This is a genomic window from Pseudoalteromonas sp. bablab_jr010 (genome assembly GCF_016464105.1).
Classification (GTDB): Bacteria; Pseudomonadota; Gammaproteobacteria; order Enterobacterales; family Alteromonadaceae; genus Pseudoalteromonas; species Pseudoalteromonas simplex.
In genome coordinates this window covers 57,672-114,534 of the sequence record NZ_JACDWV010000052.1, presented here as the reverse complement: position 1 = coordinate 114,534, position 56,863 = coordinate 57,672, and the positions used below count along the sequence as shown (strand labels likewise).

The 56,863-nt window shown below is 40.2% G+C and carries 59 protein-coding genes and 1 tRNA gene (1 of these 60 running past the window's edge); 35 read left to right on the top strand and 25 right to left on the bottom strand.

What is annotated here, in order from left to right; translation table 11 throughout:
- Window positions 1–163 precede the first annotated feature (163 nt).
- The 3 genes from JIG37_RS03510 to ccsA form a co-directional block, all read right to left on the bottom strand.
- Window positions 164–1,003 (bottom strand): mechanosensitive ion channel domain-containing protein, encoded by an 840-nt coding sequence (locus JIG37_RS03510; RefSeq protein WP_199528702.1) that lies wholly within the window; start codon window positions 1,001–1,003, stop codon window positions 164–166.
- A 164-nt stretch (window positions 1,004–1,167) separates the two neighbouring features.
- Window positions 1,168–2,436 (bottom strand): CNNM domain-containing protein, encoded by a 1,269-nt coding sequence (locus JIG37_RS03505; protein WP_130051057.1) that lies wholly within the window; start codon window positions 2,434–2,436, stop codon window positions 1,168–1,170.
- Between the two features lie 61 nt (window positions 2,437–2,497).
- Entirely contained in the window at window positions 2,498–3,301 is an 804-nt protein-coding gene (gene ccsA / locus JIG37_RS03500; protein ID WP_130051058.1) for a cytochrome c biogenesis protein CcsA, read from the bottom strand.
- A 243-nt stretch (window positions 3,302–3,544) separates the two neighbouring features.
- Between ccsA and ffh the strand changes: the two genes are divergently transcribed.
- The 6 genes from ffh (at window position 3,545) to tyrA (ending at window position 8,523) form a co-directional block, all read left to right on the top strand.
- Window positions 3,545–4,921 (top strand): signal recognition particle protein, encoded by a 1,377-nt coding sequence (ffh, locus tag JIG37_RS03495; RefSeq protein ID WP_054551737.1) that lies wholly within the window; start codon window positions 3,545–3,547, stop codon window positions 4,919–4,921.
- Between the two features lie 240 nt (window positions 4,922–5,161).
- Window positions 5,162–5,410: a 30S ribosomal protein S16 gene (gene rpsP, locus JIG37_RS03490; protein WP_054551736.1), complete on the top strand. Its 249-nt coding sequence runs from the start codon at window positions 5,162–5,164 to the stop codon at window positions 5,408–5,410.
- Window positions 5,411–5,427: 17 nt separating this feature from the next.
- On the top strand, window positions 5,428–5,961 hold the full coding sequence (gene rimM, locus JIG37_RS03485) for a ribosome maturation factor RimM (protein WP_054551735.1): 534 nt from the start codon (window positions 5,428–5,430) through the stop codon (window positions 5,959–5,961).
- Window positions 5,961–6,728, top strand: a complete 768-nt coding sequence (gene trmD / locus JIG37_RS03480; protein WP_054551734.1) for a tRNA (guanosine(37)-N1)-methyltransferase TrmD — start codon at window positions 5,961–5,963, stop codon at window positions 6,726–6,728. Before rimM ends, trmD begins: the two co-directional genes overlap by 1 nt.
- Window positions 6,729–6,761: 33 nt before the next feature.
- Window positions 6,762–7,121, top strand: coding sequence for a 50S ribosomal protein L19 (gene rplS, locus JIG37_RS03475; RefSeq protein WP_054551733.1), 360 nt, complete (start codon window positions 6,762–6,764; stop codon window positions 7,119–7,121).
- 268 nt (window positions 7,122–7,389) lie between these two features.
- On the top strand, window positions 7,390–8,523 hold the full coding sequence (gene tyrA / locus JIG37_RS03470; protein ID WP_138601546.1) for a bifunctional chorismate mutase/prephenate dehydrogenase: 1,134 nt from the start codon (window positions 7,390–7,392) through the stop codon (window positions 8,521–8,523).
- Between the two features lie 89 nt (window positions 8,524–8,612).
- On the opposite strand, the gene nhaB is transcribed toward tyrA, so the two are convergent.
- Window positions 8,613–10,193, bottom strand: a complete 1,581-nt coding sequence (nhaB, locus tag JIG37_RS03465; RefSeq protein WP_199528701.1) for a sodium/proton antiporter NhaB — start codon at window positions 10,191–10,193, stop codon at window positions 8,613–8,615.
- A gap of 232 nt (window positions 10,194–10,425) precedes the next feature.
- Here nhaB and fadR point away from each other — a divergent pair, with 232 nt between their 5' ends.
- On the top strand, window positions 10,426–11,139 hold the full coding sequence (gene fadR, locus JIG37_RS03460) for a fatty acid metabolism transcriptional regulator FadR (protein WP_054561887.1): 714 nt from the start codon (window positions 10,426–10,428) through the stop codon (window positions 11,137–11,139).
- A gap of 54 nt (window positions 11,140–11,193) precedes the next feature.
- Here the strand turns inward: fadR and JIG37_RS03455 are convergent, their stop codons facing one another.
- Window positions 11,194–12,075: an NAD(P)-dependent oxidoreductase gene (locus tag JIG37_RS03455; protein WP_199528700.1), complete on the bottom strand. Its 882-nt coding sequence runs from the start codon at window positions 12,073–12,075 to the stop codon at window positions 11,194–11,196.
- A 279-nt stretch (window positions 12,076–12,354) separates the two neighbouring features.
- On the opposite strand from JIG37_RS03455, the gene JIG37_RS03450 reads away from it, so the two are divergent.
- Window positions 12,355–12,960, top strand: coding sequence for a peroxiredoxin C (locus tag JIG37_RS03450; RefSeq protein ID WP_054551729.1), 606 nt, complete (start codon window positions 12,355–12,357; stop codon window positions 12,958–12,960).
- A gap of 70 nt (window positions 12,961–13,030) precedes the next feature.
- On the opposite strand, the gene JIG37_RS03445 is transcribed toward JIG37_RS03450, so the two are convergent.
- Together JIG37_RS03445 and smpB are read right to left on the bottom strand one after the other, a co-directional pair.
- Window positions 13,031–15,556, bottom strand: coding sequence for a TonB-dependent receptor (locus JIG37_RS03445; RefSeq protein WP_228482563.1), 2,526 nt, complete (start codon window positions 15,554–15,556; stop codon window positions 13,031–13,033).
- 265 nt (window positions 15,557–15,821) lie between these two features.
- Window positions 15,822–16,301 carry an SsrA-binding protein SmpB gene (smpB, locus tag JIG37_RS03440; RefSeq protein WP_054551727.1) on the bottom strand — a complete coding sequence of 160 codons (480 nt, stop codon included), beginning with the start codon at window positions 16,299–16,301 and terminating at the stop codon, window positions 15,822–15,824.
- 133 nt (window positions 16,302–16,434) lie between these two features.
- Between smpB and JIG37_RS03435 the strand changes: the two genes are divergently transcribed.
- Together JIG37_RS03435 and JIG37_RS03430 are read left to right on the top strand one after the other, a co-directional pair.
- On the top strand, window positions 16,435–16,875 hold the full coding sequence (locus JIG37_RS03435; RefSeq protein ID WP_054551726.1) for a type II toxin-antitoxin system RatA family toxin: 441 nt from the start codon (window positions 16,435–16,437) through the stop codon (window positions 16,873–16,875).
- Complete coding sequence (locus tag JIG37_RS03430) at window positions 16,872–17,198, top strand: RnfH family protein (protein ID WP_138601550.1); 327 nt, start codon at window positions 16,872–16,874, stop codon at window positions 17,196–17,198. The genes JIG37_RS03435 and JIG37_RS03430 overlap by 4 nt, the downstream gene beginning before the upstream one ends.
- Window positions 17,199–17,239: 41 nt before the next feature.
- On the opposite strand, the gene bamE is transcribed toward JIG37_RS03430, so the two are convergent.
- Entirely contained in the window at window positions 17,240–17,602 is a 363-nt protein-coding gene (bamE, locus tag JIG37_RS03425; protein WP_054551724.1) for an outer membrane protein assembly factor BamE, read from the bottom strand.
- Window positions 17,603–17,719: 117 nt separating this feature from the next.
- Between bamE and JIG37_RS03420 the strand changes: the two genes are divergently transcribed.
- Window positions 17,720–18,037 carry a GIY-YIG nuclease family protein gene (locus tag JIG37_RS03420; RefSeq protein WP_199528698.1) on the top strand — a complete coding sequence of 106 codons (318 nt, stop codon included), beginning with the start codon at window positions 17,720–17,722 and terminating at the stop codon, window positions 18,035–18,037.
- Here JIG37_RS03420 and JIG37_RS03415 read toward each other — a convergent pair whose 3' ends face one another.
- The 4 genes from JIG37_RS03415 to ilvC all read right to left on the bottom strand — a co-directional run bounded on the left by JIG37_RS03415 (window position 18,038) and on the right by ilvC (window position 23,690).
- A complete protein-coding gene (locus tag JIG37_RS03415) occupies window positions 18,038–18,904 on the bottom strand; it encodes a M20/M25/M40 family metallo-hydrolase (protein WP_199528697.1) in 867 nt (288 codons plus the stop codon).
- Window positions 18,891–20,075: a tetratricopeptide repeat protein gene (locus JIG37_RS03410; RefSeq protein WP_199528696.1), complete on the bottom strand. Its 1,185-nt coding sequence runs from the start codon at window positions 20,073–20,075 to the stop codon at window positions 18,891–18,893. The genes JIG37_RS03415 and JIG37_RS03410 overlap by 14 nt, the downstream gene beginning before the upstream one ends.
- Window positions 20,076–20,159: 84 nt before the next feature.
- The gene (locus JIG37_RS03405) at window positions 20,160–22,073 is read right to left on the bottom strand and encodes a methyl-accepting chemotaxis protein (protein WP_166339001.1); all 1,914 of its coding nucleotides are present in this window, start codon (window positions 22,071–22,073) and stop codon (window positions 20,160–20,162) included.
- A gap of 144 nt (window positions 22,074–22,217) precedes the next feature.
- Window positions 22,218–23,690, bottom strand: coding sequence for a ketol-acid reductoisomerase (gene ilvC, locus JIG37_RS03400; RefSeq protein ID WP_199528695.1), 1,473 nt, complete (start codon window positions 23,688–23,690; stop codon window positions 22,218–22,220).
- Between the two features lie 146 nt (window positions 23,691–23,836).
- Between ilvC and ilvY the strand changes: the two genes are divergently transcribed.
- From ilvY to JIG37_RS03370, 6 genes are all read left to right on the top strand, one after another.
- Window positions 23,837–24,739: an HTH-type transcriptional activator IlvY gene (ilvY, locus tag JIG37_RS03395; RefSeq protein ID WP_199528694.1), complete on the top strand. Its 903-nt coding sequence runs from the start codon at window positions 23,837–23,839 to the stop codon at window positions 24,737–24,739.
- Between the two features lie 179 nt (window positions 24,740–24,918).
- Window positions 24,919–25,968, top strand: coding sequence for a GGDEF domain-containing protein (locus JIG37_RS03390; protein WP_054551717.1), 1,050 nt, complete (start codon window positions 24,919–24,921; stop codon window positions 25,966–25,968).
- Between the two features lie 225 nt (window positions 25,969–26,193).
- A complete protein-coding gene (locus JIG37_RS03385; protein WP_138617086.1) occupies window positions 26,194–26,973 on the top strand; it encodes a MipA/OmpV family protein in 780 nt (259 codons plus the stop codon).
- Between the two features lies 1 nt (window position 26,974).
- On the top strand, window positions 26,975–27,361 hold the full coding sequence (locus tag JIG37_RS03380) for a DUF3019 domain-containing protein (RefSeq protein WP_054551716.1): 387 nt from the start codon (window positions 26,975–26,977) through the stop codon (window positions 27,359–27,361).
- Between the two features lie 14 nt (window positions 27,362–27,375).
- Window positions 27,376–28,068 carry a response regulator gene (locus JIG37_RS03375; protein WP_054551952.1) on the top strand — a complete coding sequence of 231 codons (693 nt, stop codon included), beginning with the start codon at window positions 27,376–27,378 and terminating at the stop codon, window positions 28,066–28,068.
- Between the two features lie 6 nt (window positions 28,069–28,074).
- A complete protein-coding gene (locus tag JIG37_RS03370; protein ID WP_054551715.1) occupies window positions 28,075–29,322 on the top strand; it encodes an ATP-binding protein in 1,248 nt (415 codons plus the stop codon).
- A 108-nt stretch (window positions 29,323–29,430) separates the two neighbouring features.
- Here JIG37_RS03370 and JIG37_RS03365 read toward each other — a convergent pair whose 3' ends face one another.
- From JIG37_RS03365 to JIG37_RS03355, 3 genes are all read right to left on the bottom strand, one after another.
- On the bottom strand, window positions 29,431–29,649 hold the full coding sequence (locus tag JIG37_RS03365; RefSeq protein ID WP_054551714.1) for a DUF3820 family protein: 219 nt from the start codon (window positions 29,647–29,649) through the stop codon (window positions 29,431–29,433).
- A gap of 138 nt (window positions 29,650–29,787) precedes the next feature.
- Window positions 29,788–30,069 (bottom strand): hypothetical protein, encoded by a 282-nt coding sequence (locus JIG37_RS03360; protein WP_054551713.1) that lies wholly within the window; start codon window positions 30,067–30,069, stop codon window positions 29,788–29,790.
- 283 nt (window positions 30,070–30,352) lie between these two features.
- Complete coding sequence (locus tag JIG37_RS03355) at window positions 30,353–31,924, bottom strand: cation:proton antiporter family protein (RefSeq protein WP_054551712.1); 1,572 nt, start codon at window positions 31,922–31,924, stop codon at window positions 30,353–30,355.
- A gap of 221 nt (window positions 31,925–32,145) precedes the next feature.
- Between JIG37_RS03355 and JIG37_RS03350 the strand changes: the two genes are divergently transcribed.
- Together JIG37_RS03350 and JIG37_RS03345 are read left to right on the top strand one after the other, a co-directional pair.
- Complete coding sequence (locus JIG37_RS03350) at window positions 32,146–32,889, top strand: sporulation protein (protein ID WP_054551711.1); 744 nt, start codon at window positions 32,146–32,148, stop codon at window positions 32,887–32,889.
- A gap of 69 nt (window positions 32,890–32,958) precedes the next feature.
- Window positions 32,959–33,396, top strand: a complete 438-nt coding sequence (locus tag JIG37_RS03345; protein WP_199528693.1) for a GNAT family N-acetyltransferase — start codon at window positions 32,959–32,961, stop codon at window positions 33,394–33,396.
- 31 nt (window positions 33,397–33,427) lie between these two features.
- Here JIG37_RS03345 and JIG37_RS03340 read toward each other — a convergent pair whose 3' ends face one another.
- From JIG37_RS03340 to JIG37_RS03315, 6 genes are all read right to left on the bottom strand, one after another.
- A complete protein-coding gene (locus JIG37_RS03340; protein WP_054551710.1) occupies window positions 33,428–34,780 on the bottom strand; it encodes a sodium-dependent transporter in 1,353 nt (450 codons plus the stop codon).
- 173 nt (window positions 34,781–34,953) lie between these two features.
- Window positions 34,954–36,243, bottom strand: a complete 1,290-nt coding sequence (locus JIG37_RS03335) for an ATP-binding protein (RefSeq protein ID WP_187490110.1) — start codon at window positions 36,241–36,243, stop codon at window positions 34,954–34,956.
- A 12-nt stretch (window positions 36,244–36,255) separates the two neighbouring features.
- Window positions 36,256–36,963: a response regulator transcription factor gene (locus tag JIG37_RS03330; protein ID WP_054551708.1), complete on the bottom strand. Its 708-nt coding sequence runs from the start codon at window positions 36,961–36,963 to the stop codon at window positions 36,256–36,258.
- 13 nt (window positions 36,964–36,976) lie between these two features.
- Window positions 36,977–37,366 carry a DUF3019 domain-containing protein gene (locus JIG37_RS03325; RefSeq protein ID WP_138601568.1) on the bottom strand — a complete coding sequence of 130 codons (390 nt, stop codon included), beginning with the start codon at window positions 37,364–37,366 and terminating at the stop codon, window positions 36,977–36,979.
- Window positions 37,356–38,195 (bottom strand): MipA/OmpV family protein, encoded by an 840-nt coding sequence (locus JIG37_RS03320; RefSeq protein WP_166338989.1) that lies wholly within the window; start codon window positions 38,193–38,195, stop codon window positions 37,356–37,358. The genes JIG37_RS03325 and JIG37_RS03320 overlap by 11 nt, the downstream gene beginning before the upstream one ends.
- Window positions 38,196–38,358: 163 nt before the next feature.
- Entirely contained in the window at window positions 38,359–39,165 is an 807-nt protein-coding gene (locus tag JIG37_RS03315; RefSeq protein WP_166338987.1) for a hypothetical protein, read from the bottom strand.
- Window positions 39,166–39,280: 115 nt separating this feature from the next.
- Between JIG37_RS03315 and JIG37_RS03310 the strand changes: the two genes are divergently transcribed.
- A complete protein-coding gene (locus JIG37_RS03310; protein WP_199528692.1) occupies window positions 39,281–40,429 on the top strand; it encodes a serine hydrolase domain-containing protein in 1,149 nt (382 codons plus the stop codon).
- A 106-nt stretch (window positions 40,430–40,535) separates the two neighbouring features.
- On the opposite strand, the gene yhbY is transcribed toward JIG37_RS03310, so the two are convergent.
- Window positions 40,536–40,832 (bottom strand): ribosome assembly RNA-binding protein YhbY, encoded by a 297-nt coding sequence (gene yhbY / locus JIG37_RS03305; RefSeq protein ID WP_054551950.1) that lies wholly within the window; start codon window positions 40,830–40,832, stop codon window positions 40,536–40,538.
- Between the two features lie 89 nt (window positions 40,833–40,921).
- Here yhbY and rlmE point away from each other — a divergent pair, with 89 nt between their 5' ends.
- The 8 genes from rlmE (at window position 40,922) to JIG37_RS03265 (ending at window position 48,337) form a co-directional block, all read left to right on the top strand.
- A complete protein-coding gene (gene rlmE / locus JIG37_RS03300; protein WP_054551703.1) occupies window positions 40,922–41,551 on the top strand; it encodes a 23S rRNA (uridine(2552)-2'-O)-methyltransferase RlmE in 630 nt (209 codons plus the stop codon).
- Window positions 41,552–41,617: 66 nt separating this feature from the next.
- Complete coding sequence (ftsH, locus tag JIG37_RS03295) at window positions 41,618–43,555, top strand: ATP-dependent zinc metalloprotease FtsH (RefSeq protein ID WP_244664340.1); 1,938 nt, start codon at window positions 41,618–41,620, stop codon at window positions 43,553–43,555.
- A gap of 114 nt (window positions 43,556–43,669) precedes the next feature.
- Window positions 43,670–44,518 (top strand): dihydropteroate synthase, encoded by an 849-nt coding sequence (folP, locus tag JIG37_RS03290; protein WP_199528690.1) that lies wholly within the window; start codon window positions 43,670–43,672, stop codon window positions 44,516–44,518.
- Window positions 44,511–45,866, top strand: coding sequence for a phosphoglucosamine mutase (glmM, locus tag JIG37_RS03285; protein WP_054551700.1), 1,356 nt, complete (start codon window positions 44,511–44,513; stop codon window positions 45,864–45,866). The genes folP and glmM overlap by 8 nt, the downstream gene beginning before the upstream one ends.
- A 69-nt stretch (window positions 45,867–45,935) precedes the next feature.
- On the top strand, window positions 45,936–46,685 hold the full coding sequence (gene tpiA / locus JIG37_RS03280; RefSeq protein ID WP_054551699.1) for a triose-phosphate isomerase: 750 nt from the start codon (window positions 45,936–45,938) through the stop codon (window positions 46,683–46,685).
- 1 nt (window position 46,686) lies between these two features.
- Window positions 46,687–47,034, top strand: coding sequence for a preprotein translocase subunit SecG (gene secG, locus JIG37_RS03275; protein ID WP_054551698.1), 348 nt, complete (start codon window positions 46,687–46,689; stop codon window positions 47,032–47,034).
- A gap of 76 nt (window positions 47,035–47,110) precedes the next feature.
- Window positions 47,111–47,195, top strand: a tRNA-Leu gene (locus tag JIG37_RS03270).
- A gap of 197 nt (window positions 47,196–47,392) precedes the next feature.
- Complete coding sequence (locus JIG37_RS03265) at window positions 47,393–48,337, top strand: general glycosylation pathway protein (protein ID WP_199528689.1); 945 nt, start codon at window positions 47,393–47,395, stop codon at window positions 48,335–48,337.
- Window positions 48,338–48,379: 42 nt separating this feature from the next.
- Here the strand turns inward: JIG37_RS03265 and JIG37_RS03260 are convergent, their stop codons facing one another.
- Both JIG37_RS03260 and JIG37_RS03255 read right to left on the bottom strand, forming a co-directional pair.
- On the bottom strand, window positions 48,380–48,532 hold the full coding sequence (locus JIG37_RS03260) for a hypothetical protein (RefSeq protein WP_199528688.1): 153 nt from the start codon (window positions 48,530–48,532) through the stop codon (window positions 48,380–48,382).
- Window positions 48,532–49,374, bottom strand: a complete 843-nt coding sequence (locus JIG37_RS03255) for a VOC family protein (RefSeq protein ID WP_244664339.1) — start codon at window positions 49,372–49,374, stop codon at window positions 48,532–48,534. Before JIG37_RS03255 ends, JIG37_RS03260 begins: the two co-directional genes overlap by 1 nt.
- A 367-nt stretch (window positions 49,375–49,741) precedes the next feature.
- On the opposite strand from JIG37_RS03255, the gene JIG37_RS03250 reads away from it, so the two are divergent.
- From JIG37_RS03250 to JIG37_RS03225, 6 genes are read left to right on the top strand one after another with little or no spacing between them, the layout of a single operon-like run.
- Complete coding sequence (locus JIG37_RS03250; protein WP_166338973.1) at window positions 49,742–50,212, top strand: hypothetical protein; 471 nt, start codon at window positions 49,742–49,744, stop codon at window positions 50,210–50,212.
- A 39-nt stretch (window positions 50,213–50,251) separates the two neighbouring features.
- A complete protein-coding gene (locus tag JIG37_RS03245) occupies window positions 50,252–50,728 on the top strand; it encodes a hypothetical protein (protein ID WP_166338972.1) in 477 nt (158 codons plus the stop codon).
- A gap of 48 nt (window positions 50,729–50,776) precedes the next feature.
- Entirely contained in the window at window positions 50,777–51,475 is a 699-nt protein-coding gene (locus tag JIG37_RS03240; protein WP_199528687.1) for a molecular chaperone, read from the top strand.
- Window positions 51,475–52,176, top strand: a complete 702-nt coding sequence (locus JIG37_RS03235; RefSeq protein ID WP_199528686.1) for a hypothetical protein — start codon at window positions 51,475–51,477, stop codon at window positions 52,174–52,176. Before JIG37_RS03240 ends, JIG37_RS03235 begins: the two co-directional genes overlap by 1 nt.
- A complete protein-coding gene (locus tag JIG37_RS03230; RefSeq protein ID WP_244664338.1) occupies window positions 52,136–54,586 on the top strand; it encodes a fimbrial biogenesis outer membrane usher protein in 2,451 nt (816 codons plus the stop codon). Before JIG37_RS03235 ends, JIG37_RS03230 begins: the two co-directional genes overlap by 41 nt.
- On the top strand, window positions 54,576–55,421 hold the full coding sequence (locus JIG37_RS03225; protein ID WP_166338969.1) for a hypothetical protein: 846 nt from the start codon (window positions 54,576–54,578) through the stop codon (window positions 55,419–55,421). The genes JIG37_RS03230 and JIG37_RS03225 overlap by 11 nt, the downstream gene beginning before the upstream one ends.
- Here the strand turns inward: JIG37_RS03225 and JIG37_RS03220 are convergent.
- Window positions 55,402–55,998: a LuxR C-terminal-related transcriptional regulator gene (locus JIG37_RS03220; RefSeq protein ID WP_166338968.1), complete on the bottom strand. Its 597-nt coding sequence runs from the start codon at window positions 55,996–55,998 to the stop codon at window positions 55,402–55,404. The two genes, JIG37_RS03225 and JIG37_RS03220, sit on opposite strands and share 20 nt — an antisense overlap.
- 487 nt (window positions 55,999–56,485) lie before the next feature.
- On the opposite strand from JIG37_RS03220, the gene JIG37_RS03215 reads away from it, so the two are divergent.
- Window positions 56,486–56,863 carry the start of a TonB-dependent receptor gene (locus JIG37_RS03215; protein ID WP_055196989.1) on the top strand. The gene runs 1,845 nt beyond the window's last position, so only the first 378 of its 2,223 coding nucleotides appear in the window; it begins with the start codon at window positions 56,486–56,488; its stop codon lies off the right edge, out of view.

Sequence of the window (56,863 nt, the reverse complement as noted above, 5' to 3'; positions counted from 1 at the left end):
AATTACTGACAACTCTTAGGTTGTTTATCTTACCCGATAGGCTACCAGACAGGCATTATCCAAGGGTGGTAAGAAGGAAACCTAATAAATATCCCTATAAAAGAAAATGCCAGTCAGCTCTTAACTGACTGGCATTACGCATCAATTAGCGGGCTTTTTTTCGTTATTTACCAGGAAACTGGTGAATATGAACATCCCTTTGCGGGAATGGGATAGTGATATCTGCAGCGTCGAAGGCAATTTTAACTCGCTCGTACAAGCCAAAATACACTGGCCAGTAGTTATCAGACTCCACCCACGCCCATACCAACATGCCAATATGGCTTTCACCATGCTGGCTAACATGAACAGATGGTTTCTTATCTTCAATGTCTTTTAATACCAAATCATAATCATCAAGAACGCTCATAAGCACATCACGTGCTTTATGAACATCATCTCCGTAACTAATACCAAATTCGATTGCAACACGGTGTAGAGGTTCTGCGAACTTATTCTTAACGCAGCCGTTTGATAGCGTGCCATTAGGGATAATGATTTTTTCATTGTCGTAGGTGAGTAAAACGGTGACAAAAATTTGTATTTCAACAACTTTCCCCATATAGCCTTGTGCTTCGATTACATCACCCACTTTAAAGGGTTTAAAGAATAAAATAAGCACGCCACCTGCAAAGTTAGCAAGGCTACCTTGAAGTGCCATGCCGACCGCAAGGCCTGCAGCACCTAGCATTGCGATAAACGACGTGGTTTCTATACCAATCATAGAAGCAACAGATATCAGCAACAGTACTTTTAAAATGACCGAGATAAAGGAGACTAAAAAGTGCGTAAGGCCAACCTCGAACTTGACCTTATTCATTGATTTTTCAGCCATATTGGCAATTCTACCAATTAACCACCAACCTATGATCAAGACCAGTATTGCGAGGATAAACTTTGGCCCGTATAGCATCAGTAATTCAATGGCTTGGTTATAGATTTTCTCGATTGATATTTCGTCCATTATTTTCCCTTTTATATCAATATATGCAAAAGAAAATAATAGTAGAGGAATTTGTGTTTGGTTGTGCGGGTTAGCTTTTAAAATGTGAATCTTCAGAGGTAATTAAGCTATAAGTAACAAAAAGGAGTAGCAAGCTACTCCTTTTGTTTAGGTTAAGTTGAAAGCTATTCAGTGCGTTTACTTGGAATAACTTTAACTAACTTCACCATATTTTCTTTTATCTCAATAACTTCAATAGGGTAGCCGGCAATACGCAAGCTTAGGTTTGAGTCTGGGATGTCCTCTAAGTATTCAACAATTAAACCACTTAGCGTTTTCGGGCCATCAATCGGTAGCTCCCAACCCATTTCTTTATTTAAATCACGAATATTAGCACCACCATCAACAAGTACTGAGCCATCATCTTGCTCTGTTACTTCTTCACTCGGTGTACGCGTTTGAGTTGTAGTGAAATCACCCACAACTTCTTCAAGAATATCTTCAAGTGTTACTAGACCTTGAATATCACCATACTCATCAACGACTAAGCCAATACGCTCTTTTGATTGCTGGAACTTAAGTAGTTGCGTGTTCAGTGATGTGCCTTCAGGAATAAAGTAAATTTCACGTACCGCACGCAGTAGTGATGGTTTATCAAACTGCTCTTTAGTTAATAGGCGCAGTGCATCACGTGAGTGAATAAAGCCAACAGCATCATCAATTTGGTCACGATACAACAAAACGCGAGTGTGCTGTGCATGAGTAAGTTGGCGGCTGATAAGCTTCCAATCGTCATTGATATCGATAGCAACAATTTCGTTGCGTGGGATCATGATATCTTCAACAGTCACTTGCTCTAAATCTAAAATTGAAGTCAGCATACTTTGGTGGCGAGCAGGTAATAGTGCACCTGATTCGTTCACCACAGTTTTTAGTTCTTCTTTACTTAAGCTGTGCTCTTCAATTTGTGCTGTGGTAATACCAAACAAGCGTAACATGCCGTTAGTCATCCAGTTTACGATAACCACAAACGGGAAAAGGATTTTCAAAAGGCCTTTAAGCACAATTGAACTTGGAAAAGCAACCTTCTCTGGGTAGAGCGCAGCAAGTGTTTTTGGCGTTACTTCGGCAAAGATTAAAACAACCAGCGTTAGCGCGCCGGTTGCAATAGCGATACCGAGATCACCATACAAACGAATACCAATAATCGTTGCAACCTGTGCTGCAGCGATATTTACAAGGTTATTACCAATTAAGATCAGACCAATGAGTCTGTCAGGGCGACTTAATAGTTTGCTGACACGCTTCGCTGCACGGTGATCTTCTTTAGCAAGATGACGCAGGCGAATACGGTTGATTGACATAATTCCAGTTTCAGAACCAGAAAAATAAGCAGAAATAAGTATCAATAATCCCAATATAATAAACAGGGTACTAGTCGATATGTCGTCCAAGGATGGATCCTTTTTTTATAAATCAGTGCATATTAAGCTAGAGACAGCTTGCTGAGTCAAGTTAAAACTTATTTAGAATCACTTCTTGGATGAAACGGCTGCCAAAATAAGCAAGTGACAAGATAAAAGCGGCTATCATGATCGAAAACACCACAGGCTTTCCACGCCAGCCTTGGCGTAAATGACCTACAGTGACCACGGTGAAAATGAGCCAAGCAATTAGTGATAAGACTGTTTTGTGGATAAACTCACTGGCAAACATTCCCTCTAAGAAGATAAACCCAGAAAGGAGAGCAAAAGTCAGTAAGATAGTACCCAGCGTGAGTAATTGATATAGCTGACGCTCAACCACCATTAAAGGAGGGAGGTGGCTGTGTACAATTGCCAAGTCTTTGCGTTTGAGGCGCTTATCAATAAAGTAGAACTGGACTGCATAAAGTGTTGAGATTATCAAAACACAATAGGCTAGCAGTGATAAGGATATGTGAGTAACTAAACCAAGCTCGACATCGATTGATTGCAAAATCACATGATGCGGAATAAACAAGCTGGCAAGAGTCAGTAAGGCAGCAAAACCATAAACAACTGGCAACAATAAAGTCGCAGGAAATTTGAGAGACACAGCAGTCACCGATACCACAATGACCCAACAGGTTAATAAAGCAACGTTGACGATACTTAAATCTTGGCCGTCAGCACGAAAAACTGAATTAACCAGTAATAGCATATGAGCAAGGATAGCCACAGTGCTAAGAATCACTGTGAGTTTTTGGCTTGGACCTTGTTTGTGGAAAAGGCGTGATAGCACATGTGACGTTGCTAACACATAAAACAAACTAGCAATAATAGTTAAACTAATAATCATCGTGTTTTGGCCACTTAATTTATATCGATAAATCCTTGTCTCTTTGATGCCATTGTATTTTATAGCAAGGCAAAAGCATAGAGTTTGTAAAAAGAAACTCAAACTGCACACTTGAACACTGTATTGTCGACCACCATTTACGGTATACTGCTAGGAATTAAATTTTAATATTGCCTGTATTGTCACCAAACTTGTTTGATTTATGTACATTGCAGGTGCAACACGTTTTATCGGAACCTTTACATGTTTGAGAATCTCCAAGAACGCTTAGGTAAAACCTTAAAAAATATCAGTGGCCGCGGACGCCTAACTGAAGACAATATAAAAGATACATTACGCGAAGTCCGCATGGCATTTTTGGAAGCGGACGTTGCATTACCTGTTGTTCGTGAATTCGTTAAGCAAGTTAAAGAACGCGCCGTAGGTGTTGAAGTAACAAAAAGCTTAAGCCCTGGCCAAGTCTTTATTAAGATTGTTCGTGAAGAACTTGAAAAAGCTATGGGTGAAGCTAACGAAGAGCTAAGCCTTAATGCACAGCCGCCAGCGGTTGTGATGATGGCGGGTTTACAAGGTGCTGGTAAAACGACCAGTGTTGGTAAACTAGCTAAATTTTTAAAAGAGCGTAAAAAGAAGTCTGTATTAGTTGTGAGTGCCGACGTTTATCGTCCGGCAGCAATCAAACAGCTTGAAACACTGGCTGATGAAGTGGGTGTGGAGTTCTTCCCAAGTGACATTTCGCAAAAGCCGGTTGATATCGCAAACAATGCGATTTCTCACGCGAAGAAAAAATTCATTGATGTGGTATTAGTTGATACTGCAGGTCGTTTACACGTCGATAACGACATGATGGACGAGATCAAAGCACTTCACAGTGCGATTAACCCAATCGAAACCTTATTCGTTGTTGATGCGATGACAGGTCAAGATGCGGCAAACACCGCAAAAGCATTTGATGAAGCACTGCCTTTAAGTGGTGTGATCTTAACCAAGACCGATGGTGATGCCCGTGGTGGTGCTGCATTATCGATTCGTCATATTACCGGTAAGCCAATTAAGTTTATGGGTGTGGGTGAGCGCACTGATGCTCTTGAACCATTCCACCCTGACCGTATTGCTTCTCGTATCCTAGGTATGGGTGATGTACTTTCATTAATCGAAGAAGTCGAAATGAAAGTAGATAAAGAGAAAGCAGCTAAAGTTGCCGAAAAAGTATTTAAAGGTGATGGCTTCACATTAGATGACTTTGCTGAGCAACTTCGTCAGATGAAGAACATGGGCGGTATGATGTCGATGCTTGATAAGCTGCCAGGCATGCAAAACCTACCAGACGCTGTAAAAGGCCAGATGGGTGATAAAACTTTCGTACAAATGGAAGCCATCATCAACTCTATGACGCCAAAAGAGCGTGCCCGTCCTGAAATCATCAAAGGCTCGCGTAAAAAACGTATTGCAGCAGGTTCTGGTACTCAGGTGCAAGAAATCAATAAACTGCTTAAGCAATTTACGCAAATGCAGAAGATGATGAAGAAGATGAAAGGCAAAGGTGGCATGAAGAAAATGATGCGCGGCATGAAAGGCATGTTACCACCAGGGATGATGGGTGGTGGCCCTAAATTTTAATAGTACTGTCTATTAAATGTATAAAAAGGAGCATATAGCTCCTTTTTTTGTAGATAATTTATGCGTAGTAGTTAGCTGCATGTAAGATTTAAGGCCCAGATCAGTGTTTAATCAACTAAACTTACATTTTGCAGCAGTTCTTACTTGCAATGTTGCAAAAAACTCGTACAATTCCCCAGCTTCCCGTATTGGGGAGTAAATCTTATTAATGAAAACAGTCAATCTAATGTAGAGGACGGTATGGTAACTATTCGTTTGCAACGTGGTGGCGCTAAAAAACGCCCTTTCTATCAAATTGTGGTTGCGGATAGCCGTTTCTCGCGTGACGGTCGCTTCATCGAGAAAGTAGGTTTCTTTAACCCAATCGCTTCTGGTCAGGAAGAAAAAGTACGTTTAGATTTATCTCGTGTTGATCACTGGGTAGGTCAAGGCGCATCTCTTTCAGATCGCGTAGCTAAGTTAGTTAAAGACGCTCGTAAAGCGGCTTAATAGGCGTAAGAGTAACCATGAGTCAAGAGAACACCTCGTATATTACAGTAGGAAAGCTCGGTGCCCCGTATGGTATAAAGGGCTGGCTTAAGGTGCATTCATTTACTGATGATCCCGAAGGGATCTTCGATTTCAGCCCATGGTTGATAGGGCAACAAGGTAAATGGCAGACCTTAGAAGTGGTCGACTGGCGTCGCCACAACAAAGGCTTTATCGCTAAAGTTGCGCAAGTAAACGACCGAGACGAAGCAATGGCTTTAACCAATGCAGAAATCTCAGTAGATGCAGCGCAGCTACCAGAATTACCGCAAGGTGAATTCTATTGGCGAGATCTGATCGGCATGTCTGTTATAACTGATAAAGGTTATAACTTAGGCACTGTTGATGACCTAATGGAGACAGGGTCAAATGACGTTTTGGTTGTGAAAGCAAACAAAAAAGATGCATTTGGCCAAGCAGAGCGTTTAATTCCTTTCTTAACAGATTCTGTTATTAAAGAAGTTAAACATGATGCAAGAGAAATTACCGTAGACTGGGACCCAGGGTTTTAATGTCACAAACGAGTTCGCTATGGGTAGGGGTGATAAGCCTTTTCCCGGACATGTTTGATGCGATTACCACCCAAGGGGTAACAGGTCGCGCAGTTAAAAATGGTTTAATCGACTTTAACTGTTGGAACCCACGTGACTATGCCACTGATAAGCATAGAACCGTGGATGATCGTCCTTACGGGGGCGGTCCTGGCATGTTAATGATGGTTGAACCATTGAAACAAGCTATCCTTGACGCCAAAAAAGCGGCAGGTGATGGTGCAAAAGTAATTTATATGTCCCCGCAAGGGCGCAAATTAGATCAGCAAGGTGCAAGCGAGCTTGCACAATCAGAAAAGCTGATTTTAATTGCAGGTCGCTATGAAGGTATAGATGAGCGAATCATAGAATCATACGTTGACGAAGAATGGTCAATTGGTGATTTTATTTTAAGTGGTGGTGAGCTACCCGCGATGACGCTAATTGATGCAGTAGCACGATTAGTACCAGGGGTGTTAGGTCATAACCAGTCAGCTGAGCAGGATTCATTTTCGAATGGCTTGCTTGATTGTCCTCACTATACACGGCCAGAGACATTGGATGATAAACAGGTGCCTGCTGTATTACTCAGCGGAAACCACCAAGAAATCGCTAAGTGGCGCACAAAGCAATCACTTGGTAGAACTTGGCTTCGTCGTCCTGACTTGTTGCATAACCTAGCTCTGACTGAGGAGCAAGCGGCACTCCTTGCTGAATTTCAGCAAGAGTACCAACAAGCTTGTGGCTAGAAGACAGTTACACCTAGGAAAGTGAGAAATATAATGGCAAAAGTAAACCAAAATATTATTAAAGCGCTTGAAGAAGAGCAGCTTAAAACAGACGTACCAGCATTCGGCGCTGGTGATACAGTAGTTGTACAGGTACGTGTAAAAGAAGGTAACAAAGAGCGTCTACAGGCCTTTGAAGGTGTTGTAATCGCTAAGCGTAATCGTGGTCTTCACTCAGCATTCACAGTTCGTAAAATCTCGAGCGGTGAAGGTGTTGAGCGTGTATTCCAAACGCACAGCCCTCTTATCGATAGTATCTCAGTTAAACGTCGCGGTGCAGTTCGCCGTGCGAAACTTTACTATCTACGTGAGCGTTCTGGTAAATCTGCACGTATTAGAGAAAAACTTAACTAATACGCGCTGTTTTACAACGCAAAATAAAACGGGTTGCAGCCTTAGGTTGCAACCCGTTTTGGTTTTTATACCACAAAAATAATTTACCCCTCTGAGAGATACTCCCTTCTAACTTATCTACTTACTCCTATTTATCCCTTTATAAGCTATGCTACAAGAGCGTTGGGGCTTTGTGCTTTGGCTGTTATCCTGTTACTATAATTTGTATTAAAAGCTTTACTTTTTTGTATATAAATATTTACATTTATAGGGTTTGAGGTGTAGTAACGTGGTAACAGTGAATGATCTAGCTGATTTAAGAGCAGGAATAGATGAATGTGATGCGCAATTGGTGGCATTACTGGCAAAGCGTAATGGGATTACAGAAAAAATAGGCGCAATTAAGCAACAAATCGGAGCACCATTACATGCCCCAGATCGCGAGGCTGAGTTACTTGCAGCTCGTCGTCAAGAAGCTGTCGCACAAGGGGTTAACCCTGAGTTAGTTGAAGATATATTGCGTCGTATGATGCGTGAAGCGTATCAAAACCAACAAGGTAGCCTTGCCTGTGTTGCACCCCAATTATCACCCATTGTAATTGTGGGTGGTGAAGGTGCCATGGGCCAGTTATTTGCTCAACAATTTACTCGTTCAGGTTATGAAGTGCGTATTTTAGATAAAGCACAGCAAGCACAAAGTGAGACGATATTAAAAGGGGCAAAATTGGTTCTTGTCAGTGTGCCAATTAATGCACTTGAGCAAGTTGTCGCTGCGCTACCGACACTTGATGATGACTGTTTGCTGGTTGATATTACTTCTGTTAAGCAAAAACCTTTAAAAGCACTTATGGCGGCTCATAGCGGCCCTGTAGTTGGCTTACACCCCATGTTTGGCCCAGATATTTCACATTGGGTAAAACAAACGGTGGTCGTGTGTGAAGGGCGAGATCATGAAGTAGCTAAAGGGTTAATGGCACAACTACAAGTTTGGGGCTGCCAAGTAGTTGAAATGGATGCTAAAAAACACGATGAAGCAATGCAGATCATTCAGGTTATGCGTCACTTAACAACTTTTGTATATGGCCAGTTTCTTGCCAAGCAAAGCCATACACTTGCAGAGCTTCGCAGCTGCTCATCACCCATTTATCAGTTAGAGTTAATGATGGTCGGGCGCTTATTTGCCCAATCGCCAGAGCTTTACTCTGACATCATGTTAGCACAATTCGACGATGTAGAAGCACTGCTTGCCAACTACCAAGATACTTTTGCAGACACGCTAGAAAAGCTAAAAGCAGGGGATAAAGCATCATTGATTGCCGCATTTGCTGATGCAAAAGAATACTTCTCTGATGCAACTGCACATTTCTTAACGCAAAGCCGCAGCTTACTCAACAAAGCAAACGACGCGAAAGTGCTTGATTAAACATCTAATCTAGCAAAAAAGAGCTCTATCAAAAAAGCCCGCATCAAGCGGGCTTTTTAGTTTCAAATGTTTTGTTTTAAATAATCGTTTTAATGACCACCTAATGAGCCAGGTAACGCACCGCTATGGTGATTGATTAAGCCCCATTGATACAGCAAGTCAGTCATATCTGAAAGGCTGAATAAGGTCATGCTCAAGCCAACAATCGTCAACACTATGGTATAAGGTAGCGCCATGTATACCATGCGTCCATAAGATAGTCTTAACACAGGGGCTAATGTTGATGTAAGCAAGAATAAGAAGGCAGCTTGTCCATTAGGCGTAGCAACACTTGGTAAATTAGTACCTGTGTTAATTGCCACAGCTAATAGGTCAAATTGATCACGGGTAATTTGACCTGCCTGTAACGCAGCAGCCACTTCATTGATATACACAGTACCCACGAACACGTTATCGCTGACCATCGAAAGAATACCGTTGGCAATGAAGAACATCACCAGTTGCAGCTGACCTTCGAAAGTAAGTACCCATGCGATCACAGGTGTAAATAAATGCTGGTCGATAATAACTGCAACAACTGAGAAGAATACGCAAAGTAACGCTGTGAATGGTAGGGCTTCTTCAAATGCTTTACCTAATTGGTGCTCTTCAATAATACCGGCACTGGCCGTGGCAAAAATAATAACAGACAAACCAATTAAACCAACAGTGGCTAAGTGAAGGGCTAAACCTATGATCAACCAAACAGCAATGAAAGCTTGAATCGCTAGGTTTACTTTGTCGCGTGTAGTGCGTTTTTTCTCTAGCTTTTTAGCATGATCCGATAAAATCGTGTGGATGGGGGCAGGGAGTTTTGCGCCGTAACCAAAGGTTTTGGTTTTTTCGAGTAAGAAAGTAGTGGCAATACCTGCAATCATAACGGGTAAAGTAATAGGCAACATTCGGAAGAAAAATTCGCCAAATAACCAGCCTGCACGCTCTGCAATGATCAAGTTCTGTGGCTCGCCTACCATAGTACAAACACCGCCTAAGGCAGTACCTATGGATGCATGCATTAATAAATTACGAAGAAAAGCACGAAACTCTTCAAGCTCTTGACGATTGACTGGGCGAACTTGGTTATCGTCATTAATATCATGCTCACTGCTGGAGTCTTTGCCTGATGCTACCTTGTGGTAAATACTGTAAAAGCCCATCGCGACGGCAATAACAACGGCCATCACCGTTAACGCATCTAAGAAAGCAGATAAAAATGCGGCAGCTATCGTAAACGACAGGGATAATACGGTTTTACTTCGTACCGAAACAACCAGCTTTGTAAAGATATATAAAAGTAAGTCTTTCATAAAATAGATACCAGCAACCATAAAGATAAGTAACAGGATCACATCGATATTCTGTACTATCTCATGTTCAACTTGACCTGCTGTTGTCATGCCGATAAACAAGGCTTCAATTGCCAGTAAACCACCCGGTTGTAGCGGGTAACATTTAAGTGCCATGGCGAGTGTAAAAATAAACTCTAACACTAATACCCATCCTGCCAGATAAGGGTTAAGTTGAAATAACACCGGGTTGATTAGTAAAAACGCAATAATGGTGTATTTGTACCACTTTGGTGAAGTTCCTAAAAAATTTTTAAATAGAGCTGGTAAAACGCGCTGCTGCATGGCCATACCTATATCAGTGCTGGTTATTATTGTTAATAAATAGAAATTGATTATATCGATAGTATTGTTATTTGAAGTACTTTTAATCCAAAAGGCCATTTATTTAACTAGATCTTATAGATTTTTATGTACTGCCGAGTTAGTTTACTTGTTAGTTGCTTATCATCTGGTACAATCAGTGAGTTGAACACCAAATGCGGTAAAAGTAGTTGCTAACTCAAGTGGAAAGTGAATGAGAATTTTTAAAGCGAAAAGCCCAGCAGGTTTTGCTGAAGAATACATTGTTGAATCTATTTGGAATGGTGACTTTCCGCCTGGCTCAATTCTTCCAGCTGAGCGTGAATTATCTGAGCTGATAGGTGTTACACGTACAACCTTACGTGAAGTACTTCAGCGTCTAGCCCGTGATGGCTGGCTAACGATTCAGCACGGTAAACCTACCCGTGTAAATAACTTCTGGGAAACCTCGGGCCTGAACATTTTAGAAACGCTAGCGCGACTAGATGAAGACAAAATGCCAGAGCTTACAGATCAATTACTTTCTGCACGCACAAATATCAGTGCAATTTATACCCGTGCGGCTATTAAGCTTGCTCCTGAGCGTGTAATTGAAATTTTATCGCAAAGTGAAGAGCTAGAAGACAGTGCGCAAGCATTTGCTGATTACGATTATAAAGTTCACCATGAATTAGCAGTTGCGGGTAATAACCGCATTTACGTTCTTATCCTAAATGGCTTTAAAGGTTTCTACTCAAAAATTGGCTGCCACTACTTCTCTGATTCTCGAACTCGTGAATTAGCGCGTCAATTTTATAAAGATTTAACAGAACTGGCAGAGCGTCGTGAACACGACGGTGCGATTTCAATGATGCGTAAATATGGTCATCAAACAGGTGAAATTTGGCAACAAATTCGTGGTGATATGCCAGAAGATATCATGGACTAAGCGACCGTAATTAATATTCTATTTTGAAAACCCAGCTAAAAGCTGGGTTTTTTGTTAGTTACTTTTAAGCACCGGGAGTACTTCAGCGCTTTCATCATCAAGCATTGCTAAAACACTATTAAAATCATGTTTGGGATGCCAGCCAAGTTGCTGCTGCGCTCTAGTTGAATCGTATACTCGGTCTAAACTCGTTGGTAATAGCCAGCCTCGCTCCTTGAATGCTTCTGCTAATGCTGGGATTTTTTCAATAATGACTTTATCTGCTTGCTTATAAAGCGACTGGCAATCTTTTTTTGAATAAGGCGTAACGCCTGAAATAATAAAGCGATTAAAACCACTTAGTTTTTTCTCGATTGCACATAAATGGGCATTGGCAACATCGCGAGCGTCGATGCCACGGCTATTACGAAATAGCGCCATAATATCGGCAGGTTCAGGAAAACAGCGAGACATCTGTAATACTGTGATTGGTAATTTGTGCTTTATTGAAATAGCTTCAAGCTTGGCTTCGGCGGCAATTTTAGTTTTATGGTAAATGGATTTTGGCTTTGGAATAATATCCTCGTTTACCCAACCCGCTTGACCTAATGGCGTTGAAGCTGAACCATAGAGCGCTGTGGTGCTGGTAAAAATAAACTGTTTTACGCCTGCTTCTATACCTAACAGTGCCAGTTGTTCTGTCGCCTCCACATTTATAGTGTAAAAATCGTCGTCAGAGTGCAGGCCAACATGAGGGGCATGTAAAGCGGCTGTATGGATTATCACGTCGATGTCTTGAAGAGCTCTCTGAATTAAGTGTTGGTCACGAATATCACCCACAAAGTCAGCTGTAGAGCAGGGCGCTTTATCCATCCCAACGACATTATAATTGCTCATTAACTTGATATAAATTGCACGGCCAACCCGACCTGCTGAACCTGTGATCAAAACTTTCATTTTTCTACCTAGTCGCTTAGCTCGGCATATTTTATCAGATTTTAGCTGCTGATTTTGCAGCTCTTTGCGATTGTTTGCTTCAAGAGTTACGTAATATTTTAATAAATCAATTTTTCCGATTAGGCATATCGCTTTTTTCGATTGTTCATTTGTCTGTAACCTCATTACACTATCTTGCAATTTATCAATACTTACACTTGGTTTTTGCGTTTTAGTAACCATATCTATGTGAGTATTGCTTAGGCAATTGGAAATAAACTCAAATATTTGGAGATAAAAATGGGTGTATTAGTTGGCCGTCAGGCACCAGACTTTACTGCAGCAGCTGTTCTTGGTAACGGTGAAATCGTTGAAAACTTCAACCTAAAAGAAACTATCAAAGGTAAAAAAGCAGTTATCTTCTTTTACCCGTTAGACTTCACTTTCGTTTGTCCTTCAGAGTTAATCGCTTTCGACAAGCGTTTTGAAGAGTTCCAAAAGCGTGGCGTTGAAGTAATTGGTGTTTCTATCGATTCACAATTCTCACACAATGCATGGCGTAACACTGCCGTTGCTGACGGTGGTATTGGTCAAGTTAAATATGCACTAGTTGCAGACGTTAAACACGAAATCTGTCAAGCATACGATGTTGAGCACCCAGAAGCAGGTGTTGCTTTCCGTGGTTCTTTCCTTATCGACGAAGAAGGTAACGTACGTCACCAAGTAGTTAACGACCTTCCTCTAGGCCGTAACATCGACGAAATGATCCGCATGGTTGACGCGCTAGCGTTCCACAGCGAGCACGGTGAAGTATGTCCAGCTGGTTGGACTGAAGGCAAAAAAGGTATGGACGCAAGCCCTGAAGGTGTTGCTAAGTTCCTTTCTGAAAACGAAGGCGATCTATAATTTAGGCCTAAGTTAAAGAATTAAAAAACCCGCCAATTTGGCGGGTTTTTGTTTTTAAGCTCAATGAGATTTAGTTAAAGCGCATTGTTAGCTTAGTATAGAAATAACGACCACGTGGGTTATGTACGCTTGATACATAGCCATATAAGTCGCCATCACCATCACCGATTGCAAACGGAGGATCTTCATCAAACACGTTATTCACACCCACAGAAAGTTTAATTTTCTCTGAGAAGTTATACGCTGTTTGTAAATCAACCAGCGTTTGTGAATCAACCATACGTGATGTGTTGCTATCAAAGTCTAAATTACCGTCAAAGTCGATATCTGGCGTATCTTCAAACTCGCCCGTGTAACTAACGTTCACATTCGTGTTGAAGTCACCCATTTCCCAATTTGTTGAGAAAATCCAACGGTTTTCAGGATAACGATATTCGCCAGTGTAATCGCGGCCATCTTTCTTAAATTCGTTTTGGTAAGCCCATTCTAAATTGAATTTTAAGAAGCCGTAATCGTTCATCGCATGTGTGTAGTTAGCCGATACATCGACACCTGATACTTCTTGTGATGAGACGTTTTCAAAGGTGCTATAAACTTTTTGGATCACACCTAAGCTTTGACCATTTTGTGGTGCTAAACGCACGCAGACAGTGCTGTTTTGATCATTACAGTTTTCATCATAGATAGGGCCGAACTCTTGCTCATCTATCTTATTATCTTGTGTAATGCTCCATACATCGATTCCAAAACCAAATTCAGCGGTTGGTGCCCAGATAAAGCCCACATTCCATGACTCTGACTCCTCAGCTTCAAGGTTTGGGTTACCTGCAAATTGGATATTGTAATCTAGAGCGTTACAGTCAAGCCCTGTTGCCTGACAGCGGTAAGTATCTACAAAGAATTGACTTTCTTCCGACGGACCTAAACCAATTTGTGCCAGTGAAGGCGCGCGGAAACCTTGAGCCCACGAACCACGAACAGTGATTGAATCAGTTGGTGCCCAGCGAACAGCTACTTTAGGGTTTGTAGTTGAGCCAAAATCGCTGTAGTCATCGTATCGACCAGCTAGTTGCAGTTCTAGGTTATCAGCCAGCGGAATTGAAAACTCAATGTAAGCTGCGTATTGGTCGCGTTCAGCAGCGGCTGATACAGACTCAGTACCAAAAATTAAACCACGCTGGAATTGGTCGTCTGGAATATCGCTCACATCTTCTTCACGGTATTCAATACCTGCAGCCATCATTACTACATCATCGCCAAAGCTGAATGCTTCACCACTAATATTTGCATCAAATGAGGTCATATGAGACTCACCACGGCGCACTAAGCTTGTGGTGATACGGTCAATCACTGCCTGGTCATTATAGGTGCCACCAAATGGATTATAGTTACCTGCATCGATTTCTTGTTGTAGGAAATCAGTGCGCACCCAACCTTGGCTTCTATTACCTGTTTGCATTGATTCACTGCGACCTTTTTGAACAGCTGCTTCCCAGCTCCAGTCATTTATTTCACCTTTTAGACCGGCAACAAAGCGAAGCGTATCAGATTCAATATCCCATTGGCGAGGGCCGGCATCTACGGTTCTGTAGCGACCAATTTCGATATCTTGGCCAAACGGGTTGTTAGGATGGCTTGCAGGTACTGTAAGGCCTGCATCTTCATCAAGCGGGGTCGGTGCACCTGCTGCTTGCGACGTATTATGTTGTACTGCAACCTCTAAGAAAGCTGAAATACCATTGTCGAAGTTATATTCAAATTGTGAGATAGCACCGACACGCTCAGATGCTGGGGTTACGTAACCATACGGGCCGTAGTCAAATAAGCAGCTGCCACTTGCGGTTGCATTTTCTGCTGGGCAGGCTGGATCAATGGTTTTTTCACCATCTACATAGAAGTAGCCCGGGAAGCCACGCGATGAGCGAAAATCCATACCACCGTATGGTTCTTGGTTGGCTGTGCCTAGGCGGCCCATTTCATCAGATGAGAGTGCTGTGTTGTTAAAGTAATCAATAATAATTGATGCGCTGCTTTTCTCTGTACTGGTACCCCATACTAAACTTGCTGTTTTTTCTTCGTAGTTAGGACCATCGGTACCGCCATAACCAAGGTTTACTTCTAGGCCATTAATATCTTTCTTTAAGATGATATTAACTACACCTGCAACTGCATCAGAACCATAAATAGCAGATGCACCATCTTTTAAAATATCAATACGTTCAATCGCAGAGACTGGAATCGAGTTGATATCAACAAATGAATTGGTAATGCTTTCTGCAAAAGCACTGATAGATACACGGCGTCCGTTAATTAGTACTAATGTAGCATCAGAGCCTAAACCTCTAAGGCTAACAGCTGCAGCACCATTGGCTGTGGAGTCTTGGTTATTACCGCGAGTAGAAAATGTACCATTACCTGCAACAGGCATACGTTCTAATAATTGTTGTAAGTTATCGTAGCCCATGTTGTCGATATCTGCACGACTAATAGACTGTACTGGAGAGGGCCCTTCGATATCTGAGCGCTTAATCCGTGAACCGGTAACCTCAATACGTTCGACCTTTTCAGCTCCATCTTCTTGTGCAGCAACAGACATAAAGCTGGTGCCTGCTAATGCTGCAATGGTAAATGCATATAAAGGTCGCTGTATAAAGCGGTGGTTGCTGTTCATATAATTCAATCCTTGCTTAATTGTGAAAGTGTTGTGAATTAATCACAGTAAAGATTGATATCATGTAAACGCAAGTGAATGAAATAGCAAAAAAGGATGGGTTTTTTAAAAGGTTAGGGTAATTTTGTTTGGAAGTCAGGACTGGTAGGGGGTACGAGCCTAACAAAAAGGTTAGGCTCATTTAGGAAAATTAAGCTTTATGTTTCATCAGGCGTTCTTTTTCACGCGCCCAATCTTTATTTTTTCCGTCTTCACGTTTGTCGTGCATCTTTTTACCTTTAGCAAGGTGGAACTCCAACTTCACCCAGCATTTTTTCCAGTACATTGCAGTTGCGATTAATGAAAAACCTTCGCGTTCTGTAGCACCGATAAGACGATCGATTTCGCGCTTATTTAAAAGTAACTTACGATACCTTAAAGGATCGCAAATTACGTGAGTAGAAGCACTGTTGAGAGGCTGAATTTGACTGCCAAGTAAAAATGCTTCGCCGTTTTTAATGTGAATATAAGTCTCAGAGATGTTTACTTTACCAGCTCGGATACTTTTTACTTCCCAGCCCTGTAGTTCAACCCCTGCTTCGAACTTATCGTGTAAAAAATACTCATGACGCGCTTTTTTGTTTAGCGCGATGGTATTACTTGTCGATTTAGATGATTTTTTCTTAGCCATAGTGGCTCATATTATACGTAAAAACAGCGTTTTTACATCGCTTTTTTAAGGCTTTGCAGAAATTTTCGCGTCACTAATATTTGGGTAAATAGTCAAAGCTTGCTAAAATTCGCCGACAAAGTTGGGAGTGAATATGCCGCAAATAGAAAAAAGTGCGCTGGTAATGTACAGCAGCAAAGAAATGTTTGATTTAGTGAATGATGTAGATGCATATCCAGAGTTTTTACCACATTGCTCTGATGCTAAAATCATTACACAACAAGCCAGTGGTATGACAGCTAGTCTAGAAATATCGAAAGCAGGTTTAAAAAAGTGGTTCACTACCGAAAATACCTTTATTGATGAGCAAACGGTTGCGCTACGCCTAGTTGATGGCCCATTCAAAAAGCTACAGGGTAAATGGCATTTCTTACCGCTGGACGATAAAGCTTGTAAAGTGCAACTGCATCTTGAGTTTGAATTTGCTAGTAAGCTTATTGAGCTGGCTTTCGGAAAAGTATTTAACGAAGTCGCTAAGAATATGGTTAATGCATTTACTCAACGCGCTAAAACTGTATATGGAGTTCGCCCATGATCACTGTTGAAGTGGTTTTCGCCTTACCAACAACAGCAACCAGTTTACTGGTCGAAGTGCCTGTAGGTACTACCGCTGAGCAAGCGGTGATTAAGTCGGGCATTATCGAGAAGTGCCCAGAAATAGACGCAAATAATTTAACGCTTGGGATTTGGAATCGTACTTGCAAACTGAATCAAGAAGTAAAAGATGGCGATCGTATTGAGATTTATCGACCTCTTATTGCTGATCCAAAGGATGCACGTAGGCGCCGTGCTGAAAAAGCCAAAGAAGAGGGCCGAGCTAATAAAATTACAGGCGGGCGTCCGCTTAATAAGGCATAAAAAAGGGTAGCCTAGGCTACCCTTAATAATTTGCGCTGCTATTACTCTTGTTCAAGCGGCGTATTAAATTCGCTAGGTTGTTCATAGTCACCCGATAACGAAACAAGCTTATCGTTTTCGAAGTTAATAGTGAGTGATTTACGTTGCTCGTTGCTACGACCAAGATTGAATACGTAAAGGTAGTGCCAGGTATTTTTATCAAATGAGTCTTCAGCGACTGGCTTGCCTAGTACATACAGTACTTGCTCGCGCGTCATATTAACACGTAGCTTATCTACATCTGATTGCTCTAAGAAGTTACCTTGAGGAATGTTGATTCGGTAAACCCAGCTTGAACACCCTGCTGTAGCACTTAAAGTAAGGGTAAGTACTAACCAAAAAGAAAAAGTTTTAAACGACTGCATTATTTGTTTGAATCCTTATTTTTTATACACTGCATGATACCGATTAGTCACTGAAGGTAAAACCCTTTTCAGTAATTGTTTTTACACAAATGCGATTAACAATCAAGAGGCACAAATTTGACCACAGCAAACCCAGAAAGTTTACAGCAGCCTATAAAAAACAATGATAATTCAGAGAGTCTGTGGCATTTGTACATAGTGCAAACACGTTTGGGTCATTGGTATACGGGGATCACCACCAATGTTGAAAAGCGATTTATGCAGCATCAAGCGGGAAAAGGGGCTAAAAACCTCAAAGGCAAGGGGCCTTTAATACTTATCTATCAACAGCAAGTGGGTAATCGTAGTGAAGCAACTAAACTTGAAATAAGCGTAAAAAAGCTTAGCAAAGCGCAAAAAAGGCAGTTTGTTTTAACCTCTGAGCTACCCAAATAACTAACTTGGAAGCTTTTCAATAAATAGGGCTATTTTCGCCATGGCATATTCGAACAATGTAAAGTCGATGTGCGCAGCTGTGTCGGTGCTCTGATGATGATGTTTATCGTGTCCGATACCAAAGTAAATGTATGGGATCCCCGCTTTAGCAAACGAATAATGGTCACTTGCTCTGCGCCAATCAACTTTGAGATCAAATAATCGATTCAGCCTCGCCGACGAGCTAGTTGCCATAAAGGTTAGCTGCTCATCAGACAAAGCTTTAATGTCATCTTTATAGTGCGCTAATGATTGCTTATCTAAAAACGCATAGATACGCGGTTTTCTTGGATTCACAACAAGCATATCTAAATTAATGTTAAGTTTTATTTTGTCTGTATTAAGTGTCGATACCAAGTAATCGCTACCATGTAGGCCATTTTCTTCGGCATCGGTTGCAACAAACACTAACTGATAGCGCTGAGGGCTTTGTGCAAAGTGGTCAGCTAAATAAAGTAAAGCTGCAACGCCGCTGGCGTTATCATTGGCACCCGGGTAAAGCCGACTGCCTTGTTGCCCAAGGTGGTCGTAATGGGCTGTAAAAATAATTTTTTTACACTTTTCACAAGGGCTATTTTTTATCGCAACAATGTTTCTCCCAACCGCCTCACTAAAGAAACCTGATTGATAAGTAAAAATTTGTTCATTTACTGAATAGCCAAGAGCGACAAAGCGCTCTGCTATGAAATCGGCGGCTAATTTAGCGCCCTCGGTATTCGTTTTTCGCCCAGCAAATTGAGGTGACGTTAGCGTTATAACGTCTTGTGCTAAGTTTGTATTGGCAAAAGCGTGCCCTGTGCTTATCAGTGCAGCACTAGCGGTAATCAATAAGTTTTGCAGTATGCGAGCGAAGCGCTTGTAATTTACTTTCGTAACGCTGTTTATCATGATCAAAGTCAGCTTTATTGTTTGCCATAGTTAAATACTTTTTAGCCAGTTTTAAGTCACCCAATTGATAATAGGTTCTGGCTAAACCAAAATCAGTATCATGCAGGGTTGAATTTAAGTCACGGGCTTTTTTGTAGTGTTTTATGGCATCTTGGTAACGGCTGGTCGTATAGGCATCATTACCTAAAGAAATATGGTAATAAGGGTTTGCTTGGCGTTTCTTGTCAAGCATGGCTAATATAGCTTGGCCTTGCTCTTTACGATCGGTCAGGTTATAGAGTCTTGCTAAATTGCCTAGCGCGGTGTTGTTGTCAGGATCTAAACTAATCGCATACTGATAGGCTGTTTCAGCACTTTGGTAGTCACTCGTTAATCTGAATAATACCCCAAGGTTGCCCCATGCACCTGAGTAGTTGCTATCAATATCAACTGCTGCTTTGTAATAGCTAAAAGCAGTGTCGTAATCATGTTTTAACATCGCAGCTGCGCCCTTATTGTTATAAAACATCGCTGTGATGCGGGCTTTGTTGATGTTGCTGGTTTTAAACGCCTCTTGGCGACTGTTAGGGTCAAAGTCTATCACCAAAGAGCGCTCTTGAGGGTATATAACTTTACGATTTAACACTTGTTTTGTTGATTCACTCACTTTCAAATTGATATGCCCTGTGAGTAAGTTAAAACCATTATCCAGCGCCCAATACTCTGGGATATGCACTTTTTGAAATTGCCCTTCGAGGCCAAGATAGTCAGCGAGGCTGTAGGCTAAAATCGATAACGATAAACAGTTAGCATTTAAATTTTCGTAGGCTTGATTGGCCGTTAAGGTCGCACCAGATTGATAAGATAAAGACGCATCGCCATTTTGTAATAGAAACCTGAGTAAGCCTTTAGTACTTTGCAATGATCGACCATCTTTGGGAAAAGTACTGTCAAGTTGTTGTTTGACATGTTTGCTTAATGCAAAAATTTCTTGTTGGGTTTCAACTGAGGTTTGGGTAAACGTATTACTTTGCACCAAAGCAAGTGGTGGTGGGGCGGTGTTATTTTCTGTACTACTACACGCTGTTAATAAGCAAAAGCTTGAGGCGAAAACAATGCTAGGTAATTTCATTTGACCCTCTTAATTCTTGGCCTAATACCATTTAAGTATAGGCCGTGAATGAAAAAGGGTCAGGGTTAACTGTTACAAAACGTGTCAGCGTTTATCAAAAGTTGCAACAAGGTCATCAAGGGTTTGCGCACTGTTTGCTAAGTCTTTGATTGCTTGTTCACTATCAATTTGTTCACGCATAACGTTATCACTAATGTCACTTATTTGCTCAATGTTACGACCGACATCTGCCACTACATTACTTTGCTCTTCAGTTGCAGTTGCGATTAAGGTTGCCATATCGTTTATTTCATTGGCAGCATCGTTAATGGCATTAAGTAATTCAACAGAACTCTGCATTGCATCAACGCTCAATTGAGCTTGTGATTTCGAATGATTGATATGATTAACCACTAAATCAGACGTATTTGTTAGTTCACTGATCATGGTTTGAATTTCAGTTGTTGATTGCGACGTGCGATTTGCAAGCGCTCTAACTTCATCAGCTACAACAGCAAAGCCTCGACCGTGCTCACCCGCACGAGCAGACTCAATTGCCGCATTAAGTGCTAATAGGTTGGTTTGCTCCGAAATCCCTCTGATAGAGTCGACAATACTGGCAATCGCTTGTGTTTTGTTTGCCAGCTCGTTTACTTGCTCGGTGATATTATCGATATCACATGCCAATTCAATTATTGCTTCTTTACTTTGCGTTACCTGAGTATGGCTTTGTTCAGTGTTTTGCTTGCTATTCTCAGTGAGCTTAGCCGTGTTCGCTGCGCTTGAGGCAATTTCTTGCACTGTTGCACCCATTTCATTAATCGCCGCAGCAACCGAGATAGTTTGCTCTTTTTGATTATCAAGCGCCACTGAGTTCTTTTGTGCTTGCTGAAACACATGATCGGCGCTTTGTCTAATTTCACTACTTTCTTGAGCAACTTGGCTAATTGCAGTTTCAATCTTAGAGATAAATTGGTTAAAGCCCGCTGATAAGTTTGCAAGTTCAGGTTGCTCAGAGTCAGGAAGTCTATACGCTAAATTAGCATCACCAGAGCCTAAACGGGTGAACAACTCAGCCATTTTCGACAGCGGCGATGAAAGCGTACGTGCCAATACTAAACCTGCAAAGCTTGCAATCAACGCAATCACAATCGCAAAGCTGATGATTTGCCATTGTAAAACTTGAATGCTCGAAAACACTTCGTGCTTTGGCACTTGGGCAATAACAAACAAATCAGTGTTTTTAATTGGGCTTGCCGCCACTAAGGTTGCTTCACCATTAAGGTTGATTTCTTGTAAATTGAAGTCGCTTTGCGTTAGTAGGGCCCGTGTGATGTCCGTTTTGTAAACGTCATCCAACTTAGCTTTAGCGACTTTGTTTTCGTCTTTATGCAGCTGAATTAGGCCGTTTTTATCTGCAACAAATACAAAACCGGTTTCTTCTATTTGAAAGCGTTTAAGCATGCCCTGCATATCGTCGATACTTTTTGCAAGGCCTGCTAAACCAATGCCATTAGTTTGCTGGTGGTTCACAAACATTTTTACATCAGTCGGTGACTCTTGATAGATACTGATCGAAAAGGGTTGTGCGGTGTTAGTAAACGCGAAAAACCAACCATCTTGCTCTTTAGTTAAAACGCGCAAGAAACCGTCTTGGTTCCAATATTGTGCTGTTTCACGGTTAGCCCAAGAAGCCGTTGCTAGATCGTACTGGGTAACAAGGCGGTTAAGCTCTTTTAGCAGTGTTTTATCATCTGTATTTCCAGAGTTAGCCCACTCTAATACAAACTCGTTACTGGAGAGTTGCTCAGCTGCACTGATCATTTGATTTATATCGTGAGTAATATAATTATCAATTGCTTGTAGTTTGCTCGGTAGTTCCGATTCAATCATTCGCTGTTCAATGATTTGTTTTGCACTGTATATCGCTGTTGCGCCGATTAACGCAGCAACAATGAGGGCGATAGAACTGCCAAGTAGGGTAATTTTTTTAGTGATGGTGAATTGATTTAACGCCATGAAAGTGTCTTAGTTTACAACATTTAAGTCAGTAATTTTAGCATACACTTTACAGATGACGAATCAATGTAGGGACAAAAAAAAAGCCCAAAGCATATAAGCAATTGGGCTTGGTTTCTAACAAGCGAAACTTACTTTCCAGGGTTAAACAATTTTCTTCATTGCTGACATGTAACCACGTAGTTTGCTACCAATGATTTCAACCGGGTGCTCGCGTAGTGCTTTATTCACGGCAATCAAGGTTTGGTTATCGACTTGGTTGCTCGCACTATCAAGACCTTTACCAATAACATCTGTATCGATGTCTTTCATAAAGTCTTGTAAAAGTGGTAAACACGCGTGGTTGTATAAGTAACAGCCATACTCTGCAGTATCTGAAATAGTTCGGTTCATTTCGAAAAGCTTCTTACGAGCAATAGTGTTTGCGATAAGCGGCGTTTCGTGTAGTGATTCATAGTAAGCAGATTCTGCGATGATACCTGCTGCAGTCATGGTTTCGAAGGCAAGCTCAACACCTGCTTTAACCATTGCAACCATTAAAATACCTTGGTCGAAGAATGTTTGCTCGCTGATTTCTTGGTCGGTATTTTGTTGCTTTTCGAATGCAGTTTCGGCAGTTTCTGCGCGCCATGAGAGTAATTTTGCGTCATCTTCAGCCCAATCAGCCATCATACCGCGTGAGAATTCGCCACTGATGATATCGTCCATATGCTTGTTATAAAGTGGGCGCATGATTGTTTTAAGCTCTTCACTTAATTCAAATGATTTCACTTTTGCTGGGTTTGATAAACGGTCAAGCATGTTAGTTACACCACCATACTTAAGTGCTTCAGTGATCACTTCCCAACCATATTGGATTAGTTTTGACGCGTAACTTGCATCAATGCCTTTTTCGACCATTTTATCGAAGCAAAGTAGTGAACCAGTTTGTAACATGCCACATAGAATCGTCTGCTCACCCATTAAGTCAGATTTAACTTCTGCAATGAATGATGATTTTAGTACACCCGCACGATGACCACCGGTACCTGCTGCATACGCTTTAGCTTGCGCTAAACCATGGCCTTGAGGGTCGTTTTCTGGGTGAACCGCGATTAATGTTGGTACGCCAAAGCCACGTTTGTACTCTTCACGTACTTCTGAACCAGGGCACTTAGGTGCAACCATAATAACAGTTAGATCTTCACGGATTTGCATGCCTTCTTCAACAATGTTGAAGCCGTGTGAATAAGCAAGTGTTGCACCTTGTTTCATTAATGGCATGATGGCATTTACAACAGCCGTATGTTGTTTATCAGGTGTTAAGTTTAAAACTACATCTGCTGTTGGAATAAGCTCTTCATACGTGCCTACAGTAAAACCGTTTTCAGATGCGTTTAAGAAAGATTGACGGCGCTCAGTAATTGCTGATTCACGTAATGTATAAGAAACATCTAAGCCTGAGTCACGTAAATTTAAACCTTGGTTAAGGCCTTGTGCGCCACAACCGACAATAACGAGTTTTTTCCCTTTTAAAGCGTCTACACCATCAGCAAACTCTGCTGGGTCCATAAATTCACACTGCGCTAATTGCGCTAACTGCTCTCTCAAAGGAAGAGTATTAAAATAATTCGCCATTGTTAGTGTCCTATAAATACAATTTTGTTAGAAAATCAAAGAACCGACGTGATGTTCTTTGTATGTATTAACACTATGCAATTTTTTACCTTGCGTAAAATGATATATTTGAATTAAAGTATTTCATAAAATGAAATGGTGGCGGTATGGATCACAAACATCTTAATTACTTTTTAGCGTTAGCCAAGACGCTACACTTTGCCAGAGCGAGTGAGCTTTGCCATATCAGTGCGCCAACTTTAAGCCGTAATATTAAACAGCTCGAAGAAGAAGTTGGGGTGGTGTTGTTTAATCGGGATAATCGCACTGTCAAATTAACTCGCGAAGGTGAGTCATTCATTGAGTACGCAAATGCGACGCTGGCTAACTGGCATCGTTTTAAGGCTAATGTGCAAGAGCCGCAACAGCATGTTTATGGCAATGTCAGTATTTATTGCTCTGTAACTGCCTCATATAGTTTTTTACATCAAATACTTGAGCAATTGCGAATGCAACATCCATTTATTGAAATTACCCTTAATACCGGTGATCCCGCTCTTGCAATAAACCGTGTTTTAGATGGCCATGAAGATATGGCAATTGCCGCAAAACCTTTAAAGCTACCTGGGCAAATTGCCTTTACCAGTGTCGGGTACTCACCATTAGTATTGATAGCACCAAAAATAGCGTGCCCGATCAGCGAAAAGCTTTCTGCCAGTGAACAAATTGATTGGTCAGATTTAGAGTTTATTGTTGCTGAGCAAGGATTATCAAGGCAACGTCTTGAGCAGTGGTGGCGTAAAAAGAATATTCACGGCCGAATTTACGCTCAGGTTGCAGGCCATGAAGCGATGGTGTCTATGGTGAGCTTAGGTTTAGGTATTGCCATGGTGCCAAAGATAGTTTTGGACAACAGTCCGCTTAAAGATAAAGTGCAAATCGTAAGTGATGCTGAGCAGACTGTTGCTGGTTTCGAAATTGGTTTAGCTGTTTTGAATAAAGAGCGCCATGATCCTGCGCTCAATGCTATCTGGAGTATTGCTCAATCACTTACTCAGCAAGCTATTTAGCGTTAACGATTTGATGTTGGTATAAAAGGTTTAATTTTTGATAGTTATTTAGTATTGGTTTTTGCATTTATTTTTCGTGTTTTTTACTGGTTTTAAATGGATAAAATCCATTTTTATTGCTTTTTTTCAAGGTGTTGTTAACGTAATTTAAAATAATAAAATTTTCATGGCCTAGAATCATGATACTTTCTGCGCAAGCCGAGCATTCACTAAGTTATTCAAGTCACTGTTTAAAACAAGCTATTCCTCTCATGGTTAAGTACAAGATGCCAATAACACCGCTAAATTATGCGATTTGGTATGCGTATGTCAGCAATAAAACCCCCGAACTTAATGATGCTTTAGATAAAATTATTGATGAATTTAAAACGTGCAGCCACGAGCATGCTAAAGCGCTGTTCAACCAGTTTCTATCTAGTGATGATTTAGCATTGTTTTATCAGTTATCAGGTGGTTTTAATGATGTTGTTGGAAAGGTACATCAAGACATCAATGAAGCAATAAATTACTCAACAGAGTTTAACCAAACGCTTCAAGAATGCCATTTGAAACTAAAAAATGCAGATATCAGCCAAGAAACAGGCTTTGATGATGTACTTGATTGTGTAGAACGCCTAAGTGATGAGTCAGCGACCTTACAAAGTAGGGCACAGGACTTTCAAAATCAATTAGCACAAGCTTATGCAGAAATTACCGACTTAAAACAAGAGTTGATTAGATCGAAAGATAAAGCGCAAAGAGATCCATTAACAGGGTTATTGAATCGTGGCAAGTTTGATGAAGATATAAAGCGTTTTTGTAAAAACAATGAATTAGCTCAAGTATCAGTATTAACCATGATAGATATTGATCATTTCAAATCATTTAATGATAACTTTGGACATCAAAAAGGGGACCAAGTATTACGAGCAGTGTCTGCTAAGCTATTAAAGCATGTTTCCAGTATTGGCCAAGTCTATCGTTACGGTGGTGAAGAATTTTGCTTTACGGCCCAGTTTGCAAGTATTAGTGATATGACTAATTTCACACAGCTACTTCGCCAAACTATCGCTAAATTACAAATCAAGAAGCCAAATTCTGATAAGGTGTTGAGTCAAGTAACGGCTAGTTTTGGTATTGCGATAAAAGCTAAAAATAGTAACCCTGAACAGCTCATTGCTAAAGCTGATAAGGCGCTTTACTTAGCTAAAGAACATGGTCGCAATCGCATAGAGATTGTCGAGGAGTAACAAACTTAATCGAAATATGTATCAAATTTGTGAATACTTGTAACCTGCTGAGGACAGTTTGTTCACATCTTGATATTATGCTGACATTGCAAAATTTTCTTTGGTCGTAAAATAATAATGAAGTTTCTAACGATCAGGTTCTGCGTAGTTTTCTATGCTTTGGCGCTAGTATGTGTGGGTCAAGCGTATGCTGATGATTCTACTCGCACTGAACGTGAAAGCCGTATGGCAAATCAACAAATTGATACTGAGCAGTGGCACTTAAGTGTTAATACTGGGGCTGGGGTAATCACAAACCCATTGCATGGAGGTGACAATTTACCTTTAATACTGCTACCAGAGGTTGCTTTTTATGGTGAACAATGGTTTTTTGATAATGGTCGCTTAGGCTATTCCCTTCATGAAAGCGACACACATGTTGTTAACATTGTCACTGAATTTAACCCCGAGACCCGTTTTTTTATAGATTTTCATCCTAGTAATGTATTTGCCTTGCAAACGTCAAATAGCTTCGTTGTTGAATCAACGAGTAGTGATGAATTAGTTGAAAAGTCTGTTGTCACAACAAATGACGTAAAAAAAAGACGCTGGGCTTTAGATGCGGGCTTGAGTTATCACTATATCCGCAGTAATCATGTATTCTCTGTTCAGGTTCTAGCTGATGTCTCCGGGGTTTATAAAGGGGCTCGCAGTGCCTTACAATGGCAATCTCACCATCAGTTAGGTCGTTTAAGTATCGCACCGAGCTTAGGTGTTTGGTATAAATCGAACGAATTAAATGATTATTTTTATGGTTTATCGGCCGAAGAATCATCATACGGAGAAATAGAGGTTGGCAGTAGCTGGCAACCTTATGCTAAAATCGACGCCCGTTGGCCTCTAGGTGAGACTAACTCTCTTCGTTTTCATTTAGCATATTATGACTACTCAGCCGTGGATGACAGTCCGCTTTTTGAACACACGTATTCGATGACTGCTTTTATAGGATTCAATCATATTTTTTAATATGAAGTATTTTGTTTTTAGTCTGTGTGTGTTTGTTGCTGTTATTTGGGCTCCCCCAAGCTATGCACAAGCGACTCAGTTTGATATCACACCAAAAGTGTGTGTTGTATTACAACAGCACGAATTTTGTGATCTTGAATTAAAAATTAGCTGGAAAACTGCTCAACCTCAAGATCTGTGTTTATACCAAAATAACCAGCAAATTCAATGCTGGACTGATAGTAATAATGGGCTTTATAGCCATAAAGCGCGGGTTCAGGTTGAAACAATATACTCCTTAGTCAATCCGCACACGGGGAGCAAAGTTGCGACCACAAAAGTCGAAGTGCAAAGCACTGAAGCAAAAACAACGAGGCGTAGGTTACGTTCACCGTGGAGCTTTTTTTAAATCAGGAGCAACCAATGGCAAAGATTTTACTTGTTGAAGATGATCTCGGCTTACAGCAGTTAACACGCGATTACCTTCAGCATAATGGATTGGATGTTGCGGTCCTTGAACGCGGCGATGAAGTTTTCGAATACCTTGAGAACAATCCAGTTGATTTAATGATTTTAGATGTCATGTTACCGGGTAAAGATGGCTTTAGTGTTTGCCGTCAGGTACGCGATAAATTCAACTTACCAATTCTAATGCTTACAGCAAAAGGTGAAGACTTTGATCAAGTAATTGGGCTTGAACTAGGTGCAGACGATTATGTTATTAAGCCTGCAGAACCACGCGTATTATTAGCGCGCATCAACGCATTGTTACGCCGTGGTCAAGCTACAAACAAAGCACCAGAAGAGCTTAGCTTTGGCGATTTAACCATTGATAAAACTAGCCGCATTGTTACACTTAAAGGCAGTGAAATTACACTGACTTCTCATGAATTTGAGCTGCTTTGGTTGCTTGCTTCAAATGCAGGTGAAGTGTTAAGTCGTGAGCATGTTCATCAACATATGATTGGTCGTCAATATGATGGTTTAGACCGAACCGTTGACGTACGTGTATCGCGTATCCGTAAGAAATTAGGTGATAACAGTGATAAACCATACCGAATTAAAACAGTTTGGGGGCAAGGTTACCTGTTCGTTTCTGATGCATGGGATATGTAATCATTAATGGGGAAACTGTTTGCTAGCTTATATCTTTACATAATAGTTTCTCTGTTTCTTGTTAGTGGGGTCATAGAGCAGTTATGGCCCTATGAAGACACACAGCAACAAATCGCTCTAGATCAAGAGTTTGGTAAATCATTATGGCTATTAAGTCAAACTGACAATGGCTTAGCTAAATTACAGCAAGAGTTTAATAGCGAGCTAATTGATTTAACTGATCTCGCCCTACCAACAAACCTCAAAACACAATTACAAAATGATCACTATCTGTATCTTTTTAATCAGCAGCAGAAGGTAATTTGGTACATTACTATTAATGAGACTCAGCTATTACAAGTTGGTCCACTCTCAATATCAAATCCTAACTTTAGCTCTGTTTGGCCCTATTTTTTATTACTAGCCATTATTGGTCTTCCTATTGGTCTTTGGAGCTTGTTACTTTGGCGAGACTTTAACAAACTCACTTTAGCTTGTGAGGCGGTAGGCGGCTCGCAAGATTTCGAATTGCGTGATGCATCTAAATCATTTTTTTTGCCAATTACAGGCACGCTTAATGCTATGCAAGAGCGTATTCAGTACCTACTAGCTGCGCAGCAAGAACTGACTTCTTCTGTTTCTCATGAGTTTAGAACGCCGTTGGCGCGTTTAAAGTTTGCCGTTGCTATGCTTGAAGAGCAAATTGAAAATGAGAAATCTTATAGTTATATAGATAATATGCAGGCTGATATTGCTGAGCTTGAAGCGCTAGTGTCTGAGATGCTTGAATACGCACGACTTGATTCGCATCAACCAAGCTTAAAGCCACGTTCGTGTGACCTTACAGCGCTTATTAACAGTGTCGTGAATAAGCTCGAATTTGCTACTGATATCGATGTAGCAGTGAGTGCGCCTAGGCAGCTTTACTATGAGTGTGACGAGCATTTTATGGCGCGTTGTATTCAAAATTTATTAGGCAATGCACAAAAATACGCAAACCATAAAATTCATGTCAGCCTTGAAGAGTTGGGTGATTCAATACAAATAAGTGTTGAAGACGACGGCCCAGGGATAGCTAAGTCTGAGTGGCAAAGTATTTTTAAGCCATTTACTCGTCTAGATAAAAGCCGTGACAAGAAAACCGGCGGCTTTGGCTTAGGCCTTGCGATTGTTGCTAAAATTGTTAGTTGGCATCAAGGGCAGTCTGAGGTGTGTGATTCACCATTAGGTGGAGCTAAATTTACGATTCATTTATTTAAAAGTAACTCGCTCTAAATTGCAGGCATAAAAAAAGCGCCTAGGGCGCTTTTTAAAGATTAAAACCAAAAATAAACAAGTAGCAAAGTAATAGACCGCACCAATTTATAAAAGTTCGTAAAAAGTTTAATTATTTTCATTTAATAATGGCATGAGCATTTTTTCTAGGCCATTTAGCTTCACTTCATACATCATCGCCAGTTGTGCTCCTAATTTAGAGTCTGGAAATCCTTGCTGTTTAAACCAAACTAAATAAGGCTCAGGGAGTAACAATAAAGGGCGGCCAGCATACTTTCCAAATGGCATCTTAGTATTTATGGCACGTTTGAGTTCAGCTGTATCCATCTTTATCTCAAAGAAACTTTAAAGTTAGATGATACGGTAAAAATAAGAGAGAAAATAGGCTGTGACGGGCAAGAAACAGCCTATTTAGTGAGGGAGGTAGGCCCTCAGAATAGATACTACTAGAGTAATGCCTAGTAGTTAGTGTAATTGATATCGAGGTTTTTTTGAAAAACCGAGCTGTTGCAATTGCAATGCAATAGACGGATCATCAATTCTTTCTGGTGTTTCTGCATCTCTCAGAAAGTGATCATTAGGTACCTGATAGATATCGAGCATCTTGTTAAAAAGCACCGCCCTTATATCCATTGGGGTCATGCCATTTTGTTGTAATTCATCAAGCTGCTGCTGAATGTCTGAAAGTTTCCCAGAACGCGCATCATCCGTGTCTGCCAAAACTTCGTTGGTAAACTTATTCTTCATTTAAACAACCCTAATCAGTTTACAGTTACGCATATGCTAGTCGTAATATGCTTATACTGTGTCACTTCTTTGTGTTAAAAATAGATACTAAGCTATTAGTACTCTTAGGATTCTACTCTTTTTTTATTGGTGATTGCTAATCTACATGTAAAGCTTTGTAAATAGAGTTGACCTAATAAAGGGAACTAAAAAACAGGTGATTTTAACCTGACTATGCAACTTGCTGAAAATTTTAGAGATAATTATTGGCACCATCCTTAAGTACCAATAATTATTTTAGGTGCTAAGAAAAAAGTTTTTGCTTTACATGCTCTGCAAAACCACTTCCTGCCTCTAAATAAAAGTTATAAGTAGAGTCAACGCCCATATCTTCTAGTTCTTTTTGCTGATCTGGATAATTGGCAATTGCAGTAACTTGTCCTTGATAACCTGAGGCTCGTAGTTGCTCCAAAGCAAAAATATTCTGCATATGTTTAGGCATAGCGAGCATTACCATACCGACATGTGAATGATTTACACGTTGCCAAAAATCAGGGTCTGTTGCATCAGCGAGTAATACCCGACGACCACGTTTGATGTGCTTTTCTACTACATCAGGTTTGATATCAATACCCGCGACAAGATTTGGATGGGTTTGGCTAATCGTTTCATAAGCACCTGTGCCAATACGGCCCATGCCAAATATCACGATTTTAGTATCATTTAAATTAACAGGTAGTTCCTCAGCAAGACGGCTGTCACTTTCAAATTTAAGTAGCCAATGTTCGATTTTGACATAAATCTCATTAGATCGTTTGTTAAGAGGCGAGGCTAAAACAAATGTGATTGAAACTGCAATAGCCATAACTGCCAGCCATTCAGAAGTAATTAAATTGCTGGTAGCTGCAACTGCGCAAACGATCAGGCCAAACTCACTGTAATTGGCTAAGCTAAATGCACTTAATAACGAAGTACGAGCACGTAACTTAAATGCGTTTGTCAGTACATAATAAAGTGCAACTTTTAGTGGCAAGACGAGTATAATGATAAGTGCAACAATCACTGCGTGACTTGTCAGTTCGGCATTCAAACCAATATTTAAGAAAAAGCCAACCAGTAACACATCTTTTAAATTCAGTAATGACTTTGATAACTCACCTGCTTTTTTGTGTGATGCGAACATCATACCGATAATCAACGCACCTAAATCACCTTTAAGACCTGCAAATTCAAATGCTTGGTAACCTAAAACTAGTGCAAAGAAAAACCCGAATAAAGGTAATAGTTCACCGTGTTTTGAGCGATTTAATACCCAAAACATCACTGGACGTAAAATAGGCAATCCCACTAATAATGCCAGTGCCCACATGTTCGGTGCTTTACCTGTACTGATGGCTAAGAAGATAACAGCGAAGATATCTTGCATAACTAGAATGCCAATGGCGATTTTACCATGCAGGCTTGCCATCTCACCGCGTTCTTCCAATACTTTTACGGCAAATACGGTACTTGAAAAGCTAAAAGCAAAGCCGACTAACAATGCACTTTGCCAAGTAAGTTCACTAAATAAAGGCAGTGCAAGGGCACCTAGCAGTAACATAAAACCACTAAACAGCGTGCTGCTCAGAACAATGTGCATTGAGGCAGGCGCCCACACTTGCGGTTTCATTAAATTAGACACTTTAAGTTTTAGACCTATGCTAAAAAGTAATAGTGTTACACCAAGGTTTGCTAATGTATTTAGTAGTTCGGTTGTTTTATAGCCATAAAGATTAAGCGCAAAGCCTGCTAATAAAAAGCCGATGAGAGGAGGTAGCTTTAATTGATAAATGGCAAAGCCAAACACGAAAGCGGTAGCAAAGTAGATAAGTTCCATAATTGTTCTTTTAGCTTCATTTGCTAGCAGTGTAGCGAAATATTCGTTATTGGAAAACAATATCGAGCAAGAAGAGTTCAAAAAATAAGCACTTATCCATGATTTATTGATTAATCCGCCAAAAGCAACATTTTTTCGCTGACAATAGCTTTTAATTGTGGTTAAGATGCATTAACAAAGGAATTTAAGCCATAACTAAGAAGCTGGCTTAAGGAGAATAGATGTTTAAGAAAATCCTTGCATCAGTAGGTATTGGTGCAGCAAAAGTTGACACTGTACTTGAGACAGAGCATTTACAACCTGGTCAAAAATTTAATGCCGTGATAGTCATCAAAGGTGGTGATGTTGATCAAGAAATTTCGGGTTTAGACCTAGCACTTATGACCCGTGTGAAAGTTGAAAGTGATGACGGTGAGTATTTTACAAACCATGTGATAGAAAAATGGCGAATTACAGATATTGGCATGATTGCAGCGGGCGCTGAAAAGCATATCCCATTTGAAGCACGCCTACATTCTGAAACCCCGATCACTGAAATTAACGCTGGTTATAACCAATCGCATGTTTGGCTTGAAACAGGCTTAGACATTGATCTAGCCCTTGATCCAACTGATCGTGATGCATTACACATTTATCCTAATGACGCTGTAAGCACGTTAATGGAAGCGATGGATAGACTTGGTTTTAGCTTAGTGAAAGCAGATGTAGAAAAGGGTTATTTAAAAGCGCCTACTTTTCAATCGCATTCAGGCTGTTATCAAGAACTTGAATATCGTCCAAATAGCCGAAGCCTTTTTGGCTTACAAGAGATTGAACTATCATTTGTGCCTGAAGCACATAAAACTCATGTATTAATCGAGCTTGACCGTGCCTTTAGAGGGGACGGTTATGTCGATTTAACTATTGAGCATGATCATGTAAACCTATCGCAGCTGTGTGATCAGCTAGAGCGATTATTTGCTTAAAGATTAACGACTGAATAGCGAGTTAAAACCCAGCTACGGCTGGGTTTTTTGTTTTCATTAAGGAGCATTATGTTTTCAATTAAAAGTTATAACGAACTCAGTAAAGATGAGTTATTTGCCATTTTACGGGCGCGGGTTGATGTATTTGTGGTAGAGCAAACTTGCCCTTACCCAGAAATTGACGAAGTGGATAACAATGCACTGACCCAACATGTGTTCTTGTTCAAAGGCCTGCAGGTGGCAGCCTATGCACGATGCTATAAAAAGAATGAGCAATTTAGCGCATTTGGTCGTGTGCTGGTAGCAGAGCAATTTCGTGGTGAAGGACTCGCAAGCAAGCTAGTGCAAACCGCGATTGATACATGTAAGAGGCATTGGCCTGATAAAGCGATTATGATTGGTGCTCAGTGTTACCTAACAGGGTTTTATCAGCAATTTGGTTTTGAAAATGTGGGCGATGATTACCTAGAAGATGGTATTCCACATCAGGATATGTGTTTGAAGTAGCCTATGGGGCCACTTCAAACATAAATGCTTACTAGCTTAACAAAGAGTTAGCGAATACGAGTGCAATGGCGAGTGGGCAAATAAACTTGATATACCATGGCCATACTTTCCAAAAGAAACTACTAGCAGCTTCTGGGCACCCTTGTTGAATTTCTTTTAGTAACGACCCGCGATGCCAAATCCAACCAACAAAAATACAACACATTAAGCCTAGAATAGGTTGACCAATCTTAGTTGTTAAGGTGATCACAAAGCCAAACAAGGTGCCTAGGTTAAAGACAATTGTAAAACTGATAAGGGCAATAATACCGCCAATGATCCAAGTCGCTTGTACTCGCTTTAGCGCAAAACGTTCAACAGCATAAGAAACAGGTGCTTCTAGCATCGAAATTGATGACGTTAATGCTGCAATACTCATTAACGCGAAAAAAGCAAAACCAACAAAAATACCCACATCACCCATGCTGGTGAAAAGCGCCGGTAACACTTGGAATACTAAGGTATCTTCTGAAAGTAGTGCACCTTCTGCAGAGAAAATCTCAACACCTTGTGCCTGGGCTACATACATCGCAGGAATAATAAGTAAACCGGCAACAAATGCAATGAACACATCGATTAAAGTCACATAAGCGCCTAACGATACTAAGTTCTCCTTTTTGCTGATGTATGAGCCGTAGATGATCATTACGCTGGTACCAAGCGATAGTGAGAAAAATGCTTGCCCTAACGCATTCACTAATAACTCAGGGTTTAAAATCGATGAAAAGTCTGGCACTAAATACGCTTTTAGGCCTGCCATTGCGCCATCTTGAGTCATTACATAGATGATCAGCATAAACAAAATACCTAACAGGGCAGGCATTAAGCGCTTCGACCATTTTTCAATGCCGTTTTCGACGCCTTTAGAGATAATCGCAACGGTTAAAATAATAAATGTAGCAGTAAATATAAGGTTTCTTGATAGTGACTGCTCACTAAGCCAACTGCTAGCTTGCTCTTGCCCCACTAATTGTGCTGCGGGTTCAAGTGTAGCGCTCAGCATCCAGCCAGCCACTATCGCATAGAAGCTTAGGATTAGGCCTGCACAAATAATACCGCCAAAGCCAACTATGAAGGCAAACTTTTTTTGCCATGCTTGATTTGTTACTTTTCGAAGTGAAGTAACTGCATTAGCTTGACCATGACGACCAATCACTAACTCAGCCATTAAAGCAGGATAAGCAAGACAAAATGCTAACACTAAATAAGCCACTAAAAATGCGGCACCGCCATTACTTGCAGTTTGTGTTGGGAAACCCCAAATATTTCCTAAGCCAACAGCAGAGCCTGCTGCAGCCATAATAAATCCAAAGCGGGAGCTGAACTCCCCACGTGATGCGCTCATATTGTTGTTACTTCTCTATTTGTGACGGCGCTGACAATCTACTTTAATTAACGCTAAATAAAAAGGGTTAATCTAGGTCAAATTCGTTCTATATATTGTTATCTTTGAAGTCAGCGTACATTTCGTGCAATTGTTCTCTACAATACGAGACAATTAACGTAATTGAAACATGTTTAAAGGCTTTTATTTTGAATTGAAAGAGTAAAACACGCGCCTCTGAGCTGTTCGCTCTTTGTAACGCTGACGGTGCCGTGGTGCCAGTCAGCAACTTTAGCGACAATGGCTAAACCTAGCCCGTAGCTTTCTCCATCCCGATTTCGATGTGTTTGTTCTTGGAAAAATGGACTAAATACTTTTTGCCAGTTTTGTTCGCTGACACCCGGGCCGTCATCTTCAATCTTTATGGTAACGAGTTCACTGGTACTGGTTGCACTGAGTAAAATTTCAGATTCAGCAAAGTCGCAAGCATTACTTAATAAATTAACAATGGCCCGAGCTAACCAGTGCAAATCAGCACAAATATCATCGCCTTCAACGCGGTGATTAATGCGTAAGCCATGTTGTTCTACTTTAGGTTCAATTTGATGAATGAGTGTAAGGATGTAGGTTTCTAAATCAGAATGATTGAAGGTCAATTGATTCGCTTTTTGCTCAAGGGTAGCAAATGCCAGATAACTCTTTAGCATTGACTCCATTTGATCTAAGTCGTTTTCCATGCGAGCAAGATACTCAAGGCGCTTTTCTTCACTACTACAATCTTGCGCTGCTTCAAGACCAAACCGCAAGCAGGCGATAGGTGTGCGAATATCGTGAGATAAACTCGATGCCATCAACTTATTCTCATCAAGCAGTTTTTCGATTTGGCTAGCCATACGGTTGAATGTTAGCTCAACATCTTTGATATAGGTAAAATGAGATAAGTGAATACGACTTTTTAAATCGCCTTTGGCAAAGCGTTTTGCTGCTTCGTTTAAAACGGTTAAACGCTTGGCTAGTGGCGCAATGATAAAGCCCATAAATACGCATAACCCAGCGTAGAACAACAAGGTGAGTAACACATCGTTGCCTTGTTCGTGTGTTAAGTCTTTATCTAAACGCATTTTTAAGTGGTGCGTGCCTAAAGCGGCTTCACTATAAAGTAAATAGTAGCCTTGTTGATCTTCGAGGATCAGACCGCTAGGTTGGGTCATTTGTGCTAACAATGAATGAGGTAGCGCAAGCGATTGCGTCGGGCGATACTCAAGTTGCACTGCAAAGTCTTGATTAATATCCGTGATAGCTTGCTCGCGCTGTTTAGCGTCAAGCTTGGCGATTTGTTTTGCAAACCCTTTAATCATTTGTGTTTCGCTAGAAAACACATCTTGAGGAGCTTGGGTTTGCTGACTGAAAGCATCAATTAGCCAACCCAAAACAATGATTGAAAGTAAAGCACTACCAAGTAGCGAAAGATAAAACTTTTTCACAGGCGCTCAATGCTATTGCCATGCCGTGGCAACAAGTAAATAGCCTTTGCCCCAGATGGTTTTAATTTTTTCAGGGTGTTGTGGGTCATCATTAAATTTTTTACGTAACGATGAAATGAGCACATCCACACTTCTGTCTAAGCCATCATACTCTCGACCTTTCGTCGCTTTAAACACAGAGTCGCGGGATACAACTTGGCCTGCATTACTTGCTAAGTAATGGAGTAGAAGGTATTCAGCACTTGAAATATGAACTTCTTCATCTGCCAAGTAAACGGTACGTGATTCAGTATTAATTGATAACTTACCCACATTTATTAGTTCAGAGTTGGCTGTTGACTCTTGCGTATCAGTTTTAGAGCGCAGTGCCGCTTTAATACGTGCTAATAATGCACGGGGACGAACGGGCTTCATCATATAATCGCTTGCACCCACTTCAAGGCCAATCACTTCATCCATTTCATCATCACGAGCGGTTAGCATAATAATTGGGGCTTGATAAAACTGCCTTAAGTCACGGCACACACTAATACCGTCTTGCCCTGGTAGCATAATATCTAACAAAACCAAGTCTGGGTTTGTTTTACGTACTTGCTCAACAACTTGGTCACCGCGTTGACATAGTGTTGTTTGGTAGCCTTGTTCGATTAAATATTCTGCAACCCAGTTGGCAAGAGATATATCATCTTCAACCAATAAGATGGTCCCATAATGTTCCATTATTCACTCCTAGTTAAAACAATCGCCAGCGTCGTTTCTTCTGACGATTTTTATAGACCCATTGCAATTGTATTTCTGTGCTTGCGACAACTTTACCGTTATTACTATTTATTAGCTCGAAACCAACACTTTCAGCAGAATCAAACTGGTATCTAAATAGCCCTTTTTGTTGCATTAACCAGCATTGCATGATGTGCTTACTTTGAGCGTTGCGTAAGCAGTAATTGCCAGTATTATGTTGTTGCCAGGTTATATCCACCTCGGCAAAGCAATTTCTACCTTCACGTAAGGCTACGCATGTATCAGGCAATGCAACTAACGCATTATCTGTATTTGCTTGATCTTGGGCAAACACGGGTTTTGCAAATAATATTGTTAACGTTACACAATACTTAAAAAACATAACGCACGCCTACCTTGGCTTTATGCTGATACTCTTGCGAAATAATTGGGCTTTGATGAATGTCTTTAGAAAACCAGGTTGAAAGCCAGCCAGTTAGAAACACCCAATGCCTATTTATAGGGTATTCAGCATGGAATTCAAAAATTAAACTGTACGAGGTATCAGGATCATAGACAGGGCGTGTTAATAAAGATTCTGATGGTGAAATTCCAAAGTAATAGTCAGTAAAATCATTAGAGTAAGCACTTAAGCCAACACCAGAGCGGAACTCCCAATTTCGCCAAGGGATAATCTGACTAAAAAATGAATTCATCACCCAGCCGTTGTGGGTACCAGAAACATCATGTAAATACTCAAATGAGATTTGTGAGTTTTCGAAACGGCGTGATAGGCGAAGGCCAACATCAAAATCATAATTACGGCTTTTTATACCTTCGAGTTCTGCGATGACTTCGTCACCGTAAAAAGTTAAGCCTGTATCATCAAAACCAGATTGAACATTTGTGCCTACTAGGTCTAAGCCCCATTCAAATTTGTCGATAACACTATAACCCAGAGTCAAACCACCACTAAGTTGGCTTTGATCATAATCAAGGTAAAAATTGTTGTAAGTAACGGCAAGGTGAATATCTGGTTCAAAGCCATCATTGTAAGAGTCCATGCCTATTAGATACGAGTCTTCAATGTAATACCCAGCGCCTATGCCCCAATCCCACGCGAACCCTTGGCTAGGCTCTAGTGTATTGTCGGCATAATAGCGATTACTTGCTAGGCTTGGGGTACTTAGCAAGGTTAAACATATTAAAAATAGGGTACTTTGAGCTCGCAACGTGGCTTCCTTGTCTGTCTGTAAGAAAGGGTAATAGCATATAGTATATTGTTAATGAGTTCCTGTAATCTGTAAAAAAATGTAGCAACAGACGAATGAAATGATGTTGAGGAGATAGTGAAGGGCGCTGTTTGCCTATGGGCAGACAAACAGCGAAAGTTACTTATTGAACTTTGATTTTATCGATTAAGATACTGCTAAGATAGTATTGCATCATAGGCGTAAGAGCACTAACTTCAGTGCGGGTACACGGGCCTTGTTCTTTTTTTAACATGTCCATGCGTGTAATGGTCTGATACTCAGGTATCGTCACGTCTTTATTCACACGTGCCATACGTGCTTGCTCTGAATTTTGCTCATGCACAAAACTGGCTACTTCAAGTTCATTCTTTATTAGTTGTTGTTGCTCAAAGCTGTAGATTAGCGGCTCGCGGTGAAAGCTTGCGCTATCAATTGACGATTTTGCAAACCACACGACATCACCTGTTTTTTTATGAGTTAAGCGCATACTTACTTGGCCTAAAATAGTCGCACATTGTTGAACAGGGTATTGCTTGGCGACTTCATCGAATAAAGAAAGTGGCTTTTTGGGTTTCACCAATTGGTATTCTGTTTCTTCAATAAGCTCCAGATCAAGCTGATGGATAGATAAGGTATAATCTGCTTGTGCGCCTTCGGCTACGACTTTTAACTGCTTAGCTGTAAGTGCCTCAGTTAGTTGAGAGTACAGTGTATCTGTGACACTGGTTTTGTCGGCAACTATCATGACGGTTTGATTTTTACTTACTGTATGAGCTGGTAGTTGTACCGATTTTACTTTAGGTGATGCATGCTCTGTTTGATACTCAACTTGAAAACGCTGGCTCTGTAAGCTCGGTTTTTTTGGCATTGTAAGTAACGGCGCTGGCTCTGGTTTAAGGGCGCAACCGACTGAAATTAAAACAAAAAATAAAAGCACGAATAAGCGCATAAAAAATAATCTACCCATAAATAATTAAGATTAAGCGTATTGTACGTTAGTCGAGGCAAAAGTTCATGATATTATGTTATAAGAAACTTCCTAAACAGACTTAAAAAAATAAATAATGAAGTACAGCTTATTTTTAATTTCCTTTCTTTTTTCTTTAACACTGCTTTTTGTTAGTGGTGAAGCTGCTTCGAGTGATAAGCAATGGCAAACATTCGTTACTGATTATAATAAACACCTCACCCGAAAACTAAAAAGTAAAGGGATCCCAGGTGGCTCATTGGCAATTGTAAATATTGGTCATGATGATTTTATTAACGGTATTGGTCGAACAAAAATAGAAAAAGGCCGCAGAGTCGATAAACATACCCGCTTTCGATTGGCATCCGTCTCAAAAACCTTTGCGGGTTCATTAACCGCAAAACTGGCAGCACAAGGGGAGTTTAATATTGATGACCCTATCAGTAAGTTTATTCCTGCTTTTGCTAATACTGCTTATAAAGATGACTTAAAAATTTATCACATATTGAGTCACTCTAGTGGCTTGGTACCTAACGCATACGATAACCTAATTGAGTCGCGTATGAGCTACCCAGACATTGTCGAGCGGCTATTGACTGTTGAGCCTATCTGCAAACCAAGTGAATGTTACGGTTATCAAAATGTGATGTTTAGCTTGATTGATTCTGTGATTTATCAATCAACACAGATGGATTACTCACACTGGATTTCGGAGTATATTTTTGCACCATTAAAAATGGCGGATGCGAGTGTTGGTTTTGAGGGGATGGTGAAAGATGATAATTATGCTCACCCTCATGTGCGCGGCAGAAAACGATGGTATACATCACGCTTGAAGAAAAACTATTATAAAGTGCCTGCGGCTGCAGGAGTGAACGCCAGCGCAAATGACATGGCGATTTGGTTGAATGCACAGTTAGGGCAATACCCTGACGTATTACCACTCGAGGCATTGATCAAACAAACCCGCCCTTACACACATACTAAAAAAGAAACTCGTCGTAGGGTTTGGCGTGAACATGTAAAAGATGCTTATTATGGATTAGGTTGGCGTGTTTATGATTATGATGATGAAGTGCTTTACTACCATAGCGGTTGGGTACAAGGTTATCGCAGCGATATTGTTGTATTTCCGCATCTAAACATCGGGTTTAGCTTAGTTCTTAATGCCGAAACTGGGTTAATTAACGAGCTTACTACCGAGTTTATCAATCGGGTTCTTAAATTCACGCGAGAGCAAAAATAGCTTAGGTAAAAAAGTTTAGTTACAAATTAATGGAAAATTATTTTTGCCTACAAAAAAGCCAGCAAATTTGCTGGCTTTTTCTGATTCGAAACTCCACAAGGCAGGATTAACCGCGCGGTAATTGAATCTTTTTCTCTTCGCTTTGACGATACAGTACAATTGTATGACCAATTGTTTGTAGTTTTGTTGCGCCTGTCTCGCGAACAATTGCATCAAAAATCAATGTTTTAGTTTCACGTTCATCTGTAGGAACTTTAACTTTGATTAACTCATGGATTTCAAGAGCGCTTTCGATTTCAACTAAAACGCCTTCGGTTAATCCGTTTGCACCAAGTAATACAACAGGTTTTAAACTGTGCGCTTGGCCTTTTAAAAACTGCTTTTGTTTGTTCGATAATTTCATCATGTTACAAATTTTGCTGAATATGGCTTGAATTAAGGGTATTCTAACGCCATCTAGAGAATATTACTAATTAGTTACGTATTAATTTTATGGCAAATAAAAAACATTCAGCCAGTTCTAAGCGTTGGCTGAAGGAACATTTTGACGATCCTTATGTTCACGAAGCGCAAAAGAAAGGTTGGCGCTCTCGTGCGGTATTCAAATTAGACGAAATTCAAAACAAAGATAAATTAATCAAACCATCGATGACGGTGGTTGATTTAGGTGCTGCGCCAGGAAGTTGGTCACAGTATTTAGCTGAAAAGGTTGGTGATAAAGGTCAGGTTATTGCTTGTGATATCTTGCCTATGGATTCCTTAGCAGGTGTTGATTTCTTGCAAGGTGACTTTCGTGAAGAAGCGGTACTTGATGCACTATTAACACGTATTGACGGAAAAAATGTTGATGTAGTTTTTTCTGATATGGCACCCAATATGAGTGGTAATACATCAGTGGACCAAGCGGGTAGTATGTATTTAGTCGAATTAGCATTAGATATGTGCCACCAAGTTTTAAAGAAAAATGGTGCGTTTTGTGTCAAAGTCTTCCAAGGTGAAGGATTTGATCAATACTTACAAGAAGTACGTAATAGCTTTAAAGCAGTTAAAATTAGAAAGCCCGATGCGTCACGTGCCCGCTCTCGGGAAGTATATATAGTGGCGACAGGTTACAAACTGTAGTACAGTTGTGCTGCGTTAAGTTGAATTTAAATTAATTGGATACAAGAGGTTAACTCCTTGAGCGATATGGCGAAAAATCTAATACTCTGGCTGGTCATTGCAGTAGTGCTAATGTCAGTGTTCCAGAGCTTTAATGGTGGTGATCAGGCAGATCGCCAAACAAGTTACACTCAATTTGTTAGCGACGCTCGCAGTGGCGCTATCCAAGAAGTCTCAATTGAAAGCACCACAGGTACGATTACTGGTACTAAAACAAATGGTGAGCGCTTTCAAACCATCATGCCTATGTATGATAAAGACATCTTGAATGATCTTTTAAAAAGCAACGTTAATGTCAAAGGCGTTAAGCCAGAAGAGCAGTCATTCCTCGCCAGCATTTTAATCTCTTGGTTCCCGATGTTACTGCTTATTGGTGTGTGGATTTTCTTCATGCGTCAAATGCAAGGTGGTGGCGGTAAAGGCGCGATGTCTTTCGGTAAGAGTAAAGCGCGCCTGATGAGTGAAGACCAAGTTAAAACAACGTTTGCTGATGTTGCTGGTTGTGACGAAGCGAAAGAAGATGTCACTGAACTTGTAGACTTCTTACGTGACCCATCAAAATTCCAAAAGCTAGGTGGTAGCATCCCGAAAGGTGTGTTGATGGTTGGTCCTCCTGGTACAGGTAAAACATTACTAGCTAAAGCGGTAGCTGGTGAAGCTAAAGTGCCGTTTTTCACAATTTCAGGCTCTGATTTCGTAGAAATGTTTGTTGGTGTTGGTGCATCACGTGTACGTGACATGTTCGAGCAAGCTAAAAAAGCAGCACCTTGTATCATCTTTATTGATGAAATCGATGCAGTAGGCCGTAAACGTGGCGCTGGCATGGGTGGTGGCCACGATGAGCGTGAGCAAACACTTAACCAAATGCTTGTTGAAATGGACGGCTTTGAAGGTAATGAAGGTATTATCGTTATCGCTGCAACGAACCGCCCTGATGTATTAGACCCTGCGTTATTACGTCCTGGCCGTTTTGACCGTCAAGTTGTTGTTGGTCTTCCTGATATTCGAGGCCGTGAACAAATCCTTAAAGTTCACATGCGTAAAGTGCCATTAGGTGACAACGTTGAAGCTGCGGTAATTGCACGTGGTACACCTGGTTTCTCTGGTGCTGACCTTGCAAACTTAGTTAACGAAGCCGCGTTATATGCAGCTCGTGGTAACAAACGCGTTGTAAGCATGGCAGAATTTGACGCTGCAAAAGATAAAATCATGATGGGCGCAGAGCGCAAGACCATGGTGATGAGTGAGCAGGAAAAAGAAATGACTGCTTACCATGAAGCGGGCCACGCGATTGTTGGTCGCATGGTGCCTGAACATGATCCAGTATATAAAGTGTCTATCATTCCTCGTGGTCGTGCTTTAGGTGTCACTATGTACCTGCCTGAGCAAGATCGTGTAAGCCATTCAAAAGAGCTATTAGAGTCAATGATCTCGAGTCTTTACGGTGGTCGTATCGCTGAAGCACTTATCTACGGTGAAGATAAAGTGACAACTGGTGCAAGTAACGATATTGAGCGTGCAACCGATATTGCTCGTAAAATGGTTACCCAATGGGGTCTAAGTGAAAAACTTGGTCCGTTACTTTACGCTGAAGATCAAAACGAAATGTACATGGGTGGCGGCGGTAGCCGTGCTATGAGCATGTCTGATGAAACAGCAAAAGTTATCGACAGCGAAGTTCGTTTATTCTCAGACCGTAACTATCAACGTGCAGAGCAAATCCTTAAAGATAACATTGATATCTTACATGCAATGAAAGATGCACTCATGAAGTATGAGACGATCGATGCGGGTCAAATTGATGACTTAATGGCACGTCAGCCTGTACGTGAGCCACGTGATGTTCATGACCGCCGTTCAGACGATAAAAAGCCGAGTGCGAAAGCTGAGTCTGTAGTTAATGAAACTAAATCTGATGATTCAGTAAAAAAGGATGAAACAAGCCTTGATGACAAAGCTGAATAATCGCTAGAATATAAAAAGCAAAAGCCCCGGATGCCGGGGCTTTTTTGTAGCATAAAATTGGCTCACTATTCCAGTGTAGTCCAGTGAAGCAAATGCATGGAAGTTTAAGTAAAAATGACCGCTCTTAAATTACCGCGAGGTCGCATTTTACGCCTCGATTCCCCTGTTGTTATGGGGATTTTAAATGTCACTCCTGATTCATTCTCTGATGGTGGTAGTTATTGCCAACTCGACAGCGCTGTCAAACAAGCTAAAACGTTATTAAATCAAGGCGCAAAAATAATTGATATAGGTGGTGAGTCAACCCGCCCTGGGGCACCTGATGTATCTCTTGAGGATGAGCTTGATCGCGTTATTCCTTTAGTTAAAGCGCTAAGAGCATCCAGCGACTGTATTATTTCTATTGATACCAGCAAAAGTGAGGTAATGCGCCAAGCGATAATTGCAGGGGCTGATATCATTAATGATGTCAGAGCTTTGCAAGAGCCAGGGGCAATAGAGGTATTAGCACAATACCCTGAGGTGGCAATTTGTTTAATGCATATGCAAGGTCAGCCTCGTACGATGCAAAGTAACCCACATTATGATGATTTATTTGCTGATATTAACGAATTCTTTGCAGAGCGTTTAGGCGCATGTGAGAAAGCGGGCATTCAGTCTGAACGTATTATTTTAGATCCAGGTTTTGGCTTTGGTAAAACACTGACTCATAATTACCAAATCTTAAATAAGTTTGATGTATTTAACCAATTCAAATTACCGGTTCTTGCGGGATTATCTCGTAAATCAATGATCGGTAACTTATTAAATAGAGATACCAATGAACGCTTAGCGGGAAGCCTTGCAGGCGCGCTGATAGCAGCACAAAACGGTGCAAAAATCATTCGCGTTCATGACGTACAAGAAACAGTTGATGTGCTTAGCGTTTGGCAAGCATGTATTAAAGGAATTACAAATGAGTAAAACAAGAAAATATTTTGGCACGGACGGTGTACGTGGCATGGTTGGTGAATTTCCAATCACTCCAGAGTTTGCCCTAAAGCTTGGTTGGGCTGCAGGCCGTGTATTATCGAAAATTGGCACCAAAAAAGTCATTATTGGTAAAGACACCCGTATTTCTGGCTACATGCTCGAAACCTCACTTGAAGCAGGCTTAATTGCTGCTGGTATCGATGTTGTTTTATTAGGCCCAATGCCAACGCCGGCGGTTGCATATCTTACGCAAACGTTCCGTGCTGAAGCGGGTATTGTAATTAGTGCATCTCATAACCCTTACCATGATAACGGAATTAAATTCTTTTCAAGCAGAGGCTTAAAATTACCAGATGATGTTGAGCTTGAAATTGAAGCTATGATGGATGAGCCAATGACCTGCGTTGCCTCTGACAAGCTTGGTAAGGCCCGTCGCTTAGAAACGGCTGATGGTCGCTACATTGAGTTTTGTAAGAGCCAATTCCCACAAGGTTTATCGCTTGAAGGCTTAAAAATTGTTCTCGATTGCGCAAATGGTGCTACATACCACATTGCACCGTCAGTAATGCGTGAGTTAGGTGCTGACGTTATCTGTCATGCTTGTGAGCCAAACGGGGTAAATATCAACCTAGAGTGTGGTGCAACCCATGTTGAAACGCTTAAACGCAAAGTATTAGAACACAATGCTGATGTTGGTATTGCCTACGATGGTGATGGTGACCGAGTAATGATGGTTGACCACAATGGTCGTGTATTTGATGGTGATGACATTGTTTATATCATTGCTTGCCAAGCCGCTAATGACGATATTTTAGGTGGGGGTGTTGTTGGCACTGTTATGTCTAACATGGGCCTTGAAAATGCATTAAAAGCGCGCGGTATTGGCTTTGCTCGTAGTAAAGTAGGCGACCGCTACGTGATGGAACTACTGCAAGAAAATGGCTGGAAAATCGGTGGTGAGAGCTCAGGCCATGTATTAAATCTTGATTTAATCAGCACGGGTGACGGCATTATCTCAAGCTTGCAAGTGTTAGCGGCAATGGTTGCACAGAATAAAACGTTGCAAGACTTAGGGGCAGGTTTTACAAAGTACCCAATGAAAATGATCAATGTTCGCTACCCACAAGGTACCGATCCAACGCAAGATCAAGCTGTAGTTGAGATGGTAGCGCATGTTGAAGAGCAATTAGGTGATACAGGCCGAGTATTACTTCGAAAATCAGGTACAGAGCCTGTTGTTCGAGTAATGGTTGAAGCTGAGCAAGAAAAAGTTGTACTTGATAGTGCTCGCAAAATAGCTGAAGTTGTCGAAACTGTGAGCAAACAAACCGAGGCATAACAATAACCTCTTGTAACTTCGGGCAAGTCGAGTTAGTATCTTGCCCGCTTTCAAATGTGGAGTGGAATAATGGCAACACGTAAGCCGATGGTCGCAGGTAATTGGAAAATGAACGGCTCTTTAGAGCTTGTTGAACAGTTATCAACTGCTATTAAAAATGTTCAAACGGATGAACTGGATATAGTGGTGTTTCCACCATTCCCATTGTTGAGTTCTTTGCAGCAACAAAACGTCACGTTTGGTTCGCAAACAGTCTCTGAAAATCAAGCAGGCGCATTTACGGGTGAAGTAGATGCTCAGCTAGTCAAAGACCTAGGCGCAGCTTATACGTTAGTTGGCCATTCTGAACGTCGTAGCATTTACGGTGAGTCAGATGACGTTGTTGCAGATAAGTTTGCGCGAGCACAACAAGTTGGCTTAACTCCTATCCTATGTGTGGGTGAAAGCGAGCAGCAACGTGAAGCAAACGAAACTGAATTAGTGGTTGCAGCTCAAATTGATGCTGTAATTAGCAAATTAGGTGTAGCAGCACTGAAGAATTCTGTGGTAGCATACGAGCCCGTTTGGGCCATTGGCACAGGTAAGACTGCCTCTCCTGAGCAAGCGCAAGCCGTGCACAAGTTTATCCGCGAGAAGATTGCTTCTTCGGATAGCGATGTAGCACAGCAATTAACCATCTTATATGGTGGTAGCGTGAATGAAAAAAATAGCGAATTATTATTTGCACAACCAGATATAGACGGCGGCCTTATTGGTGGTGCCAGTCTTAAAGCAGATTCATTTACTGCTATCTGTGAAAGTGCAAAAGGGACCGTATAAGATGTACGAAATTTTATTAGTAGTTTATTTAATTGTTGCTTTAGCATTAGTTGGTATGGTTTTAATCCAACAAGGTAAAGGCGCAGATATGGGTTCATCATTTGGTGCTGGCGCTTCTGGTACCGTGTTTGGCTCATCAGGTGCTGGTAACTTCATGACTAAAACAACAACAATCTTAGCAACGATCTTCTTCGTACTAAGTATTGTTCTAGGTAACCTTACTGCAGGTCAAATCAAAAAGACTGATGAGTGGGAAAACCTAGAAGCTGCGCCAGCTGTTGAAACTGTAACGCCAGCACAATCTGATGTGCCTGCGACAGAAGATAAAACGTCTGACGTACCTAACTAATTAGCTTTGCTAATTAGCGTTAAGCAGTTTTCATTCCTCAAGTAAACTTAAAGCTTAACAACATACAGAATTGCATGCGGATGTGGTGGAATTGGTAGACACGCCATCTTGAGGGGGTGGTGGCTTCGGCCGTGGGGGTTCAAGTCCCCCCATCCGCACCAAAATTAAAAAGCTGTAACTCACTGAGTTACAGCTTTTTTCGTTTTAGTGCTTCCTAAAATAAAATGCGCACCTTTATAGTGCTTTTATTCTAATGTCATTCCCGTGCACGAAATTAACTAATTGATTATTAATTGAAATAAAAATTGGAGTCTTCCTTGCTTAACTAGAGTTGATATCACTACTTTGAGGAAGCAAGATGGCCAGAATGAGTTATTTAAGTGCTATAGAACGCTATGAAGAGCAACAACAGCTCATTCATGAACTGCTTCTTTCTATACTTGCCAGTGTTCAGGCATCATTGACTAACAAGCAAGCGTATCAACAGCTTGTCAATCAATATCCATTTCTAGAATTGCAATATTGCTTGAATGAACAAGGCATTCAACAAGGTGACAATGTCTGCTTTAAGCGTCAGTACAACAAGAAACTGGGTCATATTGGGGCTGGGCAGGACTTAAGTGCTCGGCCTTATTTTTTACTCGCTTCGTCAACACCCGTGCCGCATTTTACTTCGCCATATATTTCGACTGCGACTAAGCACCTTTGTATCTCAGTGATCAAAACAATCCCTTCAAGCAACGATGAACAGCAGTTTTTGGTTATCGATGTGTGTTTAACAGAGCTGATTGAATTTATTATGGGAGACACCAAGCGAGCCAGAATGACCCCTTACTTTAAGGTAGGTTATGGCTTAATTGTCGCTTGCTTGTTCTGTTTGGTGCTTTACCTGTTATATAAAGTGTTTGCTGGAATGGTGGATTTAGTCATAAGCGAAGACACTCAGTCAGATCCGCTTAAACCATTTACCATTATTATCTTTGTTACTTTAGCGTTGGCCATTTTTGATTTAGGCAAAACCATTCTAGAAGAAGAAATCCTCATGCATAAGGATATTTTTCGCCACAGCTCAACAAGACGTACGATCACACGTTTTATTTCAACAATTTTGATTGCAGTATCGATAGAAGCCTTACTAACCATGTTTAAAGCTGCACTCGGGCAAACAGAGTACGTTATACCTGCTGTATTGATGATGTTTGCTGTGGTAGGTCTGTTGATTGCACTGGCAATTTACGTTTTCCTAGGCGCCAAGGCTGAAGATGTGCTGACACAGGTGCAACGCTTAAAAGTAAAACATTAATGAATAGGGCGCTTTGTTTAAAGCGCAGCGCCCTGAAATTGATTAAAGTGTACCGCCAATGCCAATACTCGGGTTAACGTACACAGGGCCTACTTTAAACGGCGCATTAATATCTAGGCTTGCATAGGGGGTGCAGGCATTTAAAGCTAACATTGCAGTTGCAAGAGCAACTAAGCGAATCATTTTTTTATTCATTACATTTGCTCCTGAATTACAATACCAGCACCCGCTGGATCACGAATAATGGCGACGCTGCCACTTCGTACTTTGTCATTTGGTGCCATTAGAACTATGCCGCCTGCGGTGGTTACTTTTAATAGGGTAGCGTCAACATCGGCTACTTTAATGTAATTCACCCATGTGTTACCTATCTCGGCATCTGGTTTTTTTACAAAGCCAATCGCAGGTTTGCCATTTAAGGCTAAGTAACTGTAATTGCCATTATTAAGCGGTTTACTTTGTGCTGAATAATTACCAAGTGATTGGTAAAAGGCTTTGCTCTGCTCTGGGTTATCACTCCATACTTCTTGCCAAATCCAGCCGTTATCAGTTTGCTGAGTTTCAGGGTCACCACTAACTGTATTGATCAGTGAAAAAACAGCCCCTTGGGGGTCTTCTAATACAGCAATAGTGCCACGGCCTTTAATTTCGGTACTGCTTACTAAGACTTTACCTCCGGCTTTGATAGTTTTTTCACTAACGCCAGCGATGTCTTTACTACTGATAAGGCTCAGCCAATGGCTGGCATTTTGTTTATTATCAAGCTCTGCCATACCAGCAATTAATTTTCCATCTAATGATGCCAGCGTGTAGCTGTCGTTAACGGCTTGAAATTGCCATCCAAACACGCTGGCATAAAATGCTTGAGATTGTGCCAAATTAGGTGTGATCAAATCATGCCACACTACGTGACCTGAGTTCTTTGTTCCTGAATCACTGATTGCGGGTAGTTCGCTTGAAGTAAGCTGGCATCCGGTCAATGAGGCCGCAGCGACTGCCATTAAAATTGCAGCACGTAAGGGGGTGAGTAATTTCAAAATTTGCTCCTTGCAAAATGGGGTCAAATATAAGCATAGACTATTAAAAGTTTTTAATTTTAAATTTTCTAAGCAGAGTACTAAAACCAGTTAGATTTGAGTTTTTCGTTTATTTTAAGTTTCTTTTCTCTTTGAAACTTTTTACGTGAAATGTTTAGCGTTCTTAAAATGATGGATATTTTAAATATTTATTTCAAATAGAATTTTTTTATTATTGAAAATAATAATGTTTAGATTCTAAATGCTGCGAGTAAACTCTAAAAAATATTTTTGTGTAGGGTTAAACAAAAAGCAACCTAGTAAAATAAAATTCTCTTATATGCTTTAGATGTATTAACAAGTTAGTTCATAAGGAATATGACTAGTTATGAAAATTACTGCGATTTTGTTGATTTTACTAATGTGTATAAGATGTTTTGCCTCTGATGAAGCTCATTTATCACTTGTAGGAGAAATTAAAGCTAAATGTGGCTTTAGTGCTAACTCAACAGAGCTTTGGTTTTCAGATAGCGGATTTGCTAATACAGAGCTGGTTGTTAACTGTAATACACCAATACAAGTGTCTTTGCACTCTGAATATGGTGGTTTACTTCATCAGCAAAGTACATTAGTCAAAGATTATAAAGTGGATATATCTATTGAAGGTGCCCAGTTAGATAACTCTTTCAGAGCAAACAAACTAATAGATACACATCAGTTCTTCGTTGACGAAATTGTATTTCAGCAGGAGATAAAATTACAGTTAGAGCTTATAGAACCTTTAGTGTATGCAGGAGAGTATAGGGACATCTTGCGTATCAATATGACACCTTCTTCCGTATCTGGCGGGATTAGGTAAGTAGTGAAAACTTTTAAAACACGGATAAGGAATAAAGTAATGAAAAAGTTAATGACACTAACAGCTATTGCAGTTTTAACTTCAGGTGCAGCATTCGCTGAAAACTTAAATGTGGGCGGTTCGGTCGCATCTATTTGTGAAGTAAGCAATATCAACACAACCGCTTATTTTCCGGCTCTTGCCAAAGACCAAACTAAAATGATCAACTTTGATTTGCAGTGTAACGATGCTGATGGTGCGACAATGTCGCTAACCACAGCTGAAGGACATCTTCAAAATGCAGACCAAGAGGACCAAGGCGTTGGTTACACAGCAGAGTTAAATGCAAATCCTTTCTCTTTCACACTAACCGCTGATAACGGGATTAACGACCAAAGTGTTGAGCAAAGTCAACCTGGTTCAGTGGCATTAGCAACCGGTGGTATTGCAGGCACTATTGAATTAACGGTTACAGAGGACCCGGTATTTGCAGGCACTTATGCAGATACTTTAATGTTAGCAATTACCGCTAACTAATATGATTGATTAGGGCAGCTCTCGCTGCCCTTTTTCGAAGGAATCGACATGCGTATCATAATATTTCTCGTCTTAACACTACTTTCATTTTATGGTTTTACATTTCAAGTACAACCTATGGTTGCTGAGCTTGCTACCAATGGAACAGGATCACAGCAAACACTTAGAGTAATGAATAATACAACTGAACCATTAACGATAGAACTTGCTGCCTATGAACTTTTAATTAACAGTAAAGGCAAAGAAAAGCTCAAGATTAATGAGGAAGATTTTCTTATTATTCCAATGACGACGATTATACCCCCAGGTAAAACACAATCGGTCTTAGTTAGGTATATAGGGGACCCTTTAATTGAGTCATCTAAGGCTTATCGTATTGCAGTAAATCAAGTTACCGTAGATCTAAACTTGGCAAAGCAATCAGGTGTTGGTATGTCAGTTAGTTTCCGTACTTTGTTTAATGTTGTACCAAAAGGAGCGAAAGCCAGTTTAAAGGTAAAGAATTTTGAGCAAGTAGAAAAAGGTAAGTGGAAGGTATTATTGGAAAATGATGGGAATAAATTTATCCGGTTGTCTCAGGGTAAATGGGTATTTAAAAATGCTAACAATCGCTTTTTACTTGAAGGACCTGAATTAAGCAAGGCTCTTACTGGTAAATTAGTATTGCCATACTCATCTCGAGAGGTGCTAATAAATGTGCCTGTTGAATTTAATGCAGATTCTAGCAACCTTCAGGTACTTTTCTGATGCGATTTTTTATGGCTATTTGCCTATATAACTCATTTATCTGTAGTGCTGTTGAAATAACGCCAATGGTAGTGACGATTGATCCTCTTGACTCTAGTAGATCGGCTTATACAACCGTGCAAAACTTATTTAATAGAAATGCGGCTTTTGAAATTGAAGTATTTGAAGTCGATTTTTCAGCTCCTGAGCCGCGTTTTAGACTTGTAGAGGAGCCGCCTGTTTGGGTTTTTCCTCCTACTTTGTTGTTACAAAAGAACCAGAGTCAGCGGGTACAACTTAGGTGGTTAGGCAATTTACCTGATACAGACAAAACCTATCAAATTAGTTTTATAGAGCAACCTTTAAACTTAGATGAGCCTTCGGAAAGATCTCGTTTATTAATGTTACTGACTTTAAATCTAATTGTTCATATTAAACAAGATTCGCTAGAGCCGTATTTAGTCGTCAATGACAGTAGTTGCTTTCAATCGATTTGCGAATTATGGGTTAGAAATAATGGGAAGGGAGCTGCAAGATTAAGTGAATATAAAGTAATACTTGAGCTCGAAAATAAACGCACCATAACCTATGAGAAGCAAGAATTAAAATCAGAAGGTTATGATGTGTTTTTTGCTCCTCTCTCCGAGAGTAAAGTAATTTTACCGTTAAGGGAAGTTAACGATGTTCTTATACATTCTCCGAAAGTCACTATGTCTCGGTAAATTTAAGTATTGGTTTTCTTTATCAGTCTACATCGGTTTGGTCTCGAACCTTCATGCACAAATAAACCCATCAAAACAAGATATCGAACTTTCTGTAGTGACTAATGTTAATAAGGAGGTGGTCGGTAATTTAACGTTAATTGTCTCTCCAGAGGATTCCTTATCATTGAAATGGGAAGAGATAGCAGAGTCACTTAATGAACTGTTGATTAAAGATTTTTATGATGCAATAGCTACTCATGTAGATTCAAATGGAGTAATTAAAGTATCTACCTTAAAGCAAAAAAGAATTGCTGCACGATTTTCTTTAATGAATTTTAGCTTGACAATAACGATACCCCTAGAGCTCACAAAAGAAAAAAAACTAAGTGCTACTTCCGATCGTACCAAACAAAAAACTGTACAAACTGCTGATATAAGTGGCTTCACAAATTTATATTCAAGTTATTTATATCAAATTAATAAAGCTCAAGAATCTTCTCAATATCAATTAACATTACGCCCCGAATTTGTACTAAATTTTAGTGGATGGGTTTTAGAGAATGAAGCTGAATACATAACAAGTAATAATAAAAATGAATTTAAGCGTTTAGGTACAAGAATCATTCATGATTTACCATTAGATGGTATGCGTTTTTCTGTTGGCGATAACTATAGTTCTGGCAGTTATTTTCAATCGACTACTCGAATGATTGGGGTGTCAATCGCGCATGATTTTACCTTAGTCTCTGATAGGCTTATTAGGCCGAGTGCTTCACAAAGCTTTACCCTTGAAAGCCCCTCATCTGTAGAAGTGTTTGTTGAAGAGCGTCTAGTCCAGCGTTTAAACTTAGCTGCAGGAGTTTATTCCCTTAATGATATTCCTTTACGAGAAGGAAATAACAACATTGTTTTGCGCATTACAGATAATGCTGGCATTACTAAAATCGTCGACTTTAGCGTGACAACAGGATTAGATCTTTTTGCACAAGGCCAGTTGGAGTATGAAATTCATATAGGGTACCCAGCAGAATTAAAAAGCCAACTTGATTACAACAACGATGTACCACTAATATCCAGTTATTTTGATTATGGGATAACTCCAAGTTGGACAGTTGGCTTCTCTTTACAAGGCAACGAATACCGACAACAAGTTGGATTAAAACAGGTCGTTGCGACACCTATAGGTCAAATAGCATTTGAAAATGCGATCAATCTACAAAGAAGTAATGGCTATGCTTACCGTTTTGTTTATAGTTCTTATAATGACCCGCTGACATCAAGTTCAGACTTTAGTATAGGGTATGAATACAGCAACCAAGACTTTTATAAATTAAACTTTAATGATTTCCAAAAAACAACCTTCCAGCAAAGAGAGCACTTTATCCAAGGAAAAGTTAACTTTGTAAATAGTAGTTATACTCAAACTTCACTCTATGGAACACTATCAAGAAAGCATGATCAGGAGAGCTTTGATAAGTCTGTCGGCTTAGGGGTTTCAGGTTATATTTTCAGTAATTCATGGCGTTACTCTTTGAGCGGGCAATGGGAAGACCTAAATAATGAGAAACAGTGGGGATGGAGAGCAAATTTAAGTTATGAATTTTCAAGTTCGCGAAGAGTGAAAGCTTCACACTTATCAAACAGGAATAAAACACGTCTAGAATATACGCAAGATGAAAGCCAGCGTTATGTTGGCGCTCTTAATATTAGAACAGGTATTGAGAAAAATGAGCGGAATGAAGCCGTATTCGACTTAAATACCCAATATAGTGCAAACAGGTATTTATTAAGGTTTGATCATGCCACCTATTATGAGCAATTAAATGCAAAAAATGCGGTTCACCAGAGTCGATTAAACTGGGCTACAAGTTTAGCTTTTGCTGACTCTCAATGGGGGGTTGGTAAGCCAGTACAAGATAGCTTTGCGTTGGTCCGTGGTCATGAAAGCCTTGCAGGTAAAGTCATCAGTCTAGGACTGGATGGGGAGCAATATCGGGCAAATAATTCTGATTTCGGTACCATTCTATTAAGCGATATAAACTCTTATGATAACGCAACAGTTAACCTAGATGTAGCAGACTTAAGCCCTGGATATGATATTGGGGCAGGTTTAATTGCTTTTTATCCATCATACAAAAGTGGGCATTTTGTAACGGTTGGCACTGACGCTAATATTTCGGTCATAGCATCGCTTAAATATTCTAATAATAATCCTCTTTCATTACAGGTTGGTACTGCTCGCTGTATGAGTTCCGGTGATCAAAAAAGCTATACTTTCTTTACTAATAAATCTGGTCGTTTCGCATTAACAGGCCTGAAACCATGTAAGTATCAGATTGTTCTAAAGGGAATAGCTCATGAGTCAATTATTGTGGATGTGACGCAGAATGAACAATTACAACGAAAAGGAGTGATTTATGTTCAATAGTATAAAACTAGCACAACTTATTATTTTGATATCTTTAGGTATGACATTAAGTTGTTATGCTGAATGTGATGGAGAGATAAAACAAGTAGAACATGGTTTTGACAATCTTCATAATTATAAACCTAATCAAGATGCAGAAAAGTTTGTAACAGTGAAAGTGTCGGCCAACAATGATTGCCAGTACTACTTAGTATTAGAAAGTCAGACTAACTTTCAGTTAACAGGTCAATTTAGGGAGATCCCTTATTATATAAAGGATGAGCAATCGGGCCTTAGTAACTCACCATTTAAAAAGTTCAGCATTACAGATGATAAAGCTAGTTTAGGGTTCGTTATTATATCTGGAACAGTAGTTAAGGCAGGGAATTATACTGATAGACTTAAGATAGTCATGAAGAATCAACATAACGAAATAGTGGATGAATATGATTTTGATATTGATTTAAAAATCCCATCCAACATTTCCCTCTCATTTTTAGGTTACAGTGGTACGAATGCAACAGTAAACCTTGGTGAGTTAAAGGCGACAGAAGAGTATTCGTTGTTACCAAGCTTACATATTGTGGCGAATATAGACGTGATCATTAGGGTTGACTCTCAACATCTAGGTAAATTAAAACATGAGACTCATGATGATAAATTTGCAATCGATTATAAGCTTGCAATCTCGAATGAGTATTTTGAACTCAAAAGTCCAATCACTAAGCAAATATCGATTGCTGAAGGAGACGAAGTTTTGCTGCCTTTAAAGATTAAGTTAGCAGATTTTTCAAATTTAGCTGCTGGTCGTTACTCAGACATTATCAGATTTCAAGTTAATCCGGTAAGTTACTAAATTTATGTATGTTTTTTTCGCACCATTGCAACGCTCTTTGTTTGTTTTTTACGTTTATTTTTTGGTAAATTTTGTGTAAATGGACCCGAACAGTGGCTTCGCTAATAAACAAAGTGTCCGCAATTTTAGTATTGTTCACACCTTTAGATAATAGGCTCAACACTTTCACTTCTTTTAAAGTTAAGTTATGGGTTAAGATTGCAGCTTTTTCTTCAGACTCTAACATCTCTCTCATCCAAATATCTGTAACGTTGCGAGGAAACCAAAGAGCCCCATCTTGAATTGCTTCTAGTCCTTGCTCAATGATATGAGCTTGGGTATTAACATAAAATAAACCTTTTAATTTAGGCCAATCTTTTAAAGTTAAAACGTCTACGTCTTGAGGAATATTAAATATTACCAGGTTTTGATAGCCATTCGTTTCTAAAAAGTCAGAAGTCATCTGGCGGTTCGTAAAACTATCAAGTAAGCTGTAGTTAAGTAGTAAAGTATTTTTTTGATTCAAAGTACATGATAGTAGTGTTGTTGCTGAATCATTTATAATTACCTTTTTATCAAGGCGAATTTCCATATTCATATTTAAGCACGTCATTTTACTGAATAATTAACATGAAATATAAGCGCTAATTGTTACTTTTCCAACTTAACTGCCTTGTTTTAGATGGGTGGAAAGTACTGCATCCTTTAGGGAAAAATACTACATTTTTATTTTGGCTAAACATTTTATAACATCGGAGAGATGTTGAAATTTTGCCTTTGTTTATCTCATGTTATTGATATTGTTTAACTTTGAGAATTTTATTTTACTTTTGTTTTTTTAATGAATTTTTTGGGTGTCATAAAATATTATCATGTTTGTTTTTGTTTATTTTTCTGTGTTTATGCCACTTTATTGCGATTTGACATGGCTTATTTGAGTATTTAGATAAAAAAATTATACATATTTTCACAAAACTGACATATAATGCCCCTCCAGAGGAAAGATGCTTACACCTAAGCGTCTTTTTTTATGCCTGAAATTTACGGGTAAAAATACACACACACGGTATCCTTTGGAGTTTTAATTGAAATTACGTCACCTCTCACAGTTAACTGTAGCTATTGTTGCTGCATTATCTACTTCAGCCTTTGCTGAGCAAGAAAAAACCACTGCTAAACAAGATGCTTTCGAAAAAATCGAAGTAACAGCGCGTAAGCGTACAGAAAGCATTTTTGAGTCGCCAACAGCAGTGACATCAATCGGTGAAAACCTGATTGATAAAGCGAACATGAGTAACCTAGAAGACATTGGCAAATACGTACCTAACCTAAACATCACTCGTTACGGTGTAGGTAATGCGGCACATGCATCTGTATTCATTCGTGGTATTGGTTTACAAGACCATGTGATCACAACTGATCCGGGTGTAGGTGTTTACTTAGATGGCGTTTACCTTGGTCGC

What these genes read in the sequence shown, in the direction of transcription:
- JIG37_RS03510 (WP_199528702.1), bottom strand. Translation starts at nt 1,003, where the DNA reads ATGGACGAAATATCAATCGAGAAAATCTATAACCAAGCCATTGAATTA.
- ccsA (WP_130051058.1), bottom strand. Translation starts at nt 3,301, where the DNA reads ATGATTATTAGTTTAACTATTATTGCTAGTTTGTTTTATGTGTTAGCA.
- ffh (WP_054551737.1), top strand. Translation starts at nt 3,545, where the DNA reads ATGTTTGAGAATCTCCAAGAACGCTTAGGTAAAACCTTAAAAAATATC.
- rpsP (WP_054551736.1), top strand. Translation starts at nt 5,162, where the DNA reads ATGGTAACTATTCGTTTGCAACGTGGTGGCGCTAAAAAACGCCCTTTC.
- rimM (WP_054551735.1), top strand. Translation starts at nt 5,428, where the DNA reads ATGAGTCAAGAGAACACCTCGTATATTACAGTAGGAAAGCTCGGTGCC.
- trmD (WP_054551734.1), top strand. Translation starts at nt 5,961, where the DNA reads ATGTCACAAACGAGTTCGCTATGGGTAGGGGTGATAAGCCTTTTCCCG.
- rplS (WP_054551733.1), top strand. Translation starts at nt 6,762, where the DNA reads ATGGCAAAAGTAAACCAAAATATTATTAAAGCGCTTGAAGAAGAGCAG.
- nhaB (WP_199528701.1), bottom strand. Translation starts at nt 10,193, where the DNA reads ATGCAGCAGCGCGTTTTACCAGCTCTATTTAAAAATTTTTTAGGAACT.
- fadR (WP_054561887.1), top strand. Translation starts at nt 10,426, where the DNA reads ATGAGAATTTTTAAAGCGAAAAGCCCAGCAGGTTTTGCTGAAGAATAC.
- JIG37_RS03455 (WP_199528700.1), bottom strand. Translation starts at nt 12,075, where the DNA reads ATGAAAGTTTTGATCACAGGTTCAGCAGGTCGGGTTGGCCGTGCAATT.
- JIG37_RS03450 (WP_054551729.1), top strand. Translation starts at nt 12,355, where the DNA reads ATGGGTGTATTAGTTGGCCGTCAGGCACCAGACTTTACTGCAGCAGCT.
- JIG37_RS03445 (WP_228482563.1), bottom strand. Translation starts at nt 15,556, where the DNA reads ATGTCTGTTGCTGCACAAGAAGATGGAGCTGAAAAGGTCGAACGTATT.
- smpB (WP_054551727.1), bottom strand. Translation starts at nt 16,301, where the DNA reads ATGGCTAAGAAAAAATCATCTAAATCGACAAGTAATACCATCGCGCTA.
- JIG37_RS03435 (WP_054551726.1), top strand. Translation starts at nt 16,435, where the DNA reads ATGCCGCAAATAGAAAAAAGTGCGCTGGTAATGTACAGCAGCAAAGAA.
- JIG37_RS03430 (WP_138601550.1), top strand. Translation starts at nt 16,872, where the DNA reads ATGATCACTGTTGAAGTGGTTTTCGCCTTACCAACAACAGCAACCAGT.
- bamE (WP_054551724.1), bottom strand. Translation starts at nt 17,602, where the DNA reads ATGCAGTCGTTTAAAACTTTTTCTTTTTGGTTAGTACTTACCCTTACT.
- JIG37_RS03410 (WP_199528696.1), bottom strand. Translation starts at nt 20,075, where the DNA reads ATGAAATTACCTAGCATTGTTTTCGCCTCAAGCTTTTGCTTATTAACA.
- JIG37_RS03405 (WP_166339001.1), bottom strand. Translation starts at nt 22,073, where the DNA reads ATGGCGTTAAATCAATTCACCATCACTAAAAAAATTACCCTACTTGGC.
- ilvC (WP_199528695.1), bottom strand. Translation starts at nt 23,690, where the DNA reads ATGGCGAATTATTTTAATACTCTTCCTTTGAGAGAGCAGTTAGCGCAA.
- ilvY (WP_199528694.1), top strand. Translation starts at nt 23,837, where the DNA reads ATGGATCACAAACATCTTAATTACTTTTTAGCGTTAGCCAAGACGCTA.
- JIG37_RS03390 (WP_054551717.1), top strand. Translation starts at nt 24,919, where the DNA reads ATGATACTTTCTGCGCAAGCCGAGCATTCACTAAGTTATTCAAGTCAC.
- JIG37_RS03385 (WP_138617086.1), top strand. Translation starts at nt 26,194, where the DNA reads ATGGCAAATCAACAAATTGATACTGAGCAGTGGCACTTAAGTGTTAAT.
- JIG37_RS03380 (WP_054551716.1), top strand. Translation starts at nt 26,975, where the DNA reads ATGAAGTATTTTGTTTTTAGTCTGTGTGTGTTTGTTGCTGTTATTTGG.
- JIG37_RS03375 (WP_054551952.1), top strand. Translation starts at nt 27,376, where the DNA reads ATGGCAAAGATTTTACTTGTTGAAGATGATCTCGGCTTACAGCAGTTA.
- JIG37_RS03370 (WP_054551715.1), top strand. Translation starts at nt 28,075, where the DNA reads ATGGGGAAACTGTTTGCTAGCTTATATCTTTACATAATAGTTTCTCTG.
- JIG37_RS03365 (WP_054551714.1), bottom strand. Translation starts at nt 29,649, where the DNA reads ATGGATACAGCTGAACTCAAACGTGCCATAAATACTAAGATGCCATTT.
- JIG37_RS03360 (WP_054551713.1), bottom strand. Translation starts at nt 30,069, where the DNA reads ATGAAGAATAAGTTTACCAACGAAGTTTTGGCAGACACGGATGATGCG.
- JIG37_RS03355 (WP_054551712.1), bottom strand. Translation starts at nt 31,924, where the DNA reads ATGGAACTTATCTACTTTGCTACCGCTTTCGTGTTTGGCTTTGCCATT.
- JIG37_RS03350 (WP_054551711.1), top strand. Translation starts at nt 32,146, where the DNA reads ATGTTTAAGAAAATCCTTGCATCAGTAGGTATTGGTGCAGCAAAAGTT.
- JIG37_RS03345 (WP_199528693.1), top strand. Translation starts at nt 32,959, where the DNA reads ATGTTTTCAATTAAAAGTTATAACGAACTCAGTAAAGATGAGTTATTT.
- JIG37_RS03340 (WP_054551710.1), bottom strand. Translation starts at nt 34,780, where the DNA reads ATGAGCGCATCACGTGGGGAGTTCAGCTCCCGCTTTGGATTTATTATG.
- JIG37_RS03330 (WP_054551708.1), bottom strand. Translation starts at nt 36,963, where the DNA reads ATGGAACATTATGGGACCATCTTATTGGTTGAAGATGATATATCTCTT.
- JIG37_RS03325 (WP_138601568.1), bottom strand. Translation starts at nt 37,366, where the DNA reads ATGTTTTTTAAGTATTGTGTAACGTTAACAATATTATTTGCAAAACCC.
- JIG37_RS03315 (WP_166338987.1), bottom strand. Translation starts at nt 39,165, where the DNA reads ATGCGCTTATTCGTGCTTTTATTTTTTGTTTTAATTTCAGTCGGTTGC.
- JIG37_RS03310 (WP_199528692.1), top strand. Translation starts at nt 39,281, where the DNA reads ATGAAGTACAGCTTATTTTTAATTTCCTTTCTTTTTTCTTTAACACTG.
- yhbY (WP_054551950.1), bottom strand. Translation starts at nt 40,832, where the DNA reads ATGAAATTATCGAACAAACAAAAGCAGTTTTTAAAAGGCCAAGCGCAC.
- rlmE (WP_054551703.1), top strand. Translation starts at nt 40,922, where the DNA reads ATGGCAAATAAAAAACATTCAGCCAGTTCTAAGCGTTGGCTGAAGGAA.
- ftsH (WP_244664340.1), top strand. Translation starts at nt 41,618, where the DNA reads ATGGCGAAAAATCTAATACTCTGGCTGGTCATTGCAGTAGTGCTAATG.
- folP (WP_199528690.1), top strand. Translation starts at nt 43,670, where the DNA reads ATGACCGCTCTTAAATTACCGCGAGGTCGCATTTTACGCCTCGATTCC.
- glmM (WP_054551700.1), top strand. Translation starts at nt 44,511, where the DNA reads ATGAGTAAAACAAGAAAATATTTTGGCACGGACGGTGTACGTGGCATG.
- tpiA (WP_054551699.1), top strand. Translation starts at nt 45,936, where the DNA reads ATGGCAACACGTAAGCCGATGGTCGCAGGTAATTGGAAAATGAACGGC.
- secG (WP_054551698.1), top strand. Translation starts at nt 46,687, where the DNA reads ATGTACGAAATTTTATTAGTAGTTTATTTAATTGTTGCTTTAGCATTA.
- JIG37_RS03265 (WP_199528689.1), top strand. Translation starts at nt 47,393, where the DNA reads ATGGCCAGAATGAGTTATTTAAGTGCTATAGAACGCTATGAAGAGCAA.
- JIG37_RS03260 (WP_199528688.1), bottom strand. Translation starts at nt 48,532, where the DNA reads ATGAATAAAAAAATGATTCGCTTAGTTGCTCTTGCAACTGCAATGTTA.
- JIG37_RS03250 (WP_166338973.1), top strand. Translation starts at nt 49,742, where the DNA reads ATGAAAATTACTGCGATTTTGTTGATTTTACTAATGTGTATAAGATGT.
- JIG37_RS03245 (WP_166338972.1), top strand. Translation starts at nt 50,252, where the DNA reads ATGAAAAAGTTAATGACACTAACAGCTATTGCAGTTTTAACTTCAGGT.
- JIG37_RS03240 (WP_199528687.1), top strand. Translation starts at nt 50,777, where the DNA reads ATGCGTATCATAATATTTCTCGTCTTAACACTACTTTCATTTTATGGT.
- JIG37_RS03235 (WP_199528686.1), top strand. Translation starts at nt 51,475, where the DNA reads ATGCGATTTTTTATGGCTATTTGCCTATATAACTCATTTATCTGTAGT.
- JIG37_RS03230 (WP_244664338.1), top strand. Translation starts at nt 52,136, where the DNA reads ATGTTCTTATACATTCTCCGAAAGTCACTATGTCTCGGTAAATTTAAG.
- JIG37_RS03225 (WP_166338969.1), top strand. Translation starts at nt 54,576, where the DNA reads ATGTTCAATAGTATAAAACTAGCACAACTTATTATTTTGATATCTTTA.
- JIG37_RS03220 (WP_166338968.1), bottom strand. Translation starts at nt 55,998, where the DNA reads ATGAATATGGAAATTCGCCTTGATAAAAAGGTAATTATAAATGATTCA.